53 protein-coding genes, 1 tRNA gene and 1 riboswitch (1 of these 55 running past the window's edge) are annotated in these 51,917 nt (G+C 69.6%); of the genes, 23 read left to right on the top strand and 31 right to left on the bottom strand.

Annotated features, from left to right (window positions below; all coding sequences use genetic code 11):
* Positions 1-222: the 5' portion of a DUF3618 domain-containing protein gene (locus ABZV77_RS33205; RefSeq protein ID WP_356265032.1), read on the bottom strand. Its footprint begins 99 nt before the window's first position; the window shows 222 of its 321 coding nt (coding positions 1-222); it begins with the start codon at positions 220-222; its stop codon lies beyond the left edge, outside the window.
* Positions 223-387: 165 nt separating this feature from the next.
* Here ABZV77_RS33205 and bcp point away from each other — a divergent pair, with 165 nt between their 5' ends.
* From bcp to ABZV77_RS33230, 5 genes are all read left to right on the top strand, one after another.
* Complete coding sequence (gene bcp, locus ABZV77_RS33210) at positions 388-855, top strand: thioredoxin-dependent thiol peroxidase (RefSeq protein WP_356265035.1); 468 nt, start codon at positions 388-390, stop codon at positions 853-855.
* A gap of 137 nt (positions 856-992) precedes the next feature.
* Positions 993-2,495: a glycine betaine/L-proline transporter ProP gene (gene proP / locus ABZV77_RS33215; RefSeq protein WP_356265038.1), complete on the top strand. Its 1,503-nt coding sequence runs from the start codon at positions 993-995 to the stop codon at positions 2,493-2,495.
* 141 nt (positions 2,496-2,636) lie between these two features.
* Complete coding sequence (locus ABZV77_RS33220; protein WP_356265040.1) at positions 2,637-3,257, top strand: HNH endonuclease signature motif containing protein; 621 nt, start codon at positions 2,637-2,639, stop codon at positions 3,255-3,257.
* Positions 3,254-4,084 carry an HNH endonuclease signature motif containing protein gene (locus ABZV77_RS33225; protein WP_356265043.1) on the top strand — a complete coding sequence of 277 codons (831 nt, stop codon included), beginning with the start codon at positions 3,254-3,256 and terminating at the stop codon, positions 4,082-4,084. The genes ABZV77_RS33220 and ABZV77_RS33225 overlap by 4 nt, the downstream gene beginning before the upstream one ends.
* A 30-nt stretch (positions 4,085-4,114) precedes the next feature.
* Positions 4,115-4,187 (top strand) — tRNA-Leu (locus ABZV77_RS33230).
* A 60-nt stretch (positions 4,188-4,247) separates the two neighbouring features.
* Here the strand turns inward: ABZV77_RS33230 and rdgB are convergent.
* The 4 genes from rdgB to ABZV77_RS33250 all read right to left on the bottom strand — a co-directional run bounded on the left by rdgB (position 4,248) and on the right by ABZV77_RS33250 (position 6,641).
* Positions 4,248-4,850: an RdgB/HAM1 family non-canonical purine NTP pyrophosphatase gene (gene rdgB / locus ABZV77_RS33235; protein WP_356265045.1), complete on the bottom strand. Its 603-nt coding sequence runs from the start codon at positions 4,848-4,850 to the stop codon at positions 4,248-4,250.
* Positions 4,851-4,891: 41 nt separating this feature from the next.
* Positions 4,892-5,287, bottom strand: a complete 396-nt coding sequence (locus ABZV77_RS33240) for a hypothetical protein (protein WP_356265048.1) — start codon at positions 5,285-5,287, stop codon at positions 4,892-4,894.
* Between the two features lie 122 nt (positions 5,288-5,409).
* Complete coding sequence (rph, locus tag ABZV77_RS33245) at positions 5,410-6,141, bottom strand: ribonuclease PH (RefSeq protein WP_356265050.1); 732 nt, start codon at positions 6,139-6,141, stop codon at positions 5,410-5,412.
* Between the two features lie 200 nt (positions 6,142-6,341).
* Positions 6,342-6,641 carry a PTS glucose/sucrose transporter subunit IIB gene (locus ABZV77_RS33250; protein ID WP_356265053.1) on the bottom strand — a complete coding sequence of 100 codons (300 nt, stop codon included), beginning with the start codon at positions 6,639-6,641 and terminating at the stop codon, positions 6,342-6,344.
* 144 nt (positions 6,642-6,785) lie between these two features.
* Between ABZV77_RS33250 and ABZV77_RS33255 the strand changes: the two genes are divergently transcribed.
* From ABZV77_RS33255 to ABZV77_RS33265, 3 genes are all read left to right on the top strand, one after another.
* Positions 6,786-8,099: a PTS transporter subunit EIIC gene (locus tag ABZV77_RS33255; RefSeq protein WP_356265055.1), complete on the top strand. Its 1,314-nt coding sequence runs from the start codon at positions 6,786-6,788 to the stop codon at positions 8,097-8,099.
* A 256-nt stretch (positions 8,100-8,355) separates the two neighbouring features.
* Positions 8,356-9,621: a PTS transporter subunit EIIC gene (locus ABZV77_RS33260; RefSeq protein ID WP_356265058.1), complete on the top strand. Its 1,266-nt coding sequence runs from the start codon at positions 8,356-8,358 to the stop codon at positions 9,619-9,621.
* Between the two features lie 88 nt (positions 9,622-9,709).
* Positions 9,710-10,615 carry a hypothetical protein gene (locus ABZV77_RS33265; protein WP_356265061.1) on the top strand — a complete coding sequence of 302 codons (906 nt, stop codon included), beginning with the start codon at positions 9,710-9,712 and terminating at the stop codon, positions 10,613-10,615.
* A gap of 18 nt (positions 10,616-10,633) precedes the next feature.
* Here ABZV77_RS33265 and ABZV77_RS33270 read toward each other — a convergent pair whose 3' ends face one another.
* Positions 10,634-11,386: an MBL fold metallo-hydrolase gene (locus ABZV77_RS33270; protein ID WP_356265063.1), complete on the bottom strand. Its 753-nt coding sequence runs from the start codon at positions 11,384-11,386 to the stop codon at positions 10,634-10,636.
* 196 nt (positions 11,387-11,582) lie between these two features.
* On the opposite strand from ABZV77_RS33270, the gene ABZV77_RS33275 reads away from it, so the two are divergent.
* Complete coding sequence (locus tag ABZV77_RS33275) at positions 11,583-12,044, top strand: type II toxin-antitoxin system PemK/MazF family toxin (RefSeq protein WP_356265066.1); 462 nt, start codon at positions 11,583-11,585, stop codon at positions 12,042-12,044.
* A 122-nt stretch (positions 12,045-12,166) separates the two neighbouring features.
* Here the strand turns inward: ABZV77_RS33275 and ABZV77_RS33280 are convergent, their stop codons facing one another.
* The 10 genes from ABZV77_RS33280 to clpS form a co-directional block, all read right to left on the bottom strand.
* Positions 12,167-13,120 carry a cysteine synthase gene (locus ABZV77_RS33280; protein WP_356265069.1) on the bottom strand — a complete coding sequence of 318 codons (954 nt, stop codon included), beginning with the start codon at positions 13,118-13,120 and terminating at the stop codon, positions 12,167-12,169.
* 12 nt (positions 13,121-13,132) lie between these two features.
* The gene (locus tag ABZV77_RS33285) at positions 13,133-13,411 is read right to left on the bottom strand and encodes a MoaD/ThiS family protein (RefSeq protein ID WP_356265072.1); all 279 of its coding nucleotides are present in this window, start codon (positions 13,409-13,411) and stop codon (positions 13,133-13,135) included.
* Positions 13,412-13,546: 135 nt separating this feature from the next.
* A complete protein-coding gene (locus tag ABZV77_RS33290; protein WP_317850449.1) occupies positions 13,547-13,654 on the bottom strand; it encodes a putative leader peptide in 108 nt (35 codons plus the stop codon).
* A 66-nt stretch (positions 13,655-13,720) separates the two neighbouring features.
* The gene (locus tag ABZV77_RS33295) at positions 13,721-14,515 is read right to left on the bottom strand and encodes an ABC transporter ATP-binding protein (RefSeq protein ID WP_356265075.1); all 795 of its coding nucleotides are present in this window, start codon (positions 14,513-14,515) and stop codon (positions 13,721-13,723) included.
* A complete protein-coding gene (locus tag ABZV77_RS33300) occupies positions 14,512-15,573 on the bottom strand; it encodes an iron ABC transporter permease (protein WP_356265078.1) in 1,062 nt (353 codons plus the stop codon). Before ABZV77_RS33300 ends, ABZV77_RS33295 begins: the two co-directional genes overlap by 4 nt.
* Before the next feature lie 38 nt (positions 15,574-15,611).
* Positions 15,612-16,589, bottom strand: coding sequence for an ABC transporter substrate-binding protein (locus tag ABZV77_RS33305; RefSeq protein ID WP_356265081.1), 978 nt, complete (start codon positions 16,587-16,589; stop codon positions 15,612-15,614).
* 43 nt (positions 16,590-16,632) lie between these two features.
* Positions 16,633-16,761, bottom strand: a riboswitch (cobalamin riboswitch).
* Positions 16,758-17,180 carry a M67 family metallopeptidase gene (locus tag ABZV77_RS33310; protein WP_356265083.1) on the bottom strand — a complete coding sequence of 141 codons (423 nt, stop codon included), beginning with the start codon at positions 17,178-17,180 and terminating at the stop codon, positions 16,758-16,760. It overlaps the preceding riboswitch by 4 nt.
* A gap of 85 nt (positions 17,181-17,265) precedes the next feature.
* Complete coding sequence (locus tag ABZV77_RS33315) at positions 17,266-18,765, bottom strand: amino acid permease (RefSeq protein ID WP_356265086.1); 1,500 nt, start codon at positions 18,763-18,765, stop codon at positions 17,266-17,268.
* Between the two features lie 372 nt (positions 18,766-19,137).
* On the bottom strand, positions 19,138-19,740 hold the full coding sequence (locus ABZV77_RS33320) for a DUF2017 domain-containing protein (protein WP_356265089.1): 603 nt from the start codon (positions 19,738-19,740) through the stop codon (positions 19,138-19,140).
* Between the two features lie 39 nt (positions 19,741-19,779).
* Positions 19,780-20,094 (bottom strand): ATP-dependent Clp protease adapter ClpS, encoded by a 315-nt coding sequence (clpS, locus tag ABZV77_RS33325; protein ID WP_055567822.1) that lies wholly within the window; start codon positions 20,092-20,094, stop codon positions 19,780-19,782.
* Between the two features lie 91 nt (positions 20,095-20,185).
* On the opposite strand from clpS, the gene ABZV77_RS33330 reads away from it, so the two are divergent.
* Both ABZV77_RS33330 and ABZV77_RS33335 read left to right on the top strand, forming a co-directional pair.
* Entirely contained in the window at positions 20,186-21,514 is a 1,329-nt protein-coding gene (locus ABZV77_RS33330; RefSeq protein ID WP_356265093.1) for a nicotinate phosphoribosyltransferase, read from the top strand.
* A 136-nt stretch (positions 21,515-21,650) separates the two neighbouring features.
* The gene (locus ABZV77_RS33335; protein WP_356265096.1) at positions 21,651-22,235 is read left to right on the top strand and encodes an isochorismatase family protein; all 585 of its coding nucleotides are present in this window, start codon (positions 21,651-21,653) and stop codon (positions 22,233-22,235) included.
* Positions 22,236-22,388: 153 nt separating this feature from the next.
* Here ABZV77_RS33335 and ABZV77_RS33340 read toward each other — a convergent pair whose 3' ends face one another.
* Positions 22,389-22,733 (bottom strand): hypothetical protein, encoded by a 345-nt coding sequence (locus ABZV77_RS33340; protein ID WP_356265099.1) that lies wholly within the window; start codon positions 22,731-22,733, stop codon positions 22,389-22,391.
* Between the two features lie 156 nt (positions 22,734-22,889).
* Positions 22,890-25,301 (bottom strand): immune inhibitor A domain-containing protein, encoded by a 2,412-nt coding sequence (locus ABZV77_RS33345; protein WP_356265102.1) that lies wholly within the window; start codon positions 25,299-25,301, stop codon positions 22,890-22,892.
* Between the two features lie 494 nt (positions 25,302-25,795).
* On the opposite strand from ABZV77_RS33345, the gene ABZV77_RS33350 reads away from it, so the two are divergent.
* Positions 25,796-26,095 (top strand): hypothetical protein, encoded by a 300-nt coding sequence (locus ABZV77_RS33350; protein WP_356265105.1) that lies wholly within the window; start codon positions 25,796-25,798, stop codon positions 26,093-26,095.
* Here ABZV77_RS33350 and ABZV77_RS33355 read toward each other — a convergent pair.
* Both ABZV77_RS33355 and ABZV77_RS33360 read right to left on the bottom strand, forming a co-directional pair.
* Entirely contained in the window at positions 26,085-26,798 is a 714-nt protein-coding gene (locus ABZV77_RS33355) for an RDD family protein (protein ID WP_356265108.1), read from the bottom strand. The genes ABZV77_RS33350 and ABZV77_RS33355 overlap by 11 nt on opposite strands.
* Before the next feature lie 84 nt (positions 26,799-26,882).
* Entirely contained in the window at positions 26,883-28,451 is a 1,569-nt protein-coding gene (locus tag ABZV77_RS33360; protein WP_356265111.1) for an RDD family protein, read from the bottom strand.
* A gap of 278 nt (positions 28,452-28,729) precedes the next feature.
* Here ABZV77_RS33360 and ABZV77_RS33365 point away from each other — a divergent pair, with 278 nt between their 5' ends.
* On the top strand, positions 28,730-29,215 hold the full coding sequence (locus ABZV77_RS33365; RefSeq protein WP_356265114.1) for an SsgA family sporulation/cell division regulator: 486 nt from the start codon (positions 28,730-28,732) through the stop codon (positions 29,213-29,215).
* Positions 29,216-29,279: 64 nt separating this feature from the next.
* On the opposite strand, the gene ABZV77_RS33370 is transcribed toward ABZV77_RS33365, so the two are convergent.
* Positions 29,280-30,650, bottom strand: coding sequence for an FAD-linked oxidase C-terminal domain-containing protein (locus ABZV77_RS33370; protein WP_356265117.1), 1,371 nt, complete (start codon positions 30,648-30,650; stop codon positions 29,280-29,282).
* A 106-nt stretch (positions 30,651-30,756) separates the two neighbouring features.
* On the opposite strand from ABZV77_RS33370, the gene ABZV77_RS33375 reads away from it, so the two are divergent.
* Entirely contained in the window at positions 30,757-32,286 is a 1,530-nt protein-coding gene (locus ABZV77_RS33375) for a tetratricopeptide repeat protein (RefSeq protein WP_356265120.1), read from the top strand.
* Positions 32,287-32,371: 85 nt separating this feature from the next.
* Here ABZV77_RS33375 and hppD read toward each other — a convergent pair whose 3' ends face one another.
* The gene (hppD, locus tag ABZV77_RS33380; RefSeq protein WP_356265123.1) at positions 32,372-33,520 is read right to left on the bottom strand and encodes a 4-hydroxyphenylpyruvate dioxygenase; all 1,149 of its coding nucleotides are present in this window, start codon (positions 33,518-33,520) and stop codon (positions 32,372-32,374) included.
* Positions 33,521-33,641: 121 nt separating this feature from the next.
* Here hppD and ABZV77_RS33385 point away from each other — a divergent pair, with 121 nt between their 5' ends.
* The 6 genes from ABZV77_RS33385 to ABZV77_RS33410 all read left to right on the top strand — a co-directional run bounded on the left by ABZV77_RS33385 (position 33,642) and on the right by ABZV77_RS33410 (position 38,710).
* A complete protein-coding gene (locus ABZV77_RS33385) occupies positions 33,642-34,112 on the top strand; it encodes an Lrp/AsnC family transcriptional regulator (RefSeq protein ID WP_030794967.1) in 471 nt (156 codons plus the stop codon).
* A 59-nt stretch (positions 34,113-34,171) separates the two neighbouring features.
* Positions 34,172-34,819 (top strand): ABC transporter permease, encoded by a 648-nt coding sequence (locus ABZV77_RS33390; protein WP_356265210.1) that lies wholly within the window; start codon positions 34,172-34,174, stop codon positions 34,817-34,819.
* Positions 34,812-36,110 (top strand): betaine/proline/choline family ABC transporter ATP-binding protein, encoded by a 1,299-nt coding sequence (locus ABZV77_RS33395; RefSeq protein WP_356265126.1) that lies wholly within the window; start codon positions 34,812-34,814, stop codon positions 36,108-36,110. The genes ABZV77_RS33390 and ABZV77_RS33395 overlap by 8 nt, the downstream gene beginning before the upstream one ends.
* 122 nt (positions 36,111-36,232) lie before the next feature.
* Positions 36,233-37,009 carry an ABC transporter permease gene (locus tag ABZV77_RS33400; RefSeq protein WP_356265213.1) on the top strand — a complete coding sequence of 259 codons (777 nt, stop codon included), beginning with the start codon at positions 36,233-36,235 and terminating at the stop codon, positions 37,007-37,009.
* Positions 37,006-37,992 (top strand): glycine betaine ABC transporter substrate-binding protein, encoded by a 987-nt coding sequence (locus tag ABZV77_RS33405; protein WP_356265129.1) that lies wholly within the window; start codon positions 37,006-37,008, stop codon positions 37,990-37,992. The genes ABZV77_RS33400 and ABZV77_RS33405 overlap by 4 nt, the downstream gene beginning before the upstream one ends.
* A 103-nt stretch (positions 37,993-38,095) precedes the next feature.
* Complete coding sequence (locus ABZV77_RS33410; protein WP_356265132.1) at positions 38,096-38,710, top strand: helix-turn-helix domain-containing protein; 615 nt, start codon at positions 38,096-38,098, stop codon at positions 38,708-38,710.
* A gap of 158 nt (positions 38,711-38,868) precedes the next feature.
* Here ABZV77_RS33410 and ABZV77_RS33415 read toward each other — a convergent pair whose 3' ends face one another.
* From ABZV77_RS33415 to ABZV77_RS33440, 6 genes are all read right to left on the bottom strand, one after another.
* Complete coding sequence (locus ABZV77_RS33415) at positions 38,869-39,675, bottom strand: S16 family serine protease (RefSeq protein WP_356265134.1); 807 nt, start codon at positions 39,673-39,675, stop codon at positions 38,869-38,871.
* Positions 39,676-39,794: 119 nt separating this feature from the next.
* The gene (locus ABZV77_RS33420; RefSeq protein WP_356265137.1) at positions 39,795-40,436 is read right to left on the bottom strand and encodes a helix-turn-helix domain-containing protein; all 642 of its coding nucleotides are present in this window, start codon (positions 40,434-40,436) and stop codon (positions 39,795-39,797) included.
* A 338-nt stretch (positions 40,437-40,774) separates the two neighbouring features.
* The gene (locus ABZV77_RS33425; RefSeq protein WP_356265139.1) at positions 40,775-42,574 is read right to left on the bottom strand and encodes a DEAD/DEAH box helicase; all 1,800 of its coding nucleotides are present in this window, start codon (positions 42,572-42,574) and stop codon (positions 40,775-40,777) included.
* A gap of 247 nt (positions 42,575-42,821) precedes the next feature.
* Positions 42,822-44,375, bottom strand: a complete 1,554-nt coding sequence (locus ABZV77_RS33430; protein ID WP_356265142.1) for an MFS transporter — start codon at positions 44,373-44,375, stop codon at positions 42,822-42,824.
* 80 nt (positions 44,376-44,455) lie between these two features.
* A complete protein-coding gene (locus tag ABZV77_RS33435; protein WP_356265144.1) occupies positions 44,456-44,728 on the bottom strand; it encodes a DUF397 domain-containing protein in 273 nt (90 codons plus the stop codon).
* Positions 44,725-45,576 (bottom strand): helix-turn-helix transcriptional regulator, encoded by an 852-nt coding sequence (locus tag ABZV77_RS33440; RefSeq protein ID WP_356265147.1) that lies wholly within the window; start codon positions 45,574-45,576, stop codon positions 44,725-44,727. Before ABZV77_RS33440 ends, ABZV77_RS33435 begins: the two co-directional genes overlap by 4 nt.
* A gap of 157 nt (positions 45,577-45,733) precedes the next feature.
* On the opposite strand from ABZV77_RS33440, the gene ABZV77_RS33445 reads away from it, so the two are divergent.
* A complete protein-coding gene (locus tag ABZV77_RS33445) occupies positions 45,734-46,180 on the top strand; it encodes an ATP-binding protein (protein ID WP_356265150.1) in 447 nt (148 codons plus the stop codon).
* Between the two features lie 1,433 nt (positions 46,181-47,613).
* On the opposite strand, the gene ABZV77_RS33450 is transcribed toward ABZV77_RS33445, so the two are convergent.
* The gene (locus ABZV77_RS33450) at positions 47,614-48,627 is read right to left on the bottom strand and encodes an NADP-dependent oxidoreductase (protein ID WP_356265216.1); all 1,014 of its coding nucleotides are present in this window, start codon (positions 48,625-48,627) and stop codon (positions 47,614-47,616) included.
* A gap of 162 nt (positions 48,628-48,789) precedes the next feature.
* Between ABZV77_RS33450 and ABZV77_RS33455 the strand changes: the two genes are divergently transcribed.
* Entirely contained in the window at positions 48,790-49,350 is a 561-nt protein-coding gene (locus ABZV77_RS33455; RefSeq protein ID WP_356265152.1) for a TetR/AcrR family transcriptional regulator, read from the top strand.
* On the opposite strand, the gene ABZV77_RS33460 is transcribed toward ABZV77_RS33455, so the two are convergent.
* Positions 49,337-49,885 carry a DinB family protein gene (locus tag ABZV77_RS33460; RefSeq protein WP_356265155.1) on the bottom strand — a complete coding sequence of 183 codons (549 nt, stop codon included), beginning with the start codon at positions 49,883-49,885 and terminating at the stop codon, positions 49,337-49,339. The genes ABZV77_RS33455 and ABZV77_RS33460 overlap by 14 nt on opposite strands.
* Before the next feature lie 116 nt (positions 49,886-50,001).
* Positions 50,002-51,060, bottom strand: a complete 1,059-nt coding sequence (locus tag ABZV77_RS33465; RefSeq protein WP_356265158.1) for a bifunctional NAD(P)H-dependent oxidoreductase/GNAT family N-acetyltransferase — start codon at positions 51,058-51,060, stop codon at positions 50,002-50,004.
* 30 nt (positions 51,061-51,090) lie between these two features.
* Here ABZV77_RS33465 and ABZV77_RS33470 point away from each other — a divergent pair, with 30 nt between their 5' ends.
* Positions 51,091-51,594 carry a MarR family transcriptional regulator gene (locus tag ABZV77_RS33470; protein WP_356265161.1) on the top strand — a complete coding sequence of 168 codons (504 nt, stop codon included), beginning with the start codon at positions 51,091-51,093 and terminating at the stop codon, positions 51,592-51,594.
* Positions 51,595-51,917 lie beyond the last annotated feature (323 nt).

Raw genomic sequence — 51,917 nt, forward strand, 5'->3', positions numbered from 1 at the left:
CTCCGTGACGAGCTGTCCGCGCACGTCCGAGACGAGGCGGTTCGCCCCTACGTACGCCCGGCCCAGCGAGTTGTCCACGCCCGCGACGACCTTGGCCTTCGCGTCGCCGACGATCGTCTTCGGGTGGACGCGCACCCCGATCTCGTCGAGGGTCTCGGCGAGCTGGTCGCGCCGGCGCTTGATGTCCGCCTCGATCTGCGCAGGGGTCCTGGCATCCGACACCGCGCTGCCTCCGTGGTCGTATCGATTGTGTGGACGTGAACTCTGACCACAGTCTGTCAGCTTCACGCGCGCCGCACCCCACGGCACCCCTATTACGCTCGACTCCGTCACCACACTCTTTGCGAACCACCCGGCCATCCGGCCACTCGTATGAGGAGAGCGCCCATGAGCGAGCGACTGCAGCCCGGCGACACCGCCCCCGCCTTCACCCTGCCCGACGCCGACGGCAAGGACGTCTCGCTGGCGGACCACAAGGGCCGCAAGGTCATCGTGTACTTCTACCCCGCCGCGCTCACCCCCGGCTGCACCAAGCAGGCCTGCGACTTCACGGACAACCTCGACGTGCTGGCCGCCGCCGGGTACGACGTCATTGGCGTGTCCCCCGACAAGCCGGAGAAGCTCGCGAAGTTCCGCGAGCAGGAGAACCTCAAGGTCACGCTGGTCGGCGACCCCTCCAAGGAGACCCTGGAGGCGTACGGCGCCTTCGGCGAGAAGAAGCTGTACGGCAAGACGGTGACCGGCGTGATCCGCTCCACCGTGGTGGTCGACGGACAGGGCAAGGTCGAGCACGCGTTCTACAACGTGAAGGCGACGGGCCACGTGGCCAAGATCATCAGGGACCTCGGCGTCTGACCCGCCCCGGCCCCTCCCTTTCGTTCGTCGTCCCGGTGTGACGTGGGCCCCCTGACGGGGGGCCTTCGTTTGCATCGGCCATCTTCGAGCAAGTGATCTCTCGGGGAACTTGCACGAAGAACGAAAGGAACTACTCCATGGCGGCCCAAGAAGAGATCGAGGCCGAGGCCGACCCGGAGGCGATGAAGCGCCACCGGACCCTGTTCCGTGCGGTGAAACGCCGCAGGAACCCGCCTCTGCGCCGTACCGACATCACGGTCACGGACGAGGCCGCGGTCAAGCGAGCCGTCAAAGCGGCCTCGCTGGGCAACGCCATGGAATGGTTCGACTTCGGCATCTACAGCTATCTGGCCGTCACCATCGGACACGTCTTCTTCCCTTCCGGGAACGACACGGCCCAGCTGATCTCCTCGTTCGCCACCTTCGCGGTGTCCTTCCTGGTGCGCCCCATCGGCGGCATGGTGTTCGGACCGATGGGCGACAAGGTGGGCCGCAAGAAGGTCCTCGCGCTGACGATGATCATGATGGCGATCGGCACGCTCGCCATCGGCCTGATCCCGTCCTACGACACGATCGGCTTCTGGGCCCCCGTCCTGCTGATCTTCTTCCGCCTCGTCCAGGGCTTCTCGACGGGCGGTGAGTACGGCGGTGCCTCCACATTCATCGCCGAGTACGCGCCCGACAAGCGCCGCGGTTTCTTCGGCAGCTTCCTGGAGATGGGCACGCTGGCCGGGTACACGGGCGCGGCGGGCCTGGTCCTCATCCTCAACACCGCCCTCGGCTCGGACGCCATGGAGTCCTGGGGCTGGCGCATCCCGTTCCTCGTCGCGGGCCCGCTGGGCCTGGTCGGCCTCTACCTGCGGCTCAAGCTGGACGAGACCCCCGCCTTCCAGAAGATGGAGGACGCCACCTTCCACTCGGCGTCCGAGGGCGCCTCCTCCGTGGAGACCACCGCCAAGGGCGACCTGGCGAAGATCTTCCGCGACTACTGGCCGACGCTGATCCTCTGCATCGCCCTGGTCGGCGCGTACAACGTCACCGACTACATGCTCCTCTCCTACATGCCGACGTACCTCTCGGACGAGCTCGGCTACGACGACTCGCACGGCCTCCTGATCCTCATCGGCACGATGGTCGTCCTGATGCTGATCATCAACCAGGTCGGCAAGCTCTCCGACCGCTTCGGCCGCAAGCCGCTCCTGATGACGGGCATGCTGAGCTTCCTGGTCCTCTCCATCCCGTCGTTCCTGCTCATCAAGCAGGGCAGCCTGGTGGCGGTCTCCGGCGGCATGCTGCTGCTCGGCCTCTCCCTGGTCTGCCTCCTCGGCACGATGTCGGCCACGCTCCCGGCCCTCTTCCCCACCTCGGTCCGCTACGGCTCCCTCTCCGTCGGCTACAACATCTCCGCCTCCCTCTTCGGCGGCACGGCCCCCCTGGTCATCACGTCCCTGATCAGCATCACGGGCACGGACATGATCCCGGCGTACTACTCGATGGCTGCGGCCCTGGTGGGCGTGATCGCGGTGGCGTGCATGAAGGAGACGGCACAGCAGCCGCTGTCGGGGTCACCGCCGTCGGTGGAGACGAAGGAGGAGGCGGCGGAGATGGTCGAGGCCCAGGCCACGGCCCCGAAGTTCTGACCTCAGCCCTCCCCTCCGCGGAACGGCCCGCCCCACTTAGAAGTGAGGCGGGCCGTTCCGCGTATCGGTAGTAACGGTCCGATTTTCGGTTCGTTGGGCCGTACGGGGCTGCGAACGCGTGGCCGGGTGGGGAGGGGCAAGATGACGGTTCGATACACCCGCGAGCTGCTCGAGGAGGCGGCTCGCGAGACCAGGACGTGGGACGAGGCGGTGCGGTGGTGCGGGGGTGAGTCGACGCGGTACAGCAGACGTTATGTACGTCAGAAGATGCTGGAGGCGGGGATCGACATCTCGCACTTCCAGCAGCGGCGGGTACGGCATACCGAGGAGCTGCTGCGGGCCGCCGTGGCGGACTCGTACAGCATCAGGGACGTCGTGCGAAAGCTCGGAATCAGTAACGTCGGCGGCAACCACACGCACATCAGTCGTCGGCTCGTGAAGCTGGGTATCGACACTTCTCATTTCGAATCGCGTCACCGCAAGGGGCGCAAAACCACCGGAGGGGTGCTGACACTGCGCGACCCCGAGGCGGGCCGTGTTCCTGGCGACCGCCTCCGTCGCGCGCTGTTGGCCGCCGGGGTGGCCGATCAGTGCGCACAGTGCGCCATCGGCGCGGAGTGGAACGGGCGCCCGCTCCGCCTCGAGGTCGATCACATCAACGGCGACTGGTGGGACAACCGCGCGGACAACCTTCGTTTTCTCTGCCCCAACTGCCATGCAGTGACGGACACCTACCGAGGTCGCAAGCAGAGGTCCGCATGAGCAAGTACCCACGCGACTTGCTGGAAAGGACAGCTGCAGTCTCCACCAGCCTCGTCGATCTGATGCGCCGAGTCGACGCCCCCATGGGCAGTGGCCCTCGCACGTACCTCCGCGACCGGCTCAGCCATTACGGCATCGACATCTCCCACTTCGTGGAGGAAGCACTGCCCGAGCGGCCTCCTCGGATGTACTCCGAGCAGATCCTGGCAGAAGCGGCTGCTCGTTCGACGAGCATCCGCGAGATGTTCATTCACATGGGTATTCCGCCGGAGGACGGGCCGTACTGGCACGTCAAGAAGAAGCTGGAGAGGTTCGGCATCGACACCAGCCACTTCGTCGCACCACGCGGTTCTCGTAGCACCGACCTCTTTCCGGAAGAGGCATTCACTCGAGCCGTGGCCGTCTCCCACGGCTTGGCCGACCTGATGCGTCGGCTCGGGCTCCCGTCGTTCGGAGGCGCCGGACGAGATAGGGCGAAGCGCAGTATCGACGAGTACGGGCTTTCCACGGAGCACTTCACAGGGCAGGGTCACCGTGTGGGCGTACGTTCGTCCGCGGCCAAGACCCATGCCGAGATCCTGGTCAGACTCGACGACGGCTCGCAGCGTACTCGCACCCGCCTCCTACGCAGAGCGCTGGACGAACTCGGGCTGCCACACGTGTGCTCGGCCTGCGGACTGGGCGAGATCTGGCAAGGCCGGCGGCTGGTTCTGGAGATCGACCACGTGAATGGGGACTGGTTGGACAATCGGCGCGAGAACCTGCGCTACCTCTGCCCGTCGTGCCACAGCCAGACCACCAGTTTCGCCGGGCGCTGCCGTCCGTAGGCGCACAGCCAGTAAGCTGTGCAGCGCCCTGCGCCCGTACGCCAACGGCCGAGCGGCGACCTTTAGGTGGTCGTGTTTGTCGGTTCGAATCCGACCGGGCGCACGAATTCGAAGGCCCGACTCGCGCACCCGCGAGTCGGGCCTTCGTCGTCCGTGAACGGCCTCAGCCCAACAACTCCCGCACCACCGGCACCAGCCCCCGAAACGCCTTGCCCCGATGGCTGATCGCGTTCTTCTCCGCCGCCGTCAGCTCCGCGCACGTGCGCGTCTCGCCGTCCGGCTGGAGGATCGGGTCGTAGCCGAAGCCGCCCGTGCCCGCGGGGGCGGTGCGGAGGGTGCCGAGGAGGCGGCCCTCGACCACGCGTTCCGTGCCGTCGGGGAGGGCCAGGGCCGCGGCGCAGGCGAAGTGGGCGGCGCGGTGTTCCGCGGGGATGTCGGAGAGCTGGGCCAGGAGCAGGTCCAGGTTGGCCTGGTCGTCGCCGTGGCGGCCTGCCCAGCGGGCGGAGAAGATGCCGGGGGCGCCGTTCAGGACGTCGACGCAGAGGCCCGAGTCGTCGGCGACCGCGGGCAGGCCCGTGGCCTGGGCGAGGGCGTGGGCCTTGAGGAGGGCGTTCTCCGCGAAGGTGACGCCGGTTTCCTTGACGTCGGGGATCTCGGGATAGCTGTCCGCGCCGACGAGGTCGTGGGTGAGGCCTGCGTCGGCGAGGATCGCCCTGAGCTCGGTGATCTTGCCTGCGTTACGGGTGGCGAGGATGAGGCGGGTCATCTCCCCAGTATCGCCGCCCCACCGCCGCCCCACCGCTGCCGCTACGGCGTGCAGACCTTCGTCAGTTCGCCCGCCGCGTCCGTGACCGGGCTGACGTCGGGTGTGGCGTCGCCGTTCTTGACCGACTGTCGGACGTTGTCGACGGCCTTGTCGAGGTCGTCGACCGCCTTGTTCACGTCCGTGTTGTCGGTCTTGTCGCCGATCTTGTCGAGGTTCTTGCCGATGTCGTCGAGCGCCTTGTCCGCCGCGGCGGGGTCGTCGCCCGCGTTCTCGACGGCCTGCTGCAGGTCGGTGACGCTGTCGGCGATCGTGTCGGCGGTCTGGACGCAGTCCAGGGCCTTCGAGACGGCGTCACAGCCGACGAGGCCGACGCCGGCCGGGATGACGATCAGTGCCGTGGCGACGGCGGTGGCGATGCGACGGTGGCGCGCGGCCATGGTTCGGTCCCCTCCCCAGGGTGCGTACGGACGCGCGGCTTCGTCCGCGCGTCCGTACTCGTAACAACGCCCGGCAGGGGGTTGTTGGTTGCCTGCTTGAACGACGTGGGTCGTATGTCCCGCTAGCGGGTCTGCTCCAGGGCCTCGCGCTGGAACGCCGCGAGGTCCTCGCAGCCGCCGACGGCGAGGTCGAGGAGCGCGTTGAGCTCCTTGCGGTCGAAGGGCTCGGCCTCGGCGGTGCCCTGGACCTCGACGAAGCGGCCGTCGCCGGTGCAGACGACGTTCATGTCGGTGTCGGCCTTCACGTCCTCCTCGTAGCGGAGGTCGAGGAGCGGCACGCCGCCGACGATGCCGACGGAGACGGCGGAGACGGTGTCGGTGAGGGGCTTGCGCCCGGCCTTGATGAGCTTCTTGCCCTGGGCCCAGGTGACGGCGTCGGCCAGTGCCACGTACGCCCCGGTGATGGCGGCGGTGCGGGTGCCGCCGTCGGCCTGGAGGACGTCGCAGTCGAGGACGATCGTGTTCTCGCCGAGCGCCTTGTAGTCGATGACGGCGCGGAGCGAGCGGCCGATGAGGCGGCTGATCTCGTGGGTACGGCCGCCGATCTTGCCGCGGACGGATTCGCGGTCGCCGCGGGTGTTGGTGGCGCGGGGCAGCATGGAGTACTCGGCGGTGACCCAGCCTTCGCCGCTGCCCTTGCGCCAGCGCGGGACGCCTTCGGTGACGGAGGCGGTGCAGAAGACCTTGGTGTCGCCGAAGGAGATGAGGACGGATCCTTCGGCGTGCTTGCTCCAGCCGCGTTCGATGGTGATGGGGCGGAGCTGTTCGGGGGTGCGGCCGTCGATTCGAGACATGGCGATGAGCCTAGCCGGTGGGCGGACGCGGGGTTTCCGGGTTTCCGCCGCCGTCACCCCGGGCTCTCTCGCCACCGTCACCCAGGGTCTCGCCGCCATCGCCCCGGCGGAGGGCGTACGCCGGTGGCACATGCGCGAGGGCCCCGTCAGGACGGACGTCCGGACGGGGCCCTCGGGCGTGAGTTCAGGAAGTCAGGAACTCACATCATGTCTTCGATGTCCGCGGCGATGGGGTCCGCGTCGGTGCCGATGACGACCTGGATCGCGGTGCCCATCTTGACGACACCGTGGGCGCCCGCGGCCTTCAGGGCGGCGTCGTCGACCAGAGCCGGGTCCTTGACCTCGGTGCGCAGGCGCGTGATGCAGCCCTCGACCTCTTCGATGTTGTCGATGCCGCCGAGCCCGGCAACGATCTTCTCAGCCTTGCTGGCCATGTCTTTCTCCCTGTGTTTCTCGCGGCCGGGGGACCGCTTTGTCACGGTAACGCACGGTTGGACCATCTTCGCGGGCGGTTACGACAGTCGTGCCCAATGATGACGGTCAAGGTGCCATCCCCCATCGGGCGGCGCTCCCACACGTTCCGCAACTGGTCTACACCAGTTTTCAACGACCGCCAAACCTGGCTTGTTCCGGGAGGGACGCCGATGAGTTCGACCGCCGCGGCGGTGCCGCAGAAGAAGTGGTGGAACGGCCTCTTCCAGGGCCTTCAGAAGATGGGACGCAGCCTCCAGCTGCCCATCGCGGTCCTGCCCGCCGCGGGCATCCTGAACCGGCTGGGACAGCCCGACGTGTTCGGGGACGACGGCCTCGGCTGGACCAACGTCGCCAAGGTCTTCGCGGCGGCGGGCGGCTCGCTCCTCGACTCCTCGCTCGGTCTGCCGCTGCTGTTCTGCATCGGCGTCGCGATCGGCATGGCGAAGAAGTCGGACGGCTCCACCGCCCTCGCGGCGGTCGCGGGCTTCCTCGTCTACTACGCGGTGCTCCGCGCCTTCCCCGACGACTGCCCCCAGGACACCGTCTTCGGCGGCGCGGGCATGTGGAGCGGGGTGTGCGTGGCCGAGGACGGGACGGTGGCGCAGGCCGCGTACCAGAATCCAGGGGTGTTCGGCGGCATCGTGATGGGGCTGCTCGCCGCCTGGTTCTGGCAGCGCTACCACCGCGTGAAGCTGGTCGACTGGCTCGGCTTCTTCAACGGCCGCAGGCTCGTACCGATCATCATGGCCTTCGTCGGTCTGGTCTTCGCCGGGATCTGCGTGTGGATCTGGCCGCCCATCGGTGACGCACTGACCAGCTTCTCGAAGTGGCTGGTGGATCTGGGGTGGCTGGGCTCCGGCATCTTCGGTGTCGCCAACCGCGCGCTGCTCACGGTCGGCCTGCACCAGTTCCTGAACACCTTCGTGTGGTTCCAGTTCGGCGACTTCACCAAGCCCGACGGCACGGTCGTGCACGGTGACATCAACCGGTTCCTCGCGGGCGACCCGACGGCGGGCCAGTTCACCTCGGGCTTCTTCCCGATCATGATGTTCGCGCTGCCCGCGGCGGCCCTCGCGATCACGCACTGCGCGCGCCCGGAGCGCCGCAAGGTGGTCGGCGGCATGATGCTCTCGGTCGGTCTGACGTCGTTCGTCACGGGCATCACCGAGCCGATCGAGTACTCGTTCCTCTTCATCGCGCCCCTGCTGTACGCGATCCATGCGGTGCTCACCGGTGTGTCGATGGCGGTGACGTGGGCGCTGGGCGTGAAGGACGGCTTCAGCTTCTCCGCGGGCCTGATCGACTACGTCATCAACTGGAGCCTGGCGACCAAGCCATGGATGATCATTCCGATCGGTCTGTGCTTCGCCGTCGTGTACTACGCGCTATTCCGCTTCGTCATCATCAAGTTCAATCTGCACACCCCTGGACGTGAACCAGAGGAGGAAGCGGAGGCGCTGGACCGGGAGCAGACCAAGGCGTAATTCCCCCCGCGAGTCGAGCTCCTAGCCCCCTCCGGCAGGCCCTCGGACCTCTGGTCCGGGGGTCTTTCGCCTGTCATATACGGATATGGCCGAGCCCACAGGAATCGCGGGTTCCTTACGTCACCTTCACCGTGCTACAACAGGTCTACACCACTAATTGGTGTAGACCACGCGGCCTTCTCGCCGCGTCCCCCGGAGACGCCGCCGTCCCCCACTTCCATGTCCCCAGGCGGCGCCTTGCCCACTGGAGGAAGTTGTGTCCACGGCCAGTGCCGCCCCCGCGGCCGACAAGAAAAAGGGCTCCCGCGTGATGCCGGTGCTGCAGCGCATCGGTCGCAGCCTCATGCTGCCGGTCGCCGTGATGCCCGCCGCCGCGCTCCTCGTGCGTCTCGGCGCCGACGACATGCTCGGCCGGGACTCCTTCCCGACCTGGATCACCAAGATCGCCAGTTATATGTCGGCGGGCGGTGGCGCGATCATCGACAACATCGCGCTGCTGTTCTGTGTCGGCATCGCGATCGGCTTCGCCAAGAAGTCCGACGGCTCCACCGGCCTCGCGGCCGTCGCGGGCTACCTGGTCTTCCAGAAGGTGCTCGCCACCTTCACCGACAGCAACCTGCCGAAGGTCCAGGCAGTGGTCGACGGCAAGATCGTCGAGAACGCCGCCCCGGTCAACGCCGGTGTGCTCGGCGGTGTGGTCATGGGCATAGTCGTCGCCCTGCTGTACCAGAAGTTCTACCGGACCAAGCTCCCCGACTGGGCGGGCTTCTTCGGCGGCCGCCGTCTCGTCCCGATCCTGTCGTCCTTCGCGGGTCTGCTCCTCGGCATCGTCTTCGGTCTGATCTGGCCGGTCCTCGGCGCCGGTCTGCACAACTTCGGTGAGTGGCTGGTCGGTTCGGGCGCCGTGGGCGCGGGCATCTTCGGTGTCGCCAACCGTTCGCTGATCCCGATCGGCATGCACCACCTCCTGAACTCCTTCCCCTGGTGGCAGGCGGGCGACTACAACGGCAAGCACGGCGACATCCCGCGCTTCCTGGAGGGCGACCCGAGCGCTGGCCAGTTCATGACCGGCTTCTTCCCGATCATGATGTTCGCGCTCCCCGCGGCCTGCCTCGCGATCACGCACTGCGCCCGTCCCGAGCGCCGCAAGGTCGTCGGCGGCATGATGTTCTCGCTCGCGCTCACCGCGTTCGTCACGGGCATCACGGAGCCCATCGAGTTCACCTTCATGTTCATCGCGCCGGTCCTGTACGCGATCCACGCGGTGCTCACCGGTGTCTCCATGGCGCTGACCTGGGCGCTCGGCATGAAGGACGGCTTCGGCTTCTCCGCCGGATTCATCGACTACGCGCTGAACTTCGGCGCGGCCACCAAGCCGATCGGCCTGGCCATCGTGGGCCTCTGCTTCGCGGCGCTCTACTACGTGGTCTTCCGCTTCGCGATCACCAAGTTCAACCTCCCGACGCCGGGCCGCGAGTCCGACGAGGAGCTCGCGGAGCTGCAGAAGGCAGAGGGCAAGTAGCCTTCGCCCGCACCTGGTGACGTAAGCCCCGCTCCGTCGGTACCAACGGAGTGGGGCTTCGTCATGTGCGGGCGATTACGGTCGAGGTATGACAACCGAACGCATTCTCGACCTCGACCGCGAGCGTCTCGCCGCCCTGCGCGGCCGCGCCCTGACCGCCTCCGTCGCCGCCGCGGAGGGCCGCACCATGGTCGCCGAGGTCTTCGCCGACCGCGCCGCCCTGATCCCGATGCCGGGCATGCCGGGCGTCCACAATGCCGAGCTGGTCGCGGCCTTCGGCGCCGACATCGTCGTCCTGAACCTCATCGAGCGCGCCTGGGACGGCGAACGCCTCACCCTGCCGGGCCTCGGCACGTTCACCTCCCTCACCGACCTCGCCGCGTACATCGGGCGCCCGGTCGGCATCAACCTGGAGCCCGGCGACGTCCCCGAGATCCGCCGCGCCAAGCCCGAGTACGCCAAGCGGCTGATCGACATGGGTGCGGCGATGCTCTGTCTGACGGCGAACCCGGGCACGGGCGGGTCGTACGAAGGACTCGCGCGGGTCACCGAGGAGCTGCGCGCCGGGCTCGGTGACGACGTGGCGCTGTGGAGCGGCAAGATGCACCACGCGGGGCATCCGGAGCGGGTCACGGTGGACCGGCTGACGTCGCTGGTGGAGGCGGGCGCGGACGGCGTGGTGCTGCCCCTGCCGGGCACGCTGCCGGGCGTCACCAAGGAGCTGGCCGCCGAGGCGGTGGCCGCCGTGCAGGACGCGGGCGCGGTGGTGATGGGCGCGATCGGCACCAGCCAGGAGGGCTCGCACGCGAACGTGGTGCCCCAACTCGCCCTGACGGCGAAGGAGGTGGGCATCGACGCCCACCACTTCGGGGACTCGTTCCTGCCGGGGATGTGCGACCCGGAGGTCATGTACGACTACTCGGTGGCGATCCGCGGCCGCCGCCACACATGGAACAGGATGGCGCTGGGCGGCCGCGGCCACCGCCGGGCCTGAACGTTCGAAGACAGGCTCTCAGACCTCGTACGTCGCGCCGGGCGCCGCGAGGGCGGTGGGGCCCGCGTACACGGAGCGGGCGTCGGCGAGGTTCACCTGAGGGTCCGTCCACGGCGGGACGTGGGTGAGCAGCAACCTTCCTGCACCGGCGCGCCGTGCGGACTCCCCGGCCTCTCGGCCGTTCAGGTGCAGGTCGGGGATGTTCTCCTTGCCGTACGTGAAGGCGGCCTCGCACAGGAACAGGTCGGTTCCGGTGGCGAGTTCGTCCAGGTGGTCGCAGGGTCCCGTGTCCCCGGAGTACGTGAGGGACTTCCCGGCGTGCTCGATGCGGATGGCGTACGCCTCGACGGGGTGGCGCATCTTCTCGGTGCGCACCGAGAAAGGGCCGATGTCGAACGCGGCGGGCTTGACCGTGTGGAAGTCGAAGACCTCGCTCATCGAGGAGGCGGAGGGCGTGTCCGCGTACGCGGTGGTGAGGCGCTGCTCGGTGCCCTCGGGGCCGTAGACCGGGATGGGGGCGCAGCGGCCGCCCTCGTGGCGGTAGTAGCGGGCCACGAAGTACCCGCACATGTCGATGCAGTGATCGGCGTGCAGATGGCTGAGGAAGATCGCGTCGAGGTCGTACAGACCGATGTGGCGCTGCAGCTCGCCGAGGGCGCCGTTGCCCATGTCGAGCAGCAACCGGAAGCCGTCGGCCTCGACGAGGTAGCTCGAGCAGGCCGAGTCCACGGAGGGAAACGACCCCGAGCAGCCGACGACGGTGAGCTTCATGAAGCTGGAACCTCCGCGCTGGCAGGAGAGCTGGGGAGTGTGCGGTGCGTCGAGCGTAAGGCGCAAAAGGCCTGGTCGCTCCTCCGTCGCGGGCCGTTGTGGGGGAACTCACCTGCACTGTCACCGGTTCGGGGGGCTTGTGGGACCGGGGGGAAGCGGCAGGCGGTGCGGGATGCGCGCCGGTACCGTCGTGGGTATGGACACGTCGTGGTGGCTCGCGCTGGCCGCAGTGGTGGTGCTCGCGCTCGTCGTCACGTTGGTGGACGGCTGGGGGCGCGGACCCCGGAAGCGGAGTTCCCGGCCGCCGGGCAGGACCCGGCCGCCGAGGGGGTCCAGGCGGCGGTTGCCGACGCCTCGGCCCGCCGAGATCTGGTGGGCGCGGGTGCCGTACGAGGACGGTCCCGGTGGGAAGGACCGGCCGTGTCTGGTCATCGCCGTGCGGGGTGAGAGCGCCCTCGTCGCGAAGATCACCAGCAAGTACCACGACGAGCGGGCCGGGGTGATTCCGCTGCCGCCGGGTGCGGTGGGTGACGCGGAGGGGCGCGCGAGCTTCCTGGAGACGGACGAGCTGCGGGACGTGCCGGTGTGGGACTTCCGGCGCAGGGCCGGGGTGATGGATCCGGTGCTGTGGGACCAGGTGAAGTACCTGGCGGGCTGAGCCTTGAGATGCCGCTGCCCGGGCTGGAGATCCAGCCCGGGCAGCGGGGTTTCAGCCCGTCCGGCGTTTGAGGACGAACTCGGCGGAGCCGGTGATGACGGCTCCCCCGGACGGCCGGAGCCCTACGCCCAGAGTTGGCCCTGCAGCGTCTCGATCGCCGCCTCGGTCGTCTCCGCTGTGTAGACGCCCGTCGACAGGTACTTCCAGCCGCCGTCGGCGACGACGAAGACGATGTCGGCGGACTCGCCCGCCTTGACCGCCCGCTTGCCGACGCCGATCGCGGCGTGCAGCGCGGCGCCCGTGGAGACGCCCGCGAAGATGCCCTCCTGCTGGAGGAGTTCGCGGGTGCGCGTCACGGCGTCGGCCGAGCCGACGGAGAAGCGGGTGGTCAGGACGGAGGCGTCGTACAGCTCGGGGACGAAGCCCTCGTCGAGGTTGCGCAGGCCGTAGACGAGGTCGTCGTAGCGCGGCTCGGCGGCGACGATCTTGATGTCCGGCTGCTGCTCGCGCAGGTAGCGGCCGACGCCCATCAGGGTGCCGGTGGTGCCGAGGCCCGCCACGAAGTGGGTGATCGACGGGAGGTCGGTGAGGATCTCCGGGCCGGTCGTGGCGTAGTGGGCGCCCGCGTTGTCGGGGTTGCCGTACTGGTAGAGCATCACCCAGTCCGGGTGCTCGGCCGACAGCTCCTTGGCCACCCGGACCGCGGTGTTGGAGCCGCCCGCCGCCGGGGACGAGATGATCTCGGCGCCCCACATGGCGAGCAGGTCGCGCCGCTCCTGCGAGGTGTTCTCCGGCATGACGCACACGATGCGGTAGCCCTTGAGCCTGGCCGCCATGGCGAGCGAGATGCCGGTGTTGCCCGAGGTCGGCTCCAGGATCGTGCAGCCGGGCGTCAACCGGCCGTCCTTCTCGGCCTGTTCGACCATGTGGAGGGCGGGCCGGTCCTTGATGGAGCCGGTCGGGTTGCGGTCCTCCAGCTTGGCCCAGATGCGGACGTCTTCCGAAGGGGAGAGCCGCGGCAGGCGGACGAGCGGCGTGTTGCCGACCGCGGCGAGCGGGGAGTCGTAGCGAGGCATCCGGGATCGGGCCTAGACCATGCCGCCGGCGACGGCCGGCAGGATCGTGACGCTGTCGCCGTCGGCGAGCTTCGTGGAGATGCCGTCGAGGAAGCGGACGTCCTCGTCGTTGAGGTACACGTTCACGAAGCGGCGGAGCTTGCCGTCCTCGACGATGCGTCCGGCGATGCCCTCGTGCCGCGAGTCGAGGTCGGTGAAGAGCTCGGCGAGGGTGTCCCCGCTGCCCTCGACGGCCTTGGCGCCGTCGGTGTAGGTGCGGAGGATGGTCGGGATGCGGACCTCGATGGCCATGCTGAGGGCTCCTGTCGGGAGTCGAGAAGTGCGAGTGGTGGGCGCGCGGCGGCGCGGGGCTTGCGGTGTGGTGCGCCGGGCGTACGGAGGCGGCCGCCGCGGCCCGCGGCCGTGGTCGGGCCGCGGTGGACCGGTTCAGCGGGTACAGATGGCGCTGGCGAGGCGGCACAGGTCGACGTGCAGCCGCGCCACGAGCAGCAGGGGTGCGCTCGGCGTCTCTTCGCTCACGTCATGGGGAACCATGCGGTCATCGTATCGATTCCCGGTCCGGATCCCGGAATGTGATCTCAGCTGGTGGACGGAATCCGTTCAGGATGCGGGCGGCGGCAGATAGACGACGGTCGGGGCGCCGGTCAGCGGATGCGTGCTGACCTCGGCCGTCACGCCGTACACGGTGGCGAGCAGCTCGGCGGTGAGGACCTCCTTGGGCGCCCCGGAGGCGACGAGACGGCCGCCGTCGAGGACGTAGAGGCGGTCGCAGAAGTACGCGGCCAGGTTCAGGTCGTGCAGGGCCAGGAGGTTCGTGGTGCCCAGGTCCCGCACGAAGGAGAGGATCTCCAGCTGGTAGCGGATGTCCAGGTGGTTGGTGGGCTCGTCGAGGACGACGAGGGTCGGCTCCTGGACCAGGGCGCGGGCCACCAGGGCGCGCTGGCGCTCGCCTCCGGAGAGCGAGGGGAAGGTGCGGTCGGCCAGCTCGTCGACGCCGACCCGGGCGAGCGCCGCCGTGACGAGCTCGTCGTCGGCCGCGGTGTCCGCCTCCCAGAACCGCTTGTGCGGGGAGCGGCCCATGGCGACCACCTGCCGGACGGTCAGCTCGAAGGCGGCCTGGCCGTCCTGCGGCACCGTGGCCAGGCGCCGGGCGCGCGCCTTCGGGGGCATCGTGTGCAGGTCGTCGCCGTCGAGGAGGGCGCGGCCGCCGGTGGGGCGCAGCGTGCCGTACACGCAGCGGAGCAGCGTCGTCTTGCCGCTGCCGTTGGGGCCGACGACGCCGACGGTCTCGCCGGGGTCGGCGGTGAGGTCGACGGCGTCCACGAGGAGCCTGCCTTCGACCTCGTACGAGAGGTGCTCGGTGCGCAGTTCACCGGCGGGGGGCGGCTGGGTCATGCCGGTACTCCTTCGTTGCGCCGCCTCAGCAGCCACAGGAAGAACGGGCCGCCGGTGAGCGCGGTGAGCACGCCGACGGGGATGTCCTGCGGCGCGGCGACGGTGCGTGCGGCGAGGTCGGCGGCGACCAGGAAGACCGCGCCCATCAGCGCGACGACCGGGAGCAGTGCGCGATGCGCGGCGCCGACCAGCATGCGGGCGGCGTGCGGCACCATCAGGCCGACGAATCCGATGGCCCCGCTGTAGGCGACCAGGGCGCCGGTGAGGAGCGAGGCGAGGACGAAGACTCCGGCACGGAATCGGGTGGCGTCCAGGCCGAGGACGGTGGCGCCCTCCTCACCGGCGAGGAGCAGGTCGAGGGGGCGGGCCATGGACATCAGGAGGGCCGTGCCGAGGACCAGGGTGACGCAGGGCAGGGCGAGCATGTCCCAGCGGGCACTGCCGAGGCCGCCGAGCGTCCAGTACAGGACCTCCTTGAGGTGGTCCGCGCTGTCGGCGGTGACCAGGATGAGGCTGGTCAGCGCGGTCAGGATGTACGAGACGGCGACGCCCGCGAGGATCAGCCTGCCGGTGGCGAAGCCGCCGCCTCCGCTGCGGGCCAGGGCGTAGACGAGGACCAGTGAGATCAGGGCGCCCGCGAAGGAGGCGGCCGGGATGGTGACGCTGGTCGACAGGGCGGCGCCGAGGCCGAAGACGGAGCCGAGCACGATCGCGCTGACCGCGCCGACGGAGGCGCCCGAGGAGACGCCGAGCAGGAAGGGGTCGGCGAGGGGGTTGCGGACGAGGGCCTGGAGGACGGTGCCGATGACGGCGAGTCCTGCGCCGACGGTGGCGCCGAGGATGACTCTCGGGAGTCGCACGTCCAGGACGATGGTGCGGAACGGGGAGGGGTCCGCCCTTCCCGTCAGGATCTCGACGACCTGGGCCGTCGGGATCCTGACGGAGCCCAGGGCGAGCCCGGCGAGCGTCGCGGCGGCGAGGGCGACGGTGAGCACCGTCAGGACGGCGAGGCGCCGCCCCCCTGAGCTCCGCCGATCGCCCTTCGGGCTCGTCCTCAAACGCCGGACGGGCTGGATCTCCCGCACTCTCTGCGCGCTCACAGCTGCGCCGCCAGCTTCCTCACCGCCTCGGGTGCTCGTACTCCGGTGACCATGTCCGAGAGCGGCAGCACCGCGAAGCTCTTGTTCTTGACGGCGGGGACGTCCTGGAGGGCCGGGTCGTCGAGGAGGCGCTTCTTCTTCTGGGCGACGGTCGTGGCGCCGTAGTCGAGGATCAGGATCGTCTCGGGCCTGTTCTTCACGACGGACTCCCAGGACGCGTCGCTGAAGGACTTGTCCACGTCGGCGAAGACGTTGCGGCCGCCCGCCCGCTTGATGATGTCGTTGCCGATGCCGCGGCCGCCCGCGGTGAACGCGGTCTTGTCGCCGCTGTCGTAGACGAAGACGGAGCGGGGCTTCTTGCCCTTCGACTTCTCGGCGGTGGCGGCGAGTTCGCGCTGTGCGCCGCTCACCCACTTGTCCGCGCGGGCCCGCACCCCGAAGGTGGAGCCGACCTCGCGGACCTCGCGGTAGACGTCATCCATGGAGACGGGCCGCTTCGCGCAGCCCTCGACGTTGAGGCGGCTCTCGATGCCGGACTTGGCGAGCGCGGAGCGGCTGCGGCCGTCGCCCGCGAGGAAGGCGCTCGCGTATCCGCCGTACACGTAGTCGGGGTTGGCGGCGAGCAGCTTCTCGTAGGAGGGGTACTCCTTGGCGACGACGGGGATGGAGTCGTACGCCTTCTCATACTGCGGCAGGACCTTGTCGTCGAGGTACGCCGTGCCCGCGAGGTGGTCCTTGAGGCCGAGTTCCAGCATCACTTCGGTGGCGTGCTGGTTCATGGTGACGGCGCGCTTCGGGGGTGCGTCGTACGTCGTCTTCACACCGCAGTTGGTGACGGTGTACGGAAATCCGGCGGCCTTGGCCGCGGTCTTCCCGTCACCGCCCGCATCGCCCGAGTCAGACGAGGAGCACGCGGCGAGCGGGACGAGCAGTGCGGCCGCGGCGAGCGCGCGTATGCCGGTGTGGCGGGACATGGCTGAACTGCCTCCTCCAGGGGATTTCCGCGTCCCCTGCGTTGCATGGAGGAGGACGGCAGGTCAGTTCCTGACTCCCCCGCCCCGGCTTCGGAGTGGGGTCACAGTGGCGGGACCGTGCCGGTTTCGCACCGGCTTCCTGGCTCCTGCCGCCCTCTTGAGTAAAGCTCAGTATGCCTCGACGACCTTTACTTCTTCCTCGGCGACCTCGCCGTCCACGATCCGGTAGGAGCGGAACTGGAAGGGGCCCGCGTCGTCGGTGTCCGCCGTGGAGACCAGGACGTAGTGCGCGCCGGGCTCGTTGGCGTAGGTGATGTCGGTGCGCGAGGGGTACGCCTCGGTGGCGGTGTGCGAGTGGTAGACGATCACCGGCTCCTCGTCGCGGTCGTCCATCTCGCGGTAGAGCTTGAGCAGGTCACCCGAGTCGAACTCGTAGAACGTGGGCGAGCGGGCGGCGTTCAGCATCGGGATGAACCGCTCGGGACGTCCGGTGCCCTCCGGGCCCGCGACCACGCCGCACGCCTCGTCGGGGTGGTCCTGGCGCGCGTGCGCGACGATCTGGTCGTGGAGGGCCTGGGTGATGGTCAGCATGGCAGCCAGGATAAGCAGAGGGGCCCGCGCGTACCGAAGTGTGGTACGCGCGGGCCCGAATGCTGGACAGTGGCCTTGGGGAGCCTCAGTCCTTGGAGAGGGAGTCGTCCGAGGAGACCCCGCCGGAGACGCCGATCTTGCGCTTGTCGAAGGCCGCGGCCTCCGGGTTGCGGCTCTTGAGGATCAGGTAGGAGACCGTCAGGATCGCGGCCCAGACCGGAGCGGCGTACAGCGAGATCCGCGCGTCCTTGTCGACGCCCATCATCACGATGACCATGCCGATGAAGAGCAGGGCGAACCAGCTGGTGTACGGGGCGCCCGGGGCCCGGAAGGTGGACTGCGGCAGCTCGCCGCGGTCGGCCTTGCGGCGGTAGCGGATCTGGCAGGCCAGGATCATGATCCAGGCCCACATGCCGGAGATGGTCGCGAAGGAGACGACGTAGTTGAACGCCTCGCCCGGCCACTGGTAGTTGATCCAGACGCCGACCAGCATGAACGCGGCGGAGGCCGTGGTGCCGATCAGCGGCAGGCCGTTCTTCGTGAGCTTGGTGAAGAACTTGGGGCCCTGGCCGTTCATCGCCAGGTCGCGCAGCATGCGTCCGGTGGAGTACATGCCGGAGTTGCAGGAGGAGAGCGCGGCGGTGAGGACCACGAAGTTCACGATCGCGGCGCCGACGCCGAGACCCATCTCCTCGAAGGCCGCGACGAACGGCGAGACGCCGGGCTTGAAGGAGGTCCACGGGACGACCGACAGGATCATGATGAGCGCGCCGACGTAGAAGACGGCGATGCGCCACGGCACGGTGTTGATGGCCTTGGGCAGGACGGTCTTCGGGTCCTTGGACTCGCCCGCGGTGACGCCGACCAGCTCGACGGCGAGGAAGGCGAACATCACGATCTGCAGGGTCATCAGCGTGGAGCCGATGCCGTTGGGGAAGAAACCGCCCTGGTTCCACAGGTGGGCCACGGTGGCGGTGTCACCGGCGTCGGAGAAGCCGATGGTGAGGATGCCGACGCAGATCAGGATCATGCCGATGATGGCGGTGACCTTGACCATCGAGAACCAGAACTCGAGCTCACCGAAGAGCTTCACGGAGATGAGGTTCGCGCCGTACAGGATGACGGTGAAGACCAGCGCGTAGGCCCATTGCGGGAATGAGTCGTGGGTCCAGTACTGCATGTACTGGGCGGCCGCGGTCACTTCGGTGATGCCGGTGACGACCCAGAAGAGCCAGTACGTCCAGCCGGTCACGAATCCGAAGAACGGGCCCATGAACTCGCGTGCGTACTCCGAGAAGGAGCCGGACACGGGCCGGTACATGAGGAGCTCGCCGAGCGCCCGCATGATGAAGAAGATGACGAGGCCCGCGATGGCGTACGCCAGGATGAGGCTCGGTCCGGCCTTGTGGATGGCCTTGCCCGCGCCGAGGAACAGGCCGGTGCCGATGGCACCGCCGATCGCGATCATCTGGATCTGCCGGGCTCCGAGCCCGCGCTGGTATCCCTCGCCCTCGCCGGACGAGCCGTGCACGACCCCATTGCCGTCGTGCCCGTCGTGGTGCTCTTCGACCTGCACTGAGGTCATGGTGACGCCTTTCTCCATGCTGATCCGCGCCCGCACATCTGCGTTGTGGCTGCGGATCAGGTCCTGATCCCCCCGGATATGGATGGAGTGCTACCGGCGGTCTGCCGGCTGAAGCGCCCTCGGCGACATGGGTGGCGTCGCCGAGCGGTCGTGAAGATTTATCACGGTGGCAACAGTGAGGGAATGAGCCACTTGTGGTGCACACCACAAGGAGAAGCGGACAAAGCGCCCTTGACACCGCAAAGTCGGGCAATGACTTGACGGGATCGTTATCCGGATTTGAGGCTCCGCTGAGCGAACCACCCGCGGAGCGGATGGAACCTGTCTACTACAACAAATTTCGCTGCATTCTGCACGGATTCCTGCCCGGAATCAGTCCAGCAACGTCCCGACCAGCGTTTCCTGCAGTCCGCCGAGCCAGAGATAGGCCATCACCATCGGCTTGCGGGGGTCGGAATCCGGCAGCCGGTAGAGCAGATCGGCGTCGTCTTCGTCGCTCACCTCGAGCCGCGTGCCGATCGCGAGGCGGAGGTCGTTGAGGGCGCCCAGCCAGTTCCGGGACTCCTCGACCGACAGTTTCAGGACAGCTCCGCCCTCGCCCGACGACGTCATCGCGTCCAGCGAGCGGATCACGACCAGGGCGTCGTCACGCTTCTTGGCCCGGAGGTCATTCTCTGTGAACCGCCGGAATTCCGCCGAATACGCCCGCAGTTCGTCCGCGTCGCTCGCGCCGTTCTCGCTGCCCGGACCGCCGTACGCATCGGGCAGCAGACGCTGCATCACCGGATCGGCGGGCGGCTCGCTCGGGCCTTCGGCGAAGAGCTCCGCGAGCGGGTCGTCGGAGACCTCACCGCCGGGGCCCGGCCCGATCAGCTCCAGGAGCTGCACGGCGAGGGAGCGGATGATCGAGATCTCGACCTCGTCGAGCGCGACGGCGGCGCCGCCGCCGGGGATCGCTTCGAATTGTCCTGGCATCAGATGCGTCGCTACTTCCGGTCCGCTGCTTCCGGTCCGCTACTTGCGGTCCTGCTGAAGGGTGGCCCACAACCCGTACCCGTGCATGGCCTGTACGTCGCGCTCCATCTCCTCGCGGCTGCCGCTGGAGACGACGGCGCGGCCCTTCTGGTGGACGTCCATCATCAGCTTCGTGGCCTTCTCCTTCGAGTACCCGAAGTACGTCTGGAACACATACGTCACGTAACTCATCAAATTGACCGGGTCGTTGTGCACCAGGGTGATCCAGGGGACGTCCGGCTCGGGGACGACGAGCGCCTCTTCGTCCGATTCCGGGCGTGTGATCTCTGCGGGAGCCGTACTCACCTGCCCCATGCTGCCACTCCGAGGGGGCCCTCGCACAAATGGCCTCTGGCGCGCCCCAAGAAATCGTCAGAGTGACGAGATTGGGGGTAGCATCCCTCGTATGAACACAGCGGACCTTGGCCTGCCGGTGGATGTTCCGTCGACAGCGCTCTTCACGGACCAGTACGAGCTGACGATGCTGCAGGCCGCGCTGAAGGCCGGCACCGGCGACCGGCGCTCCGTCTTCGAGGTCTTCACCCGCAGACTCCCCGAGGGCCGACGCTACGGAGTGGTGGCCGGAACGGGCCGGGTCCTGGACGCCGTGGAGAACTTCCGCTTCGACGCCGACGTCATCGGCTTCCTGCGCGAGCGCGAGATCGTCGACGAGCCGACCCTCGAATGGCTCTCCGGCTACCGCTTCAGCGGCGACATCTGGGGCTACCCCGAGGGCGAGGTCTACTTCCCCGGCTCGCCGATCCTGCGGGTCGAGGGCTCCTTCGCGGAGTGCGTGCTCCTGGAGACGGTGATCCTCTCCATCCTCAACCACGACTCGGCCATCGCGGCCGCCGCCTCCCGCATGTCCTCGGCCGCAGGCGGCCGCCCGCTGATCGAGATGGGCGCCCGCCGCACCCACGAGCTCGCGGCCGTCGCCGCGTCCCGCGCCGCGTACGTCGGCGGCTTCGCCACCACGTCCGACCTGGCCGCGGGCTTCCGCTACGACATCCCGACCGTCGGCACCAGCGCCCACGCCTTCACCCTGCTGCACGACAACGAACGCGACGCTTTCCGCGCCCAGGTCGCATCCCTGGGCCCCGGCACCACGCTGCTCGTCGACACCTATGACGTGACCGAGGCGGTCCGCACCGCCGTCGAGGTCGCCGGGCCCGAGCTCGGCGCCGTCCGCATCGACTCCGGCGACCTGCTGCTCGTCGCCCACCGGGTGCGCCAGCAGCTGGACGAGCTCGGCGCGACGGAGACGAAGATCGTCGTCACCTCCGACCTCGACGAGTACGCCATCGCCTCGCTCGCGGCGGCGCCCGTGGACGCGTACGGCGTGGGCACCCAGCTCGTCACCGGCTCGGGGCACCCCACCTGCTCCATGGTCTACAAGCTGGTGGCCCGCGCGCACTCGGCGGACCCGAAGGCCGCCCTGGAGCCGGTCGCGAAGAAGTCGCTCGGCGCCAAGTCCTCGCTGGGCGGCCGCAAGTGGGCCGCGCGCCGGACCGACGAGTACGGGGTGGCCGAGGCCGAGGTCGTCGGCACGGGCGCCGTCCCGGCCGAGCTCGCCGACCGGCAGCTCCTGACCGAGCTGGTCAAGGGCGGCGAGGTGGTCGCCCGCGAGCCGCTGGACACGGTCCGCGACCGGCACGCCGCCGCGCGCGCGGGTCTCCCGCTCTCGGCGACCCAGCTGTCGCGGGGCGAAGCGGTCATTCCGACGGAATACGTCTGACATCGCGGGGAGGGACGGCCCGCCCGGCCGTGGCCCCCTCCCACAACGTGGTCGAAGTCTCTACGCTCGGTTCATCCGGCCGAGTCCCCCGCCGCCCCCACCACCCCCCGCACAGCCGAGCCGAAGGACACCCGCCATGCGCCGCGCCCTGATCGTCGTAGACGTGCAGAACGACTTCTGCGAAGGCGGCAGCCTCGCGGTCGCCGGTGGCGCGGACGTGGCCGCCGCGATCACCGAGCTGATCGGCCAGGCTCCGGCGGGCTACCGCCACGTGGTGGCGACCCGCGACCACCACATCGACCCCGGCGCCCACTTCTCCGACCACCCGGACTACGTCGACTCCTGGCCGCCGCACTGCGTGGCCGGTACGGAGGGCGTCGGCTTCCACCCGAACTTCGCGCCCGCGGTCGCCTCCGGCGCCATCGACGCGGTCTTCGACAAGGGGGCGTACTCGGCGGCGTACAGCGGCTTCGAGGGCGTCGACGAGAACGGGGTCTCGCTGGCCGAGTGGCTGCGGGAGCGGGAGATCACGGAGGTCGACGTGGTCGGCCTCGCGACGGACCACTGCGTCCGGGCCACGGCGGTGGACGCGGCGCGGGAGGGGTTCGGGGCGACCGTGCTTCTGGACCTGACGGCGGGGGTCACGGCGGCGACCACCGAAGCGGCGATGACCGAGCTTCGCTCGGCCGGGGTCGAGCTCACGGGCAAGCCCGTCGTCTGACCGCGGCCCGGTGGGGGCTGGTCGCGCAGTTCCCCGCGCCCCTGGGTAGTCCCGCTCGCCGCCCGACCGAAGGTGCCGCCAAGGGGCGCGGGGAACTGCGCGACCAGCCACGACGCACCCGCAGACGCACCTCAGCCGTCCGCAGGACAGCCGTCAGAACCGGACCCCGGACCCGCTGGAGCTCGGCGCCCCGCGGCTCTGCCGCCGCAGCGCCCTGATCGGGTGCCACAGCTCCGCCGCGTCGTCCGGCGCCGTACGCCATATGAGGCCGTCCGGATGGTGCAGGACCGCCGTCACCTCGTCCGGAGTCGGTGGTTCCGCGTTGCCGCGGAGGTAGACGGCCCGCAGGCCCAGATTGCGGAGCCGGGTCAGGGCCCTCGCGCGGTTCACGGCGTGCACGATCATCCGGACCGTGCCGCCGGACGGCGACGGGTTCGGCAGGGTCAGCGCCACCACCACACTGCCGTTCGGCAGCTTGCAGAAACCTCCTGCGGACATGCTCGGTCACACCCCCGTGAGACATCGAGCGGGGTCCTGACGAGTCACGGCCGGACCCCGCGTCAATAAGAAATCCACAGCACGCACCTAAACACGATCGGCCGCCGCCCGCTAGAGGGCGACGGCCGATCATGGTTTGACCTGCGAAAACTCTAATTACTTCGTGGAGCGACCCACCTGGACCGTGATCGTCGAGCCGTCCTTGGGCTGCTTGATGATCTTGATCTGAGTGTTGGTGTCAGTGACCTTGACACTTCCGGTGGGGTTCGAGTCGTACCAGTAGGTGCCCTTGCGGTCGTCGAAGACCGAGACACCCTTCTGGGACTTGACCTTCAGCGCGACGTCCCCGTTGTGGAGCGTCACCTTGTCGGTCGCGTACTTGCTGAAGGGCGCGTCGAACGGCTGGATCTTGTTGCGCAGAACCGTGCCGTCCTTCCACTTCAGCGGCTTCGCGTGCGCGTCGACCGGAAGGATCAGACCCTTGCCGGGGTGCTGGCTGGTGTTGTTGTCCTTCTGCGAGGTGTCCCACTGCCAGACCATCAGGCCGGTCTGGTACGGGTAGTGCTCCACCCAGTCGGGACGGATCTTCGAACCGAAGTTGTACGGGCCGACCTCAAGGGTCTTGTCGTACGAGACGTACTGACGGTTCTCGGCGAGGTAGTACTGGTCGTACTTCTTGGTGAAGGACTCGCCGATGCGCGAAAAGCCCTTCGACGCCCAGCCGTTGTCGTCGCCCTCGGCGCCGTCCTCGAACAGCTTGGCGCCGTCCGCGGTGACCGCGAGCGCGTCCGCCGCGAAGCCCTTGCCGCCCGCGCCGCCGTCCGTGGAGTAGCGGAAGCGGACGTCGATCTTCTTGCCCGCGTAGGCGTCGAGCGGGAAGGCCAGCTTCTTGTACGCGCCGGAGACACCGGTCAACGCGGGCTTGTCGCCCGCGTCACGGGTGATCGGCTTGCCGTCCGCGGTGCCGTCGATCGGCGTCCAGTTGGCGCCGCCGTCCGTGGAGACCTCGGTGTAGAGGTAGTCGTAGTTGGCCTCGATGTCCCACCAACCCTGCAGCGAGAGCTCGGCCTTGGACTTGCCGGTGAGGTCGACGGGGCGCGACAGGGTGTTCTTGAGGTCGTCGCCCTGGTCGCTCCACCACTGCTTGGAGCCCTCGGCGGGCTTCACGACATTGGTGGTGACGGACTTCTTCGGCAGGTCGACGACGAGCGCCTGGCGGTGCCGGGTGTTGTACTCGGAGACGCCCAGCTTGTGCTCCGACGTCGTCGCGGCCTTCGCCTTGGCGTAGTCGAGCCAGCCCAGCTGGAACTTGTCCCAGGCGGTCATGTCGCCCGGCATGTCACCGATGGCGTCCTTGCCGGTGCCGAGCCAGGAACCGGCCGACATCAGCGACCAGAAGCCGACCGAGTTGTCGCCCTTGCCCGAAGTGTCGTACAGGTCGGGCAGACCCAGGTCGTGGCCGTACTCGTGGGCGAAGACGCCGAGGCCGCCGTTCTCCGGCTGCATCGTGTAGTCGCCGACCCAGATGCCCGAGTCGCCGATCTGGGTGCCACCGGCCTTGTTGTTCGACGGGCCGGTGTTGCCCGCGTCGTTGCCGTAGGCGTACCAGCGGTGCGCCCACAGGGCGTTCTCGCCCTCGGCGCCGCCACCGGCCGACTCGTCCTCGCCCGCGTGGACGATCTGGAAGTGGTCGATGTAGCCGTCCGGCTCGTTGAAGTTGCCGTCGCCGTCGAAGTCGTAGCGGTCCCAGAGGTCGTACTTGGCCAGGTCCGCCTTGACCTGCGCGTCCGTACGGCCCTTCGCCTTCTGGTCCTTGGCCCAGGCGGTCACGCCGTCCTTGACCGCGTCCCAGACGTTCGGGCAGTTGGTGTCGCCGCAGTAGTTCGAGCCGTAGCGGGCCTCGTTGTAGTCGACCTTGACCCAGTCGGCGACTTCACCGTCGACCGAGTACCGGCCGGAGGAGGTCTTCTCGTAGTAGGTCTTCAGCGAGTGCTTCGCCTTGCCCTTCGAGTCCTTCCCCTTGCCGAAGTACAGGTCCTGGAAGTGCTTCTGGTTGTAGTCCTTCTGCCAGGCCGTGCTGTTGTCCTTCGCACGGTCCGGCTTGGCTATCTTGTTGTGCAGCGGTCCCGGCTTGCCGCCGTACTTCTTGACCGGCTGCTCCGGGCCTTCGGCGCCGTCGGGGTCGTACATGGTCGTGTCGTCGACCTTGTCCCCGAACTCCACCAGGATCGTGAAGATCTTGTCGGTCTTCTCCCGGCCCAGCTCGACGTACTTCTTGTCGTCGAGCTTGACGACCTGGGAGCCGCCCTTCTTCTGGACCTTGGCGTCGCCCGCGACGACCTGCTGCAGGGCGGCCTTGCGCTGCTGAGCCTGCTGCTTGCTGAACGGCCCCTCGAGGTCGTGGTCGACCTGCGCCTTGGGGCGCGACGGGTCCTGCCGGTCGATGGCCGGCGCCCCGCCCGAGGCACCGTCCTCCGCCGAAGCCGTCGCCACTGAGAACGTCGCGGCGGCCGCGGCTACCGCCACGGCCACCGCGGTGGCTCTGAACGTCCGTGTTCTGACTGTCACTTGATGAATTCCTCCCCCGCGCCCGCGCGAAAATGGCGGACCGTAATTCCCGGTCGGAGGAGGTCCGCGCGCGATGTACGCGTCACAAGTGACGACATTCGACCGGAAGTACGGGAGAAAAGACAGTCCTTGACTTGAACAGGCCAAGTGCACTATGCAGACGCGCGGCACCGCTATCCGGACACGGAGCACTGCTCCACGCCGAAGGTCAACAGGCGCGCCCTTCCGTCCACTTAGTGGACGTCATGAACCCGTGCGCCCCCTGTGCTCCGGCACCGTGGGTTAGGTCACGCTTACCACCCGTTCCCGTCGGGCATGCAGCGGAATAGAGTCCAATCGACGGTGCGCTACCGCGCGAGGCGGCACATCCCAAGTCGCCGCCGTCGGGCCCCCTTTGATTCATATACAGCCGTTCATATATCCGCATCCGCCTCCATTGGCCAAAAGCCATGGGGGGATCACTGCCGAGGACGGATCACGTCATGCCGCGTCCCATGCCACGTCCGACCACCGCACAGATCACCTACGGTTCCGTGACCGTCGTCTTCTCGACCCTCGCGATGCTCCTGCTCTCCCAGACCTCCTCGGGAGTCGGCATCGCGGTGATAGCCCTGGCCGCACTGGGCCTCGGTTTACTGGTCGCCGTGACGGTCCCGCTGCCCAAACAGCCCAAAGCGCCCGCCGCGCGCTCCGTTCCGGTGGTCTCCTCCGCCGAAGGACGCGTCCCGGAGCAGCGCGACGCCGTGCGAGCCGCCCCCGTGCTCGCCGACTCCGTGCGCGAACCTACGCGCTGACCACCACCGTCTTGGCGGCCTTGTCGTGCAGGCCCTGCTTGTAGGGCTTGTCGAAGAAGCTCCAGCCACCACAGATCGCCGTCCAGATGCAGGCGCAGCAGAACGCGAACGGCAGCCAGAGGACGGCCGCCCGGGCGAGTGCGGTCTGCAGCGTCGGCGTGGCCCCGTCGTTGAGGTTGGCGACGCGCATCCCCAGCCACTTCTTGCCGAGCGTCTGACCGCTCTTGGAGATCATGAAGGTGTCGTACGCGATGTAGAGCACGGCGGCCAGCAGCGACTGGCCGAACGACTTGCCCGTGTTCACGTTGTCCGGGTCGATGTCGTACTCCGCCGTGCCGAACAGCCACGACAACAGACCGACGACGATGCCCACCAGAATCATGTCGATGATGCGCGCGAGCACGCGCTTGCCTCCGTCGGCCAGCGGAGGCATCCCGGCCAGCGGGTCCGGTCCGCCGTGGCCACCGGGTCCCCCACCGTACGGATCGCCGCCGTAGGGCGGCGGCGGGGCGCCGTAGGGGGAGCCGCCGCCGTCTCCCGGGGGCGGAGGGCCTGAACCGGGCGGCGGGGCCCCGTAGGGCGAGCCACCGCCCTGCGGCGGGGTGTCGTACGGGGAGCCGCCGCCCTGTGGGGGCTGCTGCGGCGGCTGCTTCTTGAACGGGTCGTCGTCCGGCGGCGGATATTGCGGCGGTTCGGTGCTCATGGCCCGAGTCGACCGCTTCGGCCCCGGCTCCGCATCCGGCGAGCGGCCGACCGGGTTAGGGCCTGTCCGGCCGCCGCGCCAGAATCACCCCGCGACGAAGGTCTTCGCGGCCTTGTCGTGCCAGCACTGGCGCCACGGCCGGTCGAAGACGCACCACAGCACGCCGACGACGCCGATCACGAGCACGCCCGGAATGCTGTACACCAGCCAGCGCTTCAGCGCCGCCCCGAACGTCGGCGCCTCGTGCTCCCCCATGTCCCGCACCTCGATGCCGCACACCTTCTTGCCGAGGGTGCGGCCCCATTTGGCGGTCGGCAGCGCTTCGTAGACGACGCCGAAGAGCAGCAGGACGGCGAGGATCAGGCCGAGGTAGCCCGCGGTGGTGCCGTCCAGGAGCCAGACCGTGGTCTTCTCGCCGGACAGCTTCGCCGCGTCGATCTTGCTGTCGACGTGGTCGGCGGCCTTGGTGCCGAGCGGCAGCGCGGCGGCGCCAGTGACGGCGACGAGAACGACGGTGTCGATGAGGCGTGCGGCCAGGCGCCTGCCGAGTCCGGCGGGCCGGGCCGCGGCCTGGTTCTGCGCGAGCGCGAGGAACGGGTCCTCGGCGACCGGCTTCCACGGCACGACGGGCTGTCCCTCGCCCTGCTGTGCGGGGGCCCCGTCGGCCCCGGGCACCGGGGACTGGGCGAGCTGGTGCACCTGCTGGGCCCATGAGGGCGAGCCGCCGCCGGGCCCCGAGGTCACCGGCGAGGGGACACCGCCCTGCTGCGGCACGGAGGGCTGGGGCTGCGGGGCCTGCGGTTGCTGGGGCTGGGCCTGGGGCTGGGGCTGCGGGGCCTGGGGCGGTGTGGCCGCCTGCGGCGGTACTCCCCCCTGCTGCGGTACGGAGGACGGGCGGCCCGTGGCGGTCCTGCCGCCCTGCTGCGCGGACTTGGGGCGGATCGCGCGGATCGACATGGTGCCGTCCGTACCGGCCGACGCGGCGGGCGTGGCCTGCCCGCCGGGCCGCTCGGCCGCGGGCCGCACCGGCCCGGTCGGCCGACGGAACGTCACCGTGCCCTCGCCCGCCGTCGGCTTGGCGGCACCGGGCTTGACGGCGCGGATGGTGACGGTGCCGGGGTTGCTCTCGTCCTGCGGCGGCTCGGGCGCTTCCGGGGCCTTGGCGGCTTCGGGCGCCCTCTCGGGCGTCGCGTCGCTCGGCACCCGCGGGTCGGACTGACCCGGAGCGCCGCCCCAGGACACCCGGCGCTCCTGCTCGCCGCCGAGGCCGGACTGCCGCCCCGCGTCGGCGTGCCAGGCGGAGGCGGGCTCGGGCCTCGAACCGTGCTGGCTGGCCTCGGGGTGCGCGGACTCGGGGTGCGCCGCCTCGAACCGGCCCGTCTCCGGGTCCCCCTGCTCGGACTGGCCCGCGTGCGGCGTCTCGTCGAAGAAGACGGGGCCCGTCTCCTCCGCGGGCGCGGCGTCCGCGGGGGCGCCGCCGGTGCCCGCGCCGGGCGGGGGCGGCAGCGGCTCGCCGTCGGACGGCGCGGGACGGCTCGTACCGGGCACCCAGGCAGCACCGTTCCAGTACCGGACATATCCGGGAATGGACGGGTCGGGGTAGTAGCCTTCGCGCGGCCGATCGTCGCCTGGGGCCGGAGTTGGGGCGCTCATGTCCGTCGTCCCGTATCTGCTCGGGGGTCTTCTGGGGGCTCCACATTTATCAGACCTCCGTGTCCCCTCGGGTGGGTCCCGCCCTACGGACCACTTTCCGGGCACGCTCCCCACACATCCCCCGCGTCCCCGACGCCCCCTTCCTGACCCCTCCGCGAAGTCGTCCGAAGAAATTTTCCGGAACCCGCGTAATGCTGCGTGGATCTCGCGCTCTCCACTCGTACGGGTCCGCTCCCAGGGCCCCGCGAAGAGCTACAAGGAGAAGGAAGGGCATCGATATGCACTCCGTGGTGGAACGCGAGCTGGAGCTCAAACTGGTCCTCTCGCCGGAACGGGCCATCCCCGTCCCGGCCCGCCTCACCTACCGCACCGCCGACCCCTATGCCGTCCACATCGCCTTCCACATCGGCTCCGAGCACCCGGTGAACTGGACGTTCGCCAGGGAGCTCCTGGTGGAGGGGGTGTTCAGGCCGTGCGGCCACGGGGACGTGCGGGTCTGGCCGACGAAGGTGGAGGGGCGCAGCGTCGTCCTGATGGCGCTCAGCTCGCCGGACGGCGACGCGCTCCTGGAGGCGCCGGCCGCCGCCGTGTCGGCCTGGCTGGAGCGGACGCTGCGGGTGGTCCCTCCGGGTTCTGAGGCCGAGCAGCTCGGCATCGACGACGGCCTCGCCGAGCTGCTCGCGCCCGCCTCCGGCCGTAGCCGTGCGGACGAGCTGTGGCTGAACGACCCGTGGCCCTCGGACGAGTCCAAGGACGGTGAGTGAGCTCCGCCGCCACGGGGGCGATCACGGAGACGAATACGGATACAGCTGTAGCCACAGCTGCCGGTCAGAAGAGTTTGCCCGGGTTGAGGAGTGAGTGCGGGTCGAAGGCCGCCTTGACGGCCTGCTGCATCTCCACTCCCACCGGGCCGATCTCGCGCGCCAGCCACTCCTTCTTCAGGACGCCGACACCGTGCTCGCCGGTGATGGTGCCGCCGAGTTCGAGGCCGAGGGCCATGATCTCGTCGAAGGACTCGCGGGCGCGCCTGCCCTCGTCGGGGTCCGCCGCGTCGAAGCAGACGGTGGGATGGGTGTTGCCGTCGCCCGCATGCGCGCAGACCCCGACGGTCAGGTCGTACTTCTCGCCGATGCGCTCTACGCCGACGAGCATCTCGGCGAGCCTGGAGCGCGGCACGCACACGTCGTCGATCATCGTGGTGCCCTTGACGGCTTCGAGCGCGGTGAGGGCCAACCGCCGCGCCTGCAGCAGCATTTCCGACTCGGCGGCGTCCTCGGCCGGGACGACCTGGGTGGCGCCCGCGGCCTCGCAGAGCGCGCCGACGGCGGCGAGGTCGGCGGCGGGGTCCGGGGTGTCGAAGGCGGCGAGCAGCAGCGCCTCGGTGGTCTCGGGCAGGCCCATCTGGGCCAGCGCGTTGACGGCCTTCACCGTCGTACGGTCCATCAGTTCGAGGAGCGACGGGACGTGGCCGCCCTCCATGATCTTGCAGACGGCGTCGCACGCGGCCTGCACCGAGGGGAACTCGGCGGCCAGGACGAGCTGTTGGGGCGGCTCGGGCTTGAGCGCGAGGACGGCGCGGACGACGATACCGAGGCTGCCCTCGGAGCCGACGAAGAGCCGCGTCAGGTCGTATCCGGCGACGCCCTTGGCGGTGCGGCGCCCGGTGCTCATGAGCCGTCCGTCGGCGAGGACGACGTCGAGCCCGAGGACGTACTCCGCGGTGACGCCGTACTTCACGCAGCACAGGCCGCCGGATGCGGTGCCGATGTTCCCGCCGATGGTGCACGTCTCCCAGCTGGAGGGGTCCGGCGGGTAGTACAGGCCGTGCTCGCCGACCGCGCGCGACAGCGCGGCGTTGACGACGCCGGGCTCCACGACCGCGATGCGGTCGACGGGGCTGATCTCCAGGATGCGGTCCATCTTGACGAGGGACAGGACGATGCAGCCGTCGCTGGCGTTCGCGGCGCCGGACAGGCCGGTGCGGGCGCCCTGCGGGACGACGGGGACGCGCAGCTCGGTGGCGGTGCGCATGACGTGCTGGACCTGCTCGACGGTGCGGGGCAGCACCACGACGGCCGGTTCGCCCGCTTCGCAGAAGCTCGCCATGTCGTGGGCGTACGAGGAGGTGACGTCCGGGTCGGTGAGGATCGCCTCGGCCGGGAGGCCTTCCTGGAGGAGGTCGATGAGGGTGCGGCTCATGATCACAGCCTCGCACCCGGGGCCATCGGTGTGAACCCGTGTGCGACGCCCTTCCACATGCCGGGATGTGCTCTTCGTATGGACGTCACTGACGCACAGTGACGTCATGAGGCCTTCGGTGAAGCGTGTGCTGATCGGCTCCGTGGCGGGGAGCGTGGTGCTCGGCGGTGTGCTCGTGCTGCTGCCCCCGGACGACGAGAAGGCGGCGCCGCCCGCGCTCGGCCCGGCCGGGCGGGCGATGGCGGCCGTGGGGGCGGGGGCGCCCGCCGCGCTGCCGGATCTGGCGGCGCTCATCGGTGAGCGCGAGGCGCATCTGCGGGCCCATCCCGGGGACGACCAGTCGTGGGCGGTGCTCGGCTCGGCGTATGTGGCACGGGGCGTGCGGCGTGCGGACGTCGCGGACTTCCCGAAGGCCGAGCGTGCGCTGAACACGTCGCTGAAGACGCGGCCCCAGGGAAATCCCGAGGCCCTGACGGGGCTCGCCACGCTCGCCAACGCCCGGCACGACTTCCGTGCCGCGAAGAAGTGGGGCGAGCTCGCGGCGAAGCAGGCGCCGAAGCGGTGGGCGGCGTATCCCGCGCTGATCGACGCGTACAGCGGACTCGGTGACGCGAAGGGCGTGGGCAGGGCCCTGGAGTCCTTGCAGGAGCTGGGTTCGGGCCCCGCGGTGCTGGCGCGCTCCGGGCAGGTCTACCGCGACCGCGGCTGGCGCGAGGACGCGAACGCCGCGCTCACCGACGCGGCCGCCCTCACCCGGGCGCCCGCGGCGAAGGCGGCGGCCCTGTACCGGGTCGCGGAGCTCGCGTGGGAGCGGGGCGAGCCGACGGTGGCGCTGCGCTACTACGACGCGGCGCTGGCCGCCGACGCCGAGCACCATCCGTCGCTGGCGGGCCGGGGCCGCGCGCTGGCCGCGCTTGGCCGCTCGTCGGAGGCGCTGCACGCCTACCGTTCGGCGCTCGCCAGGCATCCGCTGCCCGAGTACGCCCTGGAGCTGGGCGAGTTGTACGAGTCGCTGAGGCTGGTCCCGGCGGCGCGGGCGCAGTACGACGCGCTGCGGGCCCGGGTGAAGCAGGAGGGCTCCGGCGGCATCAACAACGAGCGGATCCTCGGCCTCTTCGAGGCCGACCACGGTGACGCGGACGCGGCGGTGGAGCGGCTGACCGCGGAGTACGAGCGGCACGGCAGTCCGGCGACGGCGGACGCGCTGGGCTGGGCGCTGCACCGGTCCGGGGACGGCGAGGCGGGCCTGAAGCTCGTGACGAAGGCGATGGAGAAGGGCCCGCGCAGCGCCCTGTTCGCCTTCCACCGGGGCACGATCGAGCGGGAGCTCGGTCAGTACGGCGCAGCACGCCGCCACCTCCGCGACGCGCTGCGGATCAACCCGTACTTCTCGCCGCTGGGCGTGCCCGCGGCGAAGCGGGCGCTGGCGGCGCTGGGCGAGCCGCCGGAGGGCGGCCCCGAGCAGATGTACGCGCCGCGCCCGGTGACACCGGTCCGCCAGGCTCCCCCGAGCCGCCAGGCACCGCGGGCCCAGACGCCGCGCACCCGGACACCTGCTCAGCCTGCTCAGCCGCAGCGTCAGTCCGAGCGGAACCGGACCGCCCCCAGTACGGCCCGAACCGCCCCGGCGCGTTAGGCCGCCGCAGAACCCCGGTCGGCTGCGGGTTCGTCGTGGCTTGTCGCGCAGTTCCCCGCGCCCCTTGCGGGGCGCGGGACGGCACCTAGAGGTTGCCGCGCTTCTCCTGCTCGCGCTCGATCGCCTCGAAGAGCGCCTTGAAGTTGCCCTTGCCGAAGCCCATCGAGCCGTGCCGCTCGATCATCTCGAAGAAGACGGTCGGGCGGTCCTGGACCGGCTTGGTGAAGATCTGCAGCAGATAGCCGTCCTCGTCGCGGTCGACGAGGATCTTCAGCTCGCGCAGGGTCTCGACGGGTACGCGCGTCTCGCCCGCCCACTCGCCGAGGGTGTCGTAGTACGAGTCGGGGGTGTCCAGGAACTGGACGCCCGCGGCACGCATCGTGCGTACGGACTCCACGATGTCGTTCGTGGCAAGCGCGATGTGCTGGACGCCCGCGCCGCCGTAGAACTCCAGGTACTCGTCGATCTGCGACTTCTTCTTGGCGATGGCGGGCTCGTTGATGGGGAACTTCACCTTGAGGGTGCCGTCCGCCACCACCTTCGACATCAGCGCGCTGTACTCGGTCGCGATGTCGTCGCCCACGAACTCCTTCATGTTCGTGAAGCCCATGACCTTGTTGTAGAAGCCGACCCAGTCGTTCATCTTGCCGAGCTCGACATTGCCGACACAGTGGTCGATCGCCTGGAAGGTCCGCTTGGCCGGGGGCTCGACTATCGGGTTCGCGGGCCCGAAACCGGGCAGATACGGCCCGTCGTAGTCGGTGCGCTCCACCAGGGTGTGGCGGGTCTTGCCGTACGTGGCGATGGCGGCGAGGACGACCTTGCCGTTCTCGTCCTTGACCTCGTAGGGCTCCGTGATGCCCCGTGCGCCCTGCTCGACGGCGTAGGCGTACGCGGCACGCGCGTCCGGCACCTCGATGGCGAGGTCGACGACGCCGTCGCCGTGCTCGGCCACGTGGGAGGTGAGGAAGTGGCCCCAGTCCGTGGAGGGCTTGATGACGGAGGTGAAGACGAAGCGCGCACCGCCGTTCGTGAGGACGTAACTCGCGGTCTCGCGGCTGCCGTTCTCCGGTCCGGAGTAGGCGACCAGCTTCATGCCGAAGGCCGTGGAGTAGTAGTGCGCAGCCTGCTTGGCGTTGCCCACGGCGAAGACGACCGCGTCCATTCCCTTGACCGGGAAGGGGTCGGCCTCGCGCGCGGTGTCGGGTGTGGTGTGGGTGGTGGTCTCAGTCATGGTGTGAGGCTCCCGCTGAACCACAAGGTGCGCAATAGTTCTGGTTTTCAGTGGTCAATCTGCTCAGTGGGTGGTCAGGATGGGCGGGCTATCTGTACATCATGACCACCATGGAGGCGTCATGGCGATCGATCATCTGGACGGCAGACTCATCGTGCTCCTGGCGCGGGAGCCGCGTATCGGGGTTCTTGAGGCGTCCCGCAGGCTCGGCGTGGCGCGCGGCACGGTGCAGGCGCGGATGGACCGGCTTCAGTCCAATGGAGTCATCCGCGGCTTCGGCCCGGAGGTCGATCCCGCGGCGCTCGGCTACCCCGTGACGGCCTTCGCGACGCTGGAGATCAAACAGGGTCAGGGGGCCGATGTACGGGCCCATTTGGCGACCGTCGCCGAAGTGCTTGAACTGCACACCATCACGGGTCACGGCGATATGCTCTGCCGCCTCGTGGCCCGGTCGAACGCGGATCTCCAACGTGTGATCGACCGGGTCGTGGGCTTTGATGGCATCGTCCGGGCTTCCACGGCGATCGTCATGGAAAACCCCGTTCCGCTGCGGATCATCCCGCTGGTGGAGCAGGCGTCCGAAGACCCCTGAGTCACCGACCCGAGTCACCGACTAGTGAGTACCTTCGAAAAGGCGAGGTGAGCACTTCAGTGAATTTCTGGGACTACCTCGGCAACCGCCACCAGCAACTGCTGGCGGACGCTTTTCAGCATGCGAGCGCCGTCTTCCAGTGCATGGTCGTCGCCACCCTCATCGGCGTACTGATCGGCGTCCTCACGTACCGCAGCGAATGGGCGGGCAACCTCGCCACGACCACCACGTCCACCATCCTCACCGTGCCGTCCCTCGCCATGATCGGTCTGCTGATCCCGATCGTCGGGCTCGGCGTCGCGCCGACCGTCATCGCGCTGACCCTGTACGGGCTCCTGCCGATCGTGCGCAACGCCATCGTCGGGCTGCGGGGCGTGGACCCTTCGCTGATCGACGCCGCCAAGGGCATCGGGATGTCGCGGCTCGCCCGTCTCTTCAGGGTGGAGCTGCCGATCGCCTGGCCGCCCATCCTGACCGGCATCCGCGTCTCCACCCAGATGCTGATGGGCATCGCGGCCATCGCCGCGTACGCGTCCGGTCCCGGGCTCGGCAACGAGATCTTCCGCGGGATCGGCTCGCTCGGCAGCAAGAACGCGCTCAACCAGGTGCTCGCGGGCACGCTCGGGATCGTCGTCCTGGCGCTGCTCTTCGATGCCGCGTACGTCCTGATCGGCAGGCTGACCATCCCGAGGGGGATCCGTGTCTGAGACCACCGCCAGCGAGAGCGCACCGAACGAGGGTGCGACGGCCGAGGGCGCCGGGCGGGCCGCCACGACCTCCGGAGCGACGATCGAGCTGGAGAACCTCACCAAGCGCTATTCGGGCAGCAGCGAACCCGCCGTGGACAGCGTGAACATGGAGATCAAGGCGGGCGAGATCGTCATCTTCGTGGGCCCCTCCGGCTGCGGGAAGTCGACCACCCTGAAGATGATCAACCGGCTGATCGAGCCGACCGGCGGCCGCATCCGCATCAACGGCGAGGACGTCACCGACATCGACCCGGTGAAGCTGCGCCGCAAGGTCGGGTACGCGATCCAGTCCTCCGGCCTCTTCCCGCACATGACCGTCGCGCAGAACATCGCGCTCGTGCCGAAGATGGTCGGCTGGGGCAAGTCGAAGATCAAGTCACGGGTCGAGGAGATGCTCGACCTGGTGGGGCTCGACCCCGCCGAGTTCCACGGCCGCTATCCGCGCCAGCTCTCCGGCGGCCAGCAGCAACGCGTGGGCGTGGCACGGGCGTTGGCGGCCGACCCGCCGGTCCTCCTGATGGACGAGCCGTTCGGCGCCGTCGACCCGATCACCCGCGACCACCTCCAGGACGAGCTGATCCGGCTCCAGCACGAGCTGCACAAGACGATCGTCTTCGTCACGCACGACTTCGACGAGGCCATCAAGCTCGGCGACCGCATCGCCGTGCTGCGGGAGCGCTCGCACATCGCGCAGTTCGACACCCCGGAAGCCATCCTCACCAACCCCGCCGACGACTTCGTGTCGGGCTTCGTGGGCGCGGGCGCGGCCCTCAAGCGCCTCAACCTCACCCGCGTACGCGACGTGGAGATCGCCGACATCCCGACGGTGACCGTCGACGACCCACTGCAGGACATCTTCGACAAGCTGCGCCGCGGCGGCACCAACGAGCTGCTCCTGCTCGACAAGCGCGGCCGCCCCTACAAGTGGCTGCGCCGCGGCGACCTGACGCTCGCCAAGGGCTCGCTGGCCCGCGCGGGCACCCTCGTGCACGACACGGTGACCCGCGACGCCACCCTGCGCGACGCGCTGGAGGCCGTCCTCACGGACAACGCGGGCCGGGTCGCGGTGACCGGGCGGCGCGGCGAGTACACGGGCGTCGTCGACATGGAGACGCTGATGAACTCCGTCCACGAGATGCTGGAGGCGGACCGCCTCGAAGCCGTGGAGCACCAGCACGAACTGGAGGAGCAGCGCGCCCGGCAGACCCATGACGCGCAGGAGGGTCTCGGCGGGGAGGCGAGCGCGTGACAGGCACCTCCGGGGGCACGCCCCGGATCCCGGACCGCAAACCGTCCCCGAAGCAGGCGTCGCGACCGCGCGGCGAGCACGACGTCAAGGGGCTCGCCTTCCGCGACGAGGGCGAGGCCGAGCTGGAGGCCCCGCCCGCGCTGGTGGTCGCGAAGCCGCCGCGCCGGGTCACCTGGCAGAAGCTGACCTTCCTGCCCGCCGTGCTCGCGGTGGTCCTGCTGGCGACCTGGTGGTGGTTCCAGCAGGCCGACCTCGACTCGATCTCCAAGAACGCGCTGGCGAACGGGAACGTCTGGCTCAGGCTGCGCCAGCACATCGAGCTCACGGTGATCTCGACCTTCTTCGTACTGATCATCGCCATCCCGCTCGGCATCCTGCTGACCCGCAAGAAGCTGCGCAAAGGCGCGCCGGTCGCGATGGCCGTGGCCAACATCGGCCAGGCGACCCCCGCGATCGGCCTCCTCGCGCTCCTGGTGATCTGGATGGGCATCGGCGAGAAGGCCGCTCTCATCGGCATCATCATCTACGCCGTCCTGCCGGTCCTCTCGAATACGATCGCGGGCCTGAAGGCGAACGACCCGACCCTGATCGAGGCGGCCCGCGGCATCGGCATGTCACCGCTCGGCGTCCTGGCGAAGGTCGAACTCCCCCTGGCCGTACCGCTGATCCTCGCGGGCGTCCGCACGGCGCTCGTCCTGAACGTCGGCACGGCGACGCTCGCCACGTTCGGCGGTGGCGGCGGCCTCGGCGACCTGATCACGACGGGCATGACCAACCAGCGCATGCCGGTCCTCATGCTCGGCTCGATCCTGACGATCGCGCTGGCGCTCCTGGTGGACTGGCTGGCCTCGCTGGCCGAACTGTTCATGCGCCCCAGGGGCCTGGAGGTGGAGGCATGAGAAGCTCCGGGATCACCTGGATCACCGCACGCACGACCGTGGTCGCCGTCCTGGGCGGCGCGCTGCTCGCGGCCTGCGGGCTCACCAGCGGCAGCCCGATGGTGGACGACGTCAAGCCCGGTTCCATCGGCAAGGGCCTGCCCCTGAAGGGCGCCGATCTGACGGTCACCTCCAAGGAGTTCACTGAGCAGCTCATCCTGGGCGCGATCATGGGCATCGCGTTCGAGGCGGCGGGCGCGGACGTGCTCGACCGCACGGGCATCCAGGGCTCGATCGGCGCGCGCGAGGCCGTGAAGGGCGGCGACGCGGACGCCATGTACGAGTACACGGGCACGGCCTGGATCACGTACCAGGGCAACTCCAAGCCGATCACCGACCCGCAGAAGCAGTGGCAGGCGGTGCGCGACGCGGACCTGAAGAACGGCATCACCTGGCTCGACCCGGCCACGCTCAACAACACCTACGCCCTGGCGATGAACCAGAAGAACGCGGCGAAGTACAAGACGAAGACGCTCTCCGAGGTGGCGGCCCTGTCGAAGTCGGACCCGAAGGCCGTATCGCTCTGTGTGGAGAGCGAGTTCGCGTCGCGGGAGGACGGGCTGCCCGGCATGCAGAAGAAGTACGGGATGAAGATCCCCTCCTCCAGCATCACCAAGATGGACACGGGAATCATCTACACCCAGGCCGCCAAGGGGACGTGCACGTACGGCGAGGTCTTCACGACCGACGGCCGTATCAAGGCGATGAACCTGACGACGATGGAGGACGACAAGCACTTCTTCCCCAACTACAACGTCGCCCCGGAGATCAACAGCAAGTCGCTGAAGGAGCACCCGGAGATGGCGGAGGTCCTGGCCCCCATCACGAAGAAGCTGAACAACAAGGTGGCGCGGGACCTCAACTCGAAGGTGGACGTGGACGGCCAGGACCCGCACGAGGTGGCGAAGGACTGGCTGATCCAGGAGGGCTTCGTGAAGGAGTAGCGGCAACTGCCGTCTCGCTCCCGACAGTTACAAAGAATCTGATGCAAAGACTCCGTTGCAAAAACCGTTGCAACGGAGTCTTTGCATGTCTACGCTGCCGAGCATGACGGATGACGACCGGCCCGTTCCGCCCCCTCGTAACGTCCACCACCTGAACCCGCGCTCACTGCGCGGACTCGCACACCCGCTCCGCATGCGCCTGCTCTCCTCCCTGCGCCTCGACGGCCCCGCCACGGCATCCCAACTCGCCGCCCGGCTCGGCGAGTCGAGCGGCGCGACCAGCTACCACCTGCGCCAGCTCGCGGAGTACGGATTCGTCGAGGACGACCCGGACCGCGGCAAGGGCAGGGAGCGGTGGTGGCGCTCCGCCCACCAGGGCACGCGCACCGACGAGGAGCTGATCCGGGACCCGAGCCCGGAGGTGCAGGGCGCGCTCAGCACGCTCCTGTACGAGTACGCGGCACAGCGCACCCAGGAGGTGAACACCTGGATCGCGACGCGGCACGAGTGGCCGCAGGTGTGGGACGAGGCCGCGGACACCAGCGACTACACCTTGACCCTGTCTCCGGAGCAGGCGTCCGAGCTGAGCCACAAGGTCAGCGCACTCATGGAGAGCTACCGCGATTCGCCCCCGCCCGAGGGCACCCCGGACGTGGCCAAGGTGCGCGTCCACTCCCACATCTTCCCGACCCGGCCGACCCCGGCCGACGGCACCTGAGAGGACCGGTCCCATGCATCCCGACGTGCATTTGATGCTGCACAGCGAGCGAGCCGAGAGATTACGCCGCGCGGTCCGCCCCCGGCACCCGAAGCCCCAGAACCACCATCTCCGCACTCAACTCGGCTGGCGCCTGGTCGAATTGGGCCTGCGCCTCGTCAGCAGCTCGGGACCTTCCCGCCCTTTTCCAGCGCCCGCAGCGCGTCGACCGTTCCCTTCAGCGTCGTGACCGGCACCAGCCGCAGCCCGTCCGGCAGCTCGGCCTGAGCGTCCGAGCACTCGTCCTTCGGTACGAGGAAGACGGTCGCGCCGTCGCGCCGCGCGCCCTGCGTCTTCATGGACACGCCGCCGACCGGGCCGACCTTGCCGTCGGCCTCGATCGTGCCGGTGCCCGCGATCTTGCGGCCGCCCGTGAGGTCACCACCGCTGCCGTCGCCGTCGAGCTTGTCGATGATCCCGAGCGAGAGGAAGAGCCCGGCGCTCGGCCCGCCGATCTTGCCGAGGTCGGCCTTGACCTTCACCTTGTCGGTGTCGTCGACCCCGTTCGCCTTCAGATAGTTCAGCGCCGCGTCCGTGGCGTCGTCCTGTGACTGCTTCATGTCGCCAAGGTTGTGCTTCTCGACTTCCTTGACGTTGTCGCCGACGGGGTAGACGGAGTCCTTCGGCATCACGGCGCGGTCGCTCCGGAACCATCCGTCGATCACATCACCGAGGTACACGTCCATCTCCGGCCCCGTGGCGACGATGGTGGTCATCCGCAGCTCACCGTGCGTCGTGCGGGTCGGCACGCCGCTGACCGTCAGGACGGGCTTCCCCTCGTGCTTCCCGAGCACGTTCGCCGTCCCCCCGGGCTGAGCCACCGCGAACGGCAGCGGCGCGAGCCCGGCCACGGCGAGCAGAGCCACGACGGGCAGGGCGCAGACGGCGAGGGCCTGGGGGCGCGTAAGACGAGAGAGCGAGAACACGGAATCAATCTAACGTGAGCCACGGTCCAACGGTTTCCCAGGCCGTCCGGCGCAGGACGCGGTTTCAGCCCGTCCGGCGTTTGAGGACGAGCGACGGCGACGCAGCCGGGCGAAAGACCTCAGCGCAACGCGTCAGCGACTTCGCGCGCCGCATCCACGACCCTCGGCCCCACCCGCTCCGGCACGGAATCCGCCAGCATGACGACCCCCACACTGCCCTCCAGACCCGTCACGCCCACCAGCGGGGCCGCCGCGCCGCTCGCGCCCGCCTCCAGCTCGCCGTGGGTCAGCGCATAGCCGGGGTCGGTGATCAGGCTCTGCCTGGCCGCGAGGATCGCGCGGCCCGCCGCGCCCCGGTCCAGCGGGTGCCGGAAGCCCGTGCGGTACGCGACGTGGTAGTCCGTCCACGTCGGCTCGACCACCGCGACCGCGAGGGCCTCCGAGCCGTCGACGAGCGTGAGGTGGGCCGTCGCCCCTATGTCCTCCGCCAGCGAGCGCAGCGCGGGCAGCGCGGCCTCGCGCACCAGCGGGTGCACCTGCCGCCCGAGCCGCAGCACGCCGAGGCCGACGCGGGCCCGGCCGCCCAGGTCGCGTCGGACGAGGGCGTGCTGTTCGAGCGTGGCGAGCAGGCGGTAGACCACCGTGCGGTTCACGCCGAGCTTGTTGGAGAGCTCGGTGACCGTCAGTCCGTGGTCGGTGTCGGCCAGCAGCTTGAGGACGCGCAGTCCTCGGTCGAGCGTCTGGGAAGTCTCCGCGGTCACGACGCCCACTCCTTAGGTGAGGGTCGGCGGCCCCCCTACGCGGCGGTTGCGTCGCCGGTCCCGTGGGCGACGCGCGTCAGAGGCCGCCGGTCGGAACACCGGCTGCGCTCCGCGGCGGCGCTGCCACGGGGCGTGTGCTTTGCGGGGACATTAGCGAGGCCGTCCCGCTGAGCGGAAGACTTCGTCCAGAATCCGGGCACCGAGGCGCCCCTAGCGCCCCCCATTGCCCCGTTACGGGACGGCCGCCAGGGAGGCCGCACGCACGACCTCCGCACACGACCTCCGCACTCGGAACCCCCGAATCCTTACCCGAAAGTCACTTCAGGAACGGCCGGGCGTCACTTCATCCGGGTGGCCCACTCCTGGACCTTCTCGATGCGCTGGCGCAGCTGCCCCGCCGTGGCCTCCGCGCTCGGCGGCCCCCCGCACGTGCGCCGCAGCTCGGTGTGGATCACGCCGTGCGGCTTCCCGCTCTGATGGACGTACGCGCCGACCATCGTGTTCAGCTGCTTCCTGAGCCCGAGGAGTTCCTTGTGGGAGACGACGGGCCGCCGCTCGGCAGGCAGCTCCAGAAGGTCCGCCTCGTCGTCCGGCTTCTTCTTGCTGTGGGCGATCTGCCGGGCCTGCCGCTTCTGGAGCAGCATCTGCACCTGGTCGGGTTCGAGGAGCCCGGGAATGCCCAGATAGTCCTGCTCCTCCTCGCTCCCCGGGTGCGCCTGCATGCCGAACTCGGCGCCGTCGAAGAGCACGCGGTCGAAGACGGCCTCGGACTCCAGGGCCTCGAAGGAGAACTGCTCCTGCTCCCCGGTGTCCTCGTCCTCCTGCTTGTTCGCCTCGTCCATCTCGGCCTCGGACTCGGCGTAGGGGTCCTCCTCGCCCTCCTTCTTCGGCTTGTCGAGGGCGTGGTCCCGCTCCACCTCCATCTCGTTGGCGAAGGTGAGCAGGTCGGGGACGGTGGGCAGGAAGACCGACGCGGTCTCGCCGCGCCGCCTGGACCGCACGAAACGGCCGACGGCCTGTGCGAAGAAGAGCGGCGTGGAGATCGTCGTCGCGTACACACCCACCGCGAGACGCGGCACGTCGACGCCTTCGGACACCATGCGGACCGCGACCATCCACCGGTCGGTACTGGCGCTGAAGTCGTCGATGCGGTTGGAGGCGCCGGTGTCGTCGGAGAGGACGACGGTGGCCTTGGTCCCGGTGATCTCGCGGATCAGCTTGGCGTAGGCGCGCGCGGAGTCCTGGTCGGAGGCGATGACGAGGCCGCCCGCGTCGGGGATGGCCTTCCTGACCTCCGTGAGCCGCTTGTCGGCGGCCTTGAGGACGTTCGGCATCCACTCGCCGCGCGCGTCCAGGGCGGTGCGCCACGCCTGCGACACGGCGTCCTTGGTCATCGGCTCGCCGAGCCGCGCCGCAATCTCGTCGCCCGCCTTCGTGCGCCAGCGCATGTTGCCGGAGTACGAGAGGAAGATGACGGGCCGCACGACGCCGTCGCCGAGCGCGCTGCCGTAGCCGTACGTGTAGTCGGCGGAGGAGCGCCGGATGCCGTCGTTCCCCTCCTCGTACTGCACGAACGGGATCGGGTTCGTGTCGGACCGGAACGGCGTACCGGTGAGCGCGAGGCGGCGCGTGGCGGGCTCGAAGGCCTCCAGGCACGCCTCGCCCCACGACTTGCTGTCGCCCGCGTGGTGGATCTCGTCGAGGATCACGAGGGTCTTGCGCTGCTCGGAGCGGTTGCGGTGCAGCATCGGCCGCACGCCGACGCCCGCGTACGTCACGGCGACGCCGTGGTACTCCTTGCTGAGCGGCCCCGCGCTGTACTCGGGGTCCAGTTTGATGCCTATGCGGGCGGCGGCCTCGGCCCACTGCTTCTTCAGGTGCTCGGTGGGCGCGACCACGGTCACCTGCTGCACCACGTGGTGGTGCAGCAGCCAGGACGCGAGCGTGAGTGCGAACGTCGTCTTGCCGGCGCCGGGGGTGGCGACGGCGAGGAAGTCTCGCGGCTGCTCCTGGAGGTACCTCTCCATCGCCCCCTGCTGCCAGGCTCGCAGCTTGTTGGCGGTGCCCCAGGGGGCGCGGCCGGGGAAGGCGGGAGAGAGGTGGTGGGAGGAGTTGGCGGCGGCGCTGGTGGTAGTCACGGTCTCCGGGTTCGCGGGTCGGCGGCACGTATGACAACCGGGCCACCTTACCGGTGATGCGTTGACGTTCCACTGAGGGCGAGGCGGTGACGGGGGCAGGTGCGACGGGTCTCACACGGGGTGCGGCGGGGCGCGGGGGCGGGTGGGTGTGCCGGTGAGCATGTCCCCCTGCACGTCTGCCTGCACATCTGCCTAAAGGCTCCCGTGGCGTGCCCCCGGGGACCCCTGGCGCGTCCCGCGCGTTCGCCTAGCCGTCCGTGCGTACGTCCGTCCGCGCGTCCGTCCGCGCGTCCGGCGCCGCGTCCGACAGCACGTCCATTCGTACGTCCGTCACCACGTCGGTCACCACCAGCCCCGTCTCGTCCGCCGCCGGGACCGGTGCGGCCTCGTCCGGCACCCGCTCGCCCTGCAGCCTGGTCCCCACCCAGGCCCCGGCCAGCGCGACCACGGCCATCGGCACGAAGACGGCGACGAACGCGGCCGGATGCGACCCCGCGACCCCCTCCGCCGCGTCCGCCCCGTGCCCCGCCCCCACCGTGCCGCCGCCCAGCGCGGCGAACGCGGCGCCTCCGGCCGCGAGCAGCAGGACGTTCGAGAGTCCGTCGGAGATCTGCAGCGCGGCCGAGTTCGACCCCGCGTCCTCGGGCGCGGAGAGGCGCAGCAGCAGCACGCTGGTCGAGGCGATCACCATGCCCATGCCGAAGCATCCGAAGCCCCAGGCGACACCGACGACCCACACCGGCACCCCCTCGATCAGCACGGAGGGGGCGGCGAGGATGGAGGCCGCGACGAGCACCATCCCCGAGGCGACGAGCCGCGACCGGTAGGGCTCCATGCGGGGCCGCGACTGGACGTACGACCCGAGGGCCCAGGTCCCGCCGCCCACGGCCAGCGAGAGCCCGGCCATGGTCGGACTGAGCCCGCGCTCCGTGACGAGCATCAGCGGCACGAAGGACTCCGCGGTGATGAACGACCCCGCCGCGACGCCGCGCAGCAGCACGACCGACGGCAGCCCACGCGCCGCCCGGTACGTCCCCTTGGGCAGCAGCCCCAGCACCGCGGGCACGATGACCGCCCCGCCGACCACGGCGGGCAGCAGCGAGAGCCACCGCAGTTCCTGTCCCGCGTACTGGAGCAGCCCCGCCCCCAGCGAGATCCCGAGCGCCAGCCGGATGCGGCGCCGGTCGAACGCGGCGACGGGCGCGTCCGGGTCGACCGGCCCGGACGCCGTCCGCCGTATCGCGGGCAGCGCGAGCGCGAGCGGCGCGAGCACGAGGACGGGGATGCCGACGAAGACCCACCGCCAGCCGAGGTGCTCGGTGACCGTGCCGGAGATCAGCGGACCGACCACGGACGGCACGACCCAGCTCGCCGCGAACGCCGCCATGATCGACGCCCTCAGGTGCTCGGGGTAGGCCCGGCTGACGATCACGTACAGCCCGACGATGACCAGTCCGCCGCCGAGCCCCTGTACGGCCCGCCCCGCGATGAACAGCCACATCGTCCCGGCGGTCCCGCTCAGCAGCAGCCCCGCGGCGAACAGCGCGATGCCGGTGGCGAGCGGTCCGAGCGGCCCTCGCCGATCCGCCCACTGGCCGCTGAGCACCATGCCGAAGAGGCTCGTGGTGAAGTACCCGGAGAAGGCGAAGGCGTACAGGGACACGCCGTCGAGCTCCCGGGCGGCAACCGGCATCGCCGTCCCGACGGCGGTCGCCTCGAAGGCGATCAGCAGCACGACGGAGACGATGCCGATGCTCAGGGCGCGGTAGGGCTTGCTCAGTACGCCGCCGGTGTCAGTCATGCACGCCAGCGTAAGAGGCGTCTGCCAGTTTTACCCCTGTCCCGGGGCGGGGCCCTGCTCGTTCCTTGGTCGTACGCCTCTCAGCCGCGCGAGGCGTACGTGATGAAGGCGGACCAGGAGGAGGGGGTGAGGGTGAGGTGGGGGGCGCGGGGGGTCTTGGAGTCGCGGATGTGGATGGTTTGGGGGGTGGCGGCTATCTCTACGCAGTCGTTGCCGTCGCCGCTGCTGCTGTAGCTGCTCTTCTGCCACTGCAGGGCGATCTCTACGCAGTCGCCGGACTCGTTGCTGTCGCTGTAGCGGCTCTTGAACCACGTCAGCTCGGCACTCTCACCAGCTGAGGGCTTGCGGATCATGTTTCTCCCAGCAGTTGCTCGATGAAGGCCAGCGACGCCCGTGGCGTGAACGCCTCGGCCCGGATCATCCCATAGCGCAACTCAAGGATCCTGAGCTGCTTCGGTTCGGAGACCGGGCGCCCGCTGTACGCGCCTTCGGAACGCCCCACCGCTGAGCCGTCGGGGAACTTCAACACCTCGATCAGCCCACCAGTACCGGGGTGCTCCTCGCAGTTGGTCGGCATCACTTGAATCGACACGTTCCGCAACTGCCCTACTTCGAGAAGGCGTTCGAGTTGTCGTCGCCAAACCATTGTGCCCCCGACAGGGCGCCTTAGCGTGACCTCCTCCTGGACGAAGCTCAGCGCCGGGATGGGATCCCGCTGAAAAATGGCACGCCGCTCCATCCGAGCAGCCACCATGCCGTCCATCTCATCCGCGGAATAGGCGGGCAACCATCCGGCGAACAAGGCCCGCATGTGCTCCTCTGTCTGCAGCAACCCATGGATGTTGTGGTTGCTGTAGAGGGAGACCTCCACCGCCCGCCCCTCCAGCTTGGCCAGTTCTCGAACCCTCTTCGGGTACCGGGCCTCCCGCATCTCCTTCTTCATCGCGGAGACGAGCCCCCGAGCATCGACCACCTCGTCGACCTTGTCCAGGTACTCGGGTCGGGGGATCCGCGCCCCACGCTCGATCTTCCGGATGAGGTCTTCCCCGTACCCGATGGCCGCAGCGAACTCCGCAACGCTGAAGCCTGACAGCTCCCGCCGCAACTTCAGATGCTGGCCGACCACCTCGACCACCGAACTGATCTCGTCCTCGGGGTCGACATCCCAACTGGGTTCGTCAATACCGTCGTAGCGCTCCACGTAGCCACCCTTCACCGAACCGTCCAAGCCCAACGCGCACACGTACCCGAACGCCGACCGAGACAGCCGGGACAAGGCGGGACAAAGACCGGACAGACTCCGTACGCACGGCGCGCACCGCTACCCACGCTACGCACGCACCGCCACGCTGAGTGACGTGAACCAAGAAACCACCCGGGCTCAAACCCCCACACCCGTACGTCAGTTCACGATCCTGCTCTCCGCGACGCGAAGAGGCGCGCGACTGGCCCGGCTCCTGACGAGGGAGCAACTGCACAGTTGGGGACACCCGTGCGAGGCGGCGGAGCACGTCGTCGCCGAGCTGGCGAACAACGCCGTGCTGCACGGCCACGTGCCGGGCCGGAGCTTTCGGCTGGGGCTGCTGATCAGCGCAGCGAACACGCTGCGTATCGAAGTGACGGACGCGCGGGCGGACAGGTCACCGCCCCTGCACCCCCGCCGCCCCTCCCCCGAGGCGGAGTCGGGGCGGGGCCTGCTCCTGATCGAGGCACTCGCGGACCGCTGGGGCACGGACCTGGGTCCGCTCCCGCTCCACCCGTGCAAGACGATCTGGGCGGAACTCGACGCGCCGCAAGAGCCTTAGCTGCGACTTCGGTGGGCCGGTGTCTTCGAGGGTTGCCGGGGCCGCCCGGTTTTTTGCGGAGTGTGGCGGTTCCGGGCCGGGAGTAAAGGGCGCTCCCTGCGGTCGCGTCGGCTGCGCCGATTCCGCTTCGCTCCACCCTTGACTCCCGCCCCTACACCGCACGTTGACCATGACCCGGACGGCCAGGGGTGGGGACTTCGGAGTCTCGGGGATGGGTCATCACCTTTCATCGCCGGGTGCGGACCGGCCCAACGGGTGTGGGAGCCACGGTCGGGGCTCGGCCAGCCGCGCGGCCTCGATGGTCGGGCCATCAGCTTGCGCTGCCGGGTGCGGACCGGTCCATCGTGGGCGGGGGTGGTGGTCGATGTGCTGTGCCCGGCCCGGGGGCCGCCCCCTCCGGCACCTAATTTGGGAAAGTTGCGAAGGGGATCGCCGCGCGCCCCCTCAGTAGATCGGATGCGCCCCCTGGCCTGCCACCTTGCTGTGTCGGATTCCGGGAGATGGGTGGCAGGCGCGACGGCGCGCGGGGTGTGGGAAGGGGGCGTGCGCGTGGTCGGTTCGCAACTTTCCCAAAGTAGGTGCCGGGGTGGGGCGAGGGCCGTGTGCCCGAGGGCGCTCCGGCCGTGGCGGGCGCGTGCACGTCGAGGCGGCTGGGCCCGCACCGCCCAGATCGCGAGAGCGACTCACGATGGACCGGTCCGCACCCGGCGATGAGAGCGGCTGACCCGAGCGGCGAGGCCGCACGCCTACCGTGAGGGCGGGCCACGATGGGCCGGTCCGCACCCGGCCGCGCAAGCCGATGACCCGAGCGTCGAGGCCGCACGCCTACGGTGAGGGCGGGCCGCGTTGGGCCGGTCCGCACCCGGCCACGCGAGCCGATGACCCGAGCGTCGAAGCCGCGTGGCTGGCGGAGCCGTGACTGTGGCGGCCGTTCACGATGAGCCGGTCCGCACCCGGCAGCGAGAGGGGATGACCCATCCCAGGGGTCCCCGAAGCCCCCACCCCTGGCCGTCCGGGTCAAAGTCAACGTGCGGTGGAGGGACGGGAGTCAAGGGTGAAGCGAAGCGGAATCGGCGCAGCCGACGCGACGCAGGAGCGCCCTTTACTCCCGGCCCGGAACCGCCACACTCCGCAAAAAACCGGGCGGCCCCGGCAACCATCAAAGACACCGGTCACCCCCGGGTGACGGCGGCGGTACGACCAGGTCAAGGTCAACTTGGCCATCTCCGCGGGAACCTTCCCCCGGAGCGCGGCAGGGGCCCACGCCGAGGCGAGTCGCGGAACGCCAGCGGGGTGTCGCCGGGCCGATACCGGCGAGCGCGAGCTCCTTGGTCAGGGTGAGGGCCACCCCGTCCACAGGGCGTAGATCCCCTCGATCAACCTATGTCCGGGCCGGAGTTCGGGCTACGCATCAAAGGCACACTCAGGTGCCTTCATCGGTCAGACATTGGAGTGAGCACGATCTTGCCCTGGATGTGCCCCCGGGCGGCCCGCTCGTGCGCGGCGCGGGCGTCGGCGAGCGGAAACGTACTGTCGAGCGCGACCCGCACCGTGCCCGCGTCGATCAGGCGGCCCAGTTCGGCGAGTTGCGCACCGCTCGACCGGACCTGGGTGAGCGAGACCGTGATGCCGAGCTCGGCGTTCTCCTCGTCGTCGAACTCGCCGAAGTAGACGGGGTAGAGGGAGCCGCCGCGCTTGAGGGTGCGCAGGAAGCGCCTGCTGTCGGGGCCGCCGACCGCGTCCAGGACGAGATCGACGTCGCGGACGACGTCCTCGGGCCGCTCCTTGGTGTAGTCGATGAACTCGTCGGCGCCGAGCTCCCGCAGGAACGCCTCGTGGGCGCCGGAGGCCACGGCGATGACGCGGGCGCCCTTCCACTTGGCCAGTTGGAGGGCGAGGTGCCCGACGCCGCCCGCGGCGCCGTTGATGAGCACCGTGGTCCCGCTGTCGAGCGCGATCGGGCGGTGCGGGGCGTCCTGGAAGGGCGAGGGGTGGTCGTGCCCGAGCTCGATCAGGAACTGCCACGCGGTCAGCCCGGACATGGGCAGCCCGGCGGCATGCACGTGGTCGACGGTGGTCGGCTTGTGGGCGAGGTCGACCGCGGGAGCGGTGACGTACTCGGCGTACGCGCTGCCCTGGAGGGCCGTGGGGAAGCGCAGCAGGCCGATCACCTCGTCGCCGACCGAGAAGCGGTCGGCATCGGCGCCGGGGCCGAGGGCTGCCACGACGCCCGAGACGTCGGTCCCCGGAATCAGGGGGAGATCGAGCGGGGGCTTGAGCTCGGGAGGCATGTTGAGCAGCCCCTCGCGCACGTACCAGTCGGGAGGGTTGAGACCGGCCGCGTGCACGCGGACGAGCACCTCCCCCGGCCCCGGCTCGGGAACCGGCGCGTCCTCGTACCGCAGGACTTCAGGGCCGCCGAACTCGTGCAGCCGGACAGTCTTCATCGCGTCGGTCGCCGTCGTCGCCATCGCTTCTCTCCTGCTCACGCTGCGGGATACGCTTATCCGTACCAGCGATCCACATAACCGGACCACTGATCCGAATATATGGATCAGTGGTCCGGATAGTCAAGCAATAGGCACCGAGCAAGAGGGCAAGAGGGACAGATGCGGGCCGACGCCAGGAAGAACCGCGACCACCTGCTCGCCGTAGCGGGCACCGCCATCGCCGAGCAGGGCGTCGACGTGGCGCTGCGCGACATCGCACGCAGGGCCGACGTCGGGCTCGCGACGCTGCTGCGGCACTTCCCGACGCGTGAGGCGCTGCTCGACGCGCTGCTCCGCACGGGCTTCGACGAACTGACGGCGAAGGCGTGCGCACTTGAGACGTCGAGTACGCCCGGGGACGCGCTCGTCTCGTGGCTGCGCGACGGGGTCGCGTGGACGACGCACTACCGGGGCGCGACCTCGCTGATGGCGGCCGCCATCGCGGACCCCGAATCCGCGCTCCACGCCTCGTGCGTGGCCCTGCGGGCGGCCGGTGCGCGGCTCCTCGCCCGCGCCCAGGCGGCGGGCGTGGCGCGGGGCGACATCGACGGCGCCGACCTGTTCGCGCTGGTGGCCATGCTCGCCTGGCTCGGCGACCAGCCCGCGCTCGCACCGCGCGCCGATCGCCTCTTCGACGTCGTCTCCGGCGCGGTCCTGACGAGCACGGTCAGGCCATGCTGAGGGCGCCGTCCAGGGACTCGCGGATGATGTCGGCGTGCCCCGCGTGCTGCGCGGTCTCGCCGATGACGTGCAGGAGGGTCCGGCGGGCCGACCACCGCGTGCCGGGCGCCGACCAGGGGGCGTCCGGGAGGGGATGGGACACGTCCAGGCCGGGCAGCCCGCGTACCAACTCATCCGTGCGGGCGGCGACTTCCTCGTAGGTGTCGAGAACACCCTTGAGCGTCTCGCCGGGCAGCATCCGAAACTCTTCCGCCCGCTTGGCCCAGTCTTGGTCGGTCATGTCGGTGACGCCGCCGAGGGCGGCGAGGCCGTCCTTGATGAAGGCGGACCACACCCTCTCCACCGAGGTGACGTGCTTGATGATGCCGCCGAGGCACAGCGCGCTGGCGGTGGTGCGCAGCCCGGCCTGCTCGTCGGTGAGGTCGCGGGTGGTGTGGCGCAGCATGGTCCGGTGCTGGGCCAGGGCCACCAGCAGGTCGGCACGCTCGCCGGTGAGTTCCGTCTCGTCGAGGGTCGTGGTGTCGGTGTGGGACATGGTGGCAACCGCCTTCCGTTGGTACCGCTCCGTCGGACAAGCACACGCTAGAAGGCAACTAGGCCAGTTCTTGGCCTAGTACGTGAGTCCGTGCCCTCTGCGACTTCGGCGGTGTTTTAGGCGGTGAGGTCTTTGCCGAGGCTGACCTCGCCGTTGTCACTCGCCGGGGGGAGGGGGGCGTAGCCCTGCCTTTGGTAGAAGGCCAGGTTCTGGTTGCTGCCGGTGCCGGTGGTCAGCAGCAGACGCTTGCACCCCTGGCCTCGGGTCTCCGCGGTGCGCAGAAGCCAGTGCCCCAGCCCCTGCCCCCGGGCGTCGGGGGCCACGGCCAGGCGTCCGATGTGCAGTTCCTTTCCGTGGCGGAGCGTGCGGACCATGCCGACGAGCCGTCCGTAATGCCAGAGGCCCGTGGCATCCCACTGGGTCAGCCACTCCTGTACCTGGGCAGGCGTTTCGTGCAGTGCCGGGAGATCGAGAGTGTTGTTGGCGATCGCTTCATCGACCCAGCAGCAGCGTTGGAGCACCGTGACGTGCGGCCCGTCCTCGGGGTGCAGGCGTTTCGCGTAGGAGCCGGGCAGGGGGCCCGGCGTCGCGCGGTCGTGTGCACGGAGCGGCGCCAACGCATGGGCGACTCGTGCCAGTTCCGCGAGCAGGCCAACGGCCGCTTCGGCGTGGCGGGCGGCGGGCTGGAAGCTGCCTTGCTGATGAGCGTCGGCGATCCGCAGCGCCACGGTCGCTCCCATCGGAACCAGGCGCAACGTGCTGATCACTTGCTTGGCGTGCTGAACCGCTCGGGTACCGGCCGAGGTGTTGCCGTAGCTGACGAACCCCATGGGCTTCCAGGCCCATTCGGCGCTCAGGTAGTCGAGCGCGTTCTTCAGGGCCGCGGGCATGCCGTAGTTGTACTCCGGCGTCACCACGATGAAGCCGTCGGCCGCCGCGACCGTCTCGCTCCAGCGCCGCGTGTGCTCGTGCTGGTAGACGCCGCTCGACGGATGCTCCTCCTCGTCGAGGAACGGCAGGCGCAGATCGCCGAGTGCTACCGGCACCAGGTCGACGTCGAGTGCGTGCGTGGAGGGCGCCAAGGTCTCGGTGAGCCATGTGCCGACTGCCGGACCGAGCGCATTGGGGCGGGTACTGCAGATGAGGACGAGGACTCGCAGCCGTTTCGTTGACATGGAAACGAAGGTAGGGAGTACTTTGGCTACATGTCAACGAAAAAGCCGAGCTCCGTGAAACGAGAGTCCGGCGTTCCCTGGCTGACAGCCGATGAGGAACGCGCCTGGCGGGCCTACCGGCGGATGACGACCGCGATCCACGCGAACACGGTCCAGGACCTGGCCGAACTCGGTCTGTCCGAGGCTGACTACGAGGTGCTCAGCACCCTGTCCGAGCACGCAGACGGGACCAGAGCTCTGCGCGACCAGGCCGAGAAGATGCAGTGGTCCCGCAGCCGTCTGTCCCGCCACGCCACACGCATGGAGGCCCGTGGGCTCATCCGGCGCGCGCCGGATCCCGACGACGGCCGCGGCTGCCTGCTGACCCTCACCGATGAGGGCCGGGCCACCCTTCACGAAGCCGCCCCGGCCCACCTCGCCTCGGTGCGCCGCCACTTCATCGATCAGCTCGACGCGCAGGACCTCGTCGCACTCAACCGCATCGCCGAAAAGGTCGGCGCTGCGGGTGGCGAGGGAGGCGACGGTCCTGCGTGACCGCGGGGGCTCTCGGGGATGCCGTGCAGCAGCCAGGAGGCCGTACCGGCCAGGGACAGGCGAAGATGCCGCCCGCCACCGGCGGCCTGCCGGTCGCTCCGTTGGCACCGCTCCGTCGGACGAGCACACGCTAGAAGGCAACTCAGCCAGTTCTTGACCTAGTACGTGGTGTGCGCCCTCTGCGACTTCGGTGGGCCTGCGCCGGATGGTCACCGGGGCCGCCCGGTTTTTTGCGGAGTGTGGCGGTTCCGGGCCGGGAGTAAAGGGCGCTCCTGCGTCGCGTCGGCTGCGCCGATTCCGCTGCGCTCCACCCTTGACTCCCG

This window comes from Streptomyces sp. NPDC004732, assembly GCF_040609235.1.
Taxonomy (GTDB): domain Bacteria; phylum Actinomycetota; class Actinomycetes; order Streptomycetales; family Streptomycetaceae; genus Streptomyces.

Bases quoted from the DNA above. Each gene is read 5' to 3' on its own strand.
- bcp (WP_356265035.1), top strand. From the start codon at position 388: ATGAGCGAGCGACTGCAGCCCGGCGACACCGCCCCCGCCTTCACCCTG.
- proP (WP_356265038.1), top strand. From the start codon at position 993: ATGGCGGCCCAAGAAGAGATCGAGGCCGAGGCCGACCCGGAGGCGATG.
- ABZV77_RS33220 (WP_356265040.1), top strand. From the start codon at position 2,637: ATGACGGTTCGATACACCCGCGAGCTGCTCGAGGAGGCGGCTCGCGAG.
- ABZV77_RS33225 (WP_356265043.1), top strand. From the start codon at position 3,254: ATGAGCAAGTACCCACGCGACTTGCTGGAAAGGACAGCTGCAGTCTCC.
- rdgB (WP_356265045.1), bottom strand. From the start codon at position 4,850: ATGACCCGCCTCATCCTCGCCACCCGTAACGCAGGCAAGATCACCGAG.
- ABZV77_RS33240 (WP_356265048.1), bottom strand. From the start codon at position 5,287: ATGGCCGCGCGCCACCGTCGCATCGCCACCGCCGTCGCCACGGCACTG.
- rph (WP_356265050.1), bottom strand. From the start codon at position 6,141: ATGTCTCGAATCGACGGCCGCACCCCCGAACAGCTCCGCCCCATCACC.
- ABZV77_RS33250 (WP_356265053.1), bottom strand. From the start codon at position 6,641: ATGGTCCAACCGTGCGTTACCGTGACAAAGCGGTCCCCCGGCCGCGAG.
- ABZV77_RS33255 (WP_356265055.1), top strand. From the start codon at position 6,786: ATGAGTTCGACCGCCGCGGCGGTGCCGCAGAAGAAGTGGTGGAACGGC.
- ABZV77_RS33265 (WP_356265061.1), top strand. From the start codon at position 9,710: ATGACAACCGAACGCATTCTCGACCTCGACCGCGAGCGTCTCGCCGCC.
- ABZV77_RS33270 (WP_356265063.1), bottom strand. From the start codon at position 11,386: ATGAAGCTCACCGTCGTCGGCTGCTCGGGGTCGTTTCCCTCCGTGGAC.
- ABZV77_RS33275 (WP_356265066.1), top strand. From the start codon at position 11,583: ATGGACACGTCGTGGTGGCTCGCGCTGGCCGCAGTGGTGGTGCTCGCG.
- ABZV77_RS33280 (WP_356265069.1), bottom strand. From the start codon at position 13,120: ATGCCTCGCTACGACTCCCCGCTCGCCGCGGTCGGCAACACGCCGCTC.
- ABZV77_RS33285 (WP_356265072.1), bottom strand. From the start codon at position 13,411: ATGGCCATCGAGGTCCGCATCCCGACCATCCTCCGCACCTACACCGAC.
- ABZV77_RS33290 (WP_317850449.1), bottom strand. From the start codon at position 13,654: ATGGTTCCCCATGACGTGAGCGAAGAGACGCCGAGCGCACCCCTGCTG.
- ABZV77_RS33295 (WP_356265075.1), bottom strand. From the start codon at position 14,515: ATGACCCAGCCGCCCCCCGCCGGTGAACTGCGCACCGAGCACCTCTCG.
- ABZV77_RS33305 (WP_356265081.1), bottom strand. From the start codon at position 16,589: ATGTCCCGCCACACCGGCATACGCGCGCTCGCCGCGGCCGCACTGCTC.
- ABZV77_RS33310 (WP_356265083.1), bottom strand. From the start codon at position 17,180: ATGCTGACCATCACCCAGGCCCTCCACGACCAGATCGTCGCGCACGCG.
- ABZV77_RS33315 (WP_356265086.1), bottom strand. From the start codon at position 18,765: ATGACCTCAGTGCAGGTCGAAGAGCACCACGACGGGCACGACGGCAAT.
- ABZV77_RS33320 (WP_356265089.1), bottom strand. From the start codon at position 19,740: ATGCCAGGACAATTCGAAGCGATCCCCGGCGGCGGCGCCGCCGTCGCG.
- clpS (WP_055567822.1), bottom strand. From the start codon at position 20,094: ATGGGGCAGGTGAGTACGGCTCCCGCAGAGATCACACGCCCGGAATCG.
- ABZV77_RS33330 (WP_356265093.1), top strand. From the start codon at position 20,186: ATGAACACAGCGGACCTTGGCCTGCCGGTGGATGTTCCGTCGACAGCG.
- ABZV77_RS33335 (WP_356265096.1), top strand. From the start codon at position 21,651: ATGCGCCGCGCCCTGATCGTCGTAGACGTGCAGAACGACTTCTGCGAA.
- ABZV77_RS33340 (WP_356265099.1), bottom strand. From the start codon at position 22,733: ATGTCCGCAGGAGGTTTCTGCAAGCTGCCGAACGGCAGTGTGGTGGTG.
- ABZV77_RS33350 (WP_356265105.1), top strand. From the start codon at position 25,796: ATGCCACGTCCGACCACCGCACAGATCACCTACGGTTCCGTGACCGTC.
- ABZV77_RS33355 (WP_356265108.1), bottom strand. From the start codon at position 26,798: ATGAGCACCGAACCGCCGCAATATCCGCCGCCGGACGACGACCCGTTC.
- ABZV77_RS33360 (WP_356265111.1), bottom strand. From the start codon at position 28,451: ATGAGCGCCCCAACTCCGGCCCCAGGCGACGATCGGCCGCGCGAAGGC.
- ABZV77_RS33365 (WP_356265114.1), top strand. From the start codon at position 28,730: ATGCACTCCGTGGTGGAACGCGAGCTGGAGCTCAAACTGGTCCTCTCG.
- ABZV77_RS33370 (WP_356265117.1), bottom strand. From the start codon at position 30,650: ATGAGCCGCACCCTCATCGACCTCCTCCAGGAAGGCCTCCCGGCCGAG.
- ABZV77_RS33375 (WP_356265120.1), top strand. From the start codon at position 30,757: ATGAGGCCTTCGGTGAAGCGTGTGCTGATCGGCTCCGTGGCGGGGAGC.
- hppD (WP_356265123.1), bottom strand. From the start codon at position 33,520: ATGACTGAGACCACCACCCACACCACACCCGACACCGCGCGCGAGGCC.
- ABZV77_RS33385 (WP_030794967.1), top strand. From the start codon at position 33,642: ATGGCGATCGATCATCTGGACGGCAGACTCATCGTGCTCCTGGCGCGG.
- ABZV77_RS33405 (WP_356265129.1), top strand. From the start codon at position 37,006: ATGAGAAGCTCCGGGATCACCTGGATCACCGCACGCACGACCGTGGTC.
- ABZV77_RS33410 (WP_356265132.1), top strand. From the start codon at position 38,096: ATGACGGATGACGACCGGCCCGTTCCGCCCCCTCGTAACGTCCACCAC.
- ABZV77_RS33430 (WP_356265142.1), bottom strand. From the start codon at position 44,375: ATGACTGACACCGGCGGCGTACTGAGCAAGCCCTACCGCGCCCTGAGC.
- ABZV77_RS33435 (WP_356265144.1), bottom strand. From the start codon at position 44,728: ATGATCCGCAAGCCCTCAGCTGGTGAGAGTGCCGAGCTGACGTGGTTC.
- ABZV77_RS33450 (WP_356265216.1), bottom strand. From the start codon at position 48,627: ATGAAGACTGTCCGGCTGCACGAGTTCGGCGGCCCTGAAGTCCTGCGG.
- ABZV77_RS33455 (WP_356265152.1), top strand. From the start codon at position 48,790: ATGCGGGCCGACGCCAGGAAGAACCGCGACCACCTGCTCGCCGTAGCG.
- ABZV77_RS33460 (WP_356265155.1), bottom strand. From the start codon at position 49,885: ATGTCCCACACCGACACCACGACCCTCGACGAGACGGAACTCACCGGC.
- ABZV77_RS33465 (WP_356265158.1), bottom strand. From the start codon at position 51,060: ATGTCAACGAAACGGCTGCGAGTCCTCGTCCTCATCTGCAGTACCCGC.
- ABZV77_RS33470 (WP_356265161.1), top strand. From the start codon at position 51,091: ATGTCAACGAAAAAGCCGAGCTCCGTGAAACGAGAGTCCGGCGTTCCC.